Origin of the sequence: Sphingomonas sp. TF3, assembly GCF_003985085.1 — a bacterium.
Lineage (GTDB): Bacteria > Pseudomonadota > Alphaproteobacteria > Sphingomonadales > Sphingomonadaceae > Sphingomonas.
Genome location: NZ_RWKS01000011.1, coordinates 1 through 57,199, shown reverse-complemented (window position 1 = coordinate 57,199; position 57,199 = coordinate 1). Strand labels below are relative to the sequence as shown.

Here is a 57,199-nt window from a genome sequence, read left to right as displayed (position 1 = left end):
TGCCGAGGCGTTCGCCGCACATATTGAGGAAGTGCGCGCGGCGCTGACCGAACTGTCCCAATCGCGCAATGCGACCGACCAGCCGACGAGCGCATAAAGAGGGCCGACCGCCGGTCGTGGCACGTCACGGAATGGTCGTAAGCAACGATGATTCTTTCTTTCAAAACGTCATATCGAAGTGGTATGATCGTCTGGGTCTCTAAAGATTCAACCACTGGGGGGGAATGAACATGGTCGATCATCCGGAACGGATTACCGAGCACTTTGAAGCAGCCTGGAACGCGCATGACATGGTCGCGTTTGGCGCGCTCTTCCATCCGGATGCCACTTTTGTGAACCGCTACGCCATGTATTGGCGCGGGATCGACGAAATCGTCGGCGGGCACCGCTTCATCCATGAGACGATCTACAGCGACTCGGTGTTACGGGTTGATCCAGCCGATATCGATTGGGTCGGCGAGGAAGCGGCAATCCTGCATTTCTGGACTCGGCTCACCGCGGGTGCCGCACATCCCGCTGGCCCCCATGTCGCCGACACGCTGATCCTCGCGATCGCCACGCGCCGCGATGGCGATTGGCGCGTCCAGGCGGCCGAAAATGTCACGCTCGCCGATCCGACGACCGGCAAGGACATTTTGCGGGCGAGCTGACGCCCCGGAATTTTTATCATTTTTGAATGCCTTAGCGCGGTTTTCCGGCGGGAAAGCTCGTGCCTTTTTCTCATCCAAAAATACCACTTCACAAAAGTGCCTCATAAGTGTCATCATTCTGTAACCGAATGACTCGGTGAGAGGATGAACCCCATGACCAAAATGATCGCTTTGAGCTTGCTTGTCCTGGCGCCGCTGTCGGCACCGGCAGTGGCGAACCCGACGGCAGCAACGCCGTCAGCCAGTGCGGCCGCGCAGAATGCGGACGCCATTACGACGCTGGAAACGCGGGTTCGGCTCAACCCGGATGATGGCGGACGCCATATCGAACTGGCCGCTGCGTATTTGCGAAGCGGGCGCACGGCCGAGGCACTGGTCGCCTTCCGTCGCGCCCGCGCGCTTGACAATGAAATGCTGGAGACGCCGACGGGCGACGCGATCTGGTCGCATCAGATTGCCGACCGCGTGCTTGCCCGCGCCGCCGCGCGCCCGGTCCAGCTCTCTTCCCGCTGATAGCCTGAACACTGCGGACCCTCGGGGCATCCTCGGATGCCCCGAAACCGCGCGGCGCTAGACCCGGACCGTGCGCTTGCCGCCAACCCAGGCGAAGAAACGCGGCACCAGCCCGTTGCGCTCGATCCATTCCGAATAATCGCGATACGTCGGGTCCATCCCGAGATGCCGCTCCTCGGTCTTGGCACGCCAATAATAGACTCCGCTGACCACCCCCAGCAGGATCGTCGCCCGCACCGCGTCGAGCCAGGAGCCCGTCGTCAGCACGGGCACGGTCGAAATCCACCAGAACAAATTCTTCGACAGATAGGCCGGGTGGCGCGAAAACGCATAAGGCCCGTGCGTCAAAATGCCGCGATGCGTCAGGTTGGAAAAGCGAAAACCAAACGCGACCGTCGCCCAGGCATAAATTGCCGTCAAACCGACCAGCACCGTACCGATCGCGACCAGCACCACCGGATGTCCGGCGAACCAGACCGACCAGCCATCGGAGCCATAGGTGCCGGGATGATAATCGAGCGGCCCGTTTTCGGCCATCAGCGTGAAGGGAGCGTAACAAATCAGCGCCGCCATCCACGCCGCCGCAAACGGGTTTGCACTGCGAATGTGCGAATCGAGTGGACGGAAGGTGAGGATATAGCCGGCCGTCGCGAACGCGCAGTCGATCACGAACATGAAGCCGATCAACCAATTGGCCAGCGCCACCGGATTGTGCAGCACCTCCGCGACATTCCCGTGGATGAACCCGGCGAACCCCGGCGGCACCACCGCCAGCATGAACGCCAGAAAAAAGGCCTTCACGCCCCAACTGCGCAAATGGTTATACAGCGCCTCACGGTCGATCGGCTCGTCGAGCCCCATCAGCCACGCGCCGAGCGCCCAAGCGCCATCCTTGGGCGCGACCAGGCGACGATCGATCCACAGCACATAGGGGATCGAACCGACCAGCAGCAGCGGTGCGGCGACGCCGAAACACGCCATCGCAAAGGGAAAGCCGCCCCATTGGTTGCTCCAGTAAAAGCGCCCGGTGCCATAGATCAGCGCGATGCCCGCCCAGGTCGCCCACAACCCCGCGAGCTTGGTCAGCGACACATCGAGCGTTTCACGCCACGGCTTCGGGGTGCTCCAGTCAATGCCGGTCGAGGCGCGACGGTGGACCTTGTCGACCAATACCGCCCACAGCACCATCGGCAGCGCGCAGGCCGCGATATTGACGAGCGCCGCATAGGGCCCGTCCATGCCATAATAACGCGCGATCGCGACCCACAGGAACAGGCCGCCGAGACCCGCCAACCCGCAGCCAGTGCTGACCGCCGAGACCGGGCGGGGATCGGCCGCCTTGGCGGCCCGCGCGAGGGCAGTGTCATGAAACATCGCAGGCGGCGTAGCGCAGGAAGGGTTAGCGATGCGTAAAGGACAATCCCGGCAACTGGCGGCAGTCCGCTATCGCCCCACCCCGGCACGGCATTGCATCAACGGTTGAATGCGCGTGCCAAATGCCTCCACGCCTTCGACGAAATCGTCGAAGGTCAGCAGCACGCCGCCGGTATTGGGCACCGCTGCCATTTCGTCGAGCATCCGCGCGACATTGGCATAGGAGCCGACCAGCGTGCCCATATTGATGTTGACCGCCCCTTCCGGTGCCGCAAGCTGGCGGACGTTGGTGTCCTTATTGTGGGTGTCCTTCGCGCCCTGGTCGGCCAGCCAGGCGATCGCCTCGAGATCGGCACCGTCATTATAGGACTGCCACTTCGCCATCGCCGCTTCATCGGTTTCGGCGGCAATGATCATGACAAGCACGAAGATCGACACGTCGCGCCCAGTCTTTGCGGTGGCCGCCGCCAGCCGCGCATTGTTCGACGCGAACGCCGTCGGCGTGTTCACCCCCTTGCCCAGGCAGAAGGCATAATCCGCCCATTTCGCCGAGAAAGCGAGCCCGTCATCGGAGGAGCCCGCGCAGATGATCTTCATGTCGCCGCTCGGCACCGGGCGGACGCGACAATCGTCCATTTGATAATAATCGCCCTTGAAGTCGCTCTCGCCGGTTTCCCACAATTCGCGCAGGATATGGGCATATTCATCGAGCATCGTGTAGCGATTGCGGAAATGCTCGTCGCCGGGCCACAGCCCCATCTGGGTATATTCGGGCGGCTGCCAGCCGGTGATGAGGTTGAGCCCGAACCGCCCATGACTGATCGAATCGATCGTGTTGCACATCCGCGCGGCGAAGGCGGGCGGGATGATGAGCGTCGGGCAGGTCGCGAAGATCTTGATCTTCTCGGTCACCGCCGCCAGCCCCGCCATCAGCGTGAAGCTTTCCAGGCCATATTCCCAGAATTCGGTCTTGCCCCCGAAACCGCGCAGCTTGATCATCGACAGCAGGAAATCGAGCCCATGCTTTTCCGCAGACTGCGCGATCGTCTTGTTGAGATCGAACGACGGCAGGTATTGCGGAGCGTTTTCGGAAATCAACCAGCCATTGTTGTTGATGGGGACGAAGACGCCGACTTGCATGGTGTTACCCTTCCGCGATTTCGCCCGCCAGCCAGGCGAGCACGAAGCTGTTGAACGCATCCGGATCGACCACGTTGACCGCATGGCCGCCACGTTCCGCCCGGCAGAAACCCGCGATCGGCAAACCGTTGGCAAGCGCGACCCCGGCATTGGACGGCACCAGCATGTCGTCATCCGAACACACGACCAACACTGGCCGGTGGATCTCACGCAGGCGATCGGCGATGTCGAAGGTGGCCAGCGCGGCGATGCGTTTTTCCATCGTGGCGACGCCCGGAAACTGCGCCAGTTGCGCGGGCAGTTCCGCCTCCAGCGCCGCGTGATGCGCCGAAATCCAGTTGGCCGGATACAGGAAGATCGGCTGCGCCCGCAGATACGCCTCCACACCGCTATCGCGCAGCAATGCAAGCCGCGCGTCGAAACAGCGCAGGAAATGCGGATCGGGGGACGCCCAGCCATTGACCACGACGAGCTTGTCGATCCGCTCCGGTGCCAACAGCGCCAGCGCCAGCGCCGCCACACCGCCCGCGGCATGGCCGACGATCGTCGCGCGCGCCACGCCGAGCGTGTCGAGCAGCGTTAGCATGTCCGCGGCAAAGTCCTCGACCGACACCGTTTCGGGCAAAGCGCGATCGCTGCGGCCAGTCCCGCGATGGTCATAGGCGATGACGTGATAGCGCTCGGCAAGCGCCGCGATATTGGGTGCCCAATAGCTCGCCGAACCGCCAAGGCCCGACGACAGGAGGAGCAGCGGCGCAGCGGCGCTGCCGTGGGTCTCGTAATACAGGCCTGCGGCGTGCGGCATGATTCAGCCTTGCATCGACAGCGATGGCGTGCCGAGCATCTCAACCAAGATGCGCGACCGAGGCGATTTCCACCAGGCAGTCCGGCTTCACCAGATCGGCGCGGATGCAGTAGCGCGCAGGCTTTGCGCCCGGAAAATATTCGGCATACACGCCATTGAAGGCCGCATAATCGGCCAGGTCTTTCAGGAAGATGTGGTTCATCGCGACATCTTCCAGCGTCGCGCCCGCCGCTTCCAGCGTCACCTTGATAACGTCCAGCACATGCCGCGTCTGTGCGGCGGCATCGCCGACATGCAGCACCGCCCCGCCCTCGCCAAGCGCCAGCACGCCCGAGACATAGACGGTGTTCCCCGCCTTGGCCCCGGCCGAATACGGCGCGATCGGGGTCGGGAATTGCGGGGGATTGATCGCTTCGAAGGGCATGAACCTACTCCTTGGGCGACTGGCCGAACGACCCGCAGAAATCTGCGGCCGTACTGACCCAGCCGAAGAATTTCTCGACATTGTAGACGCTGGCCGCCTGCATTTCGGGCGGGCCGAGATGATGCGTGGCATCCTCCAGCATCACCCCGAAATATTCGAGATGGAAGCCATCGCGCAACGTGCTCTCGACGCAGACGTTGCTGGCAATCCCGACGAACACGATGTTGCGAATGCCGCGCGAGCGCAGCGTCGAATCCAGCTGCGAATTGAAGAACGCCGAATAGCGCGTCTTATGGACGCGAAGGTCGCCCGGTTGCGGGGTCAGCGCATCGACGATCTCATAATCCCACCCACCGCGCGCCAGCAAGGTGCCCGCCAGTTCGGGGCGCTGGCGCATCGTCTTCAGCGCGTTCGATTTGTGCCAGTTGGGCGAACCCGGCCCGCCCGCCTCGCGATACTCGGGGTCCCAGCCATTTTGCAGGAACACCACCTGCACGCCCGCAGCCCGCGCCGTATCGAGCACCGTTGCGATCTTGCCGATCGTCCCCGCCGCGCCCGAAATGTCGAAACCCGCCAAATCGACATAGCCGCCCTTGCTGGCATAGGCGTTCTGCATGTCGATCACCACGACGGCGGTATGCTCGGGCGCGAGCCGCAACGCCTCGGGCCGGGCCGGGAGCGTCACCGCCGTGTCGCCATCCCCGCCGGGGCAGATCACGGTCTGATCGTCGGCCACGCAACACTCCCTCGCGAAAGCGTCCGATCCTGTCGTGGATGTCGCACAAGTGCAAGGGCCGCATCTTGCGCACCGGCCTTACCCACGCTAACCGGAGCCATCGCCGCAGCAGCGCGCGCAGCCGGCGAGCGGGTATAGTACAATGGTAGTACAGCAGCCTTCCAAGCTGAATACACGGGTTCGATTCCCGTTACCCGCTCCAGCCCGTGTCCCGGCACAGGCATGACCGCAATCTCCTTTCCCCAGGCGCAGGACGCGATCGTCGCGGTCGGGCGCTGGCTTGATGGCAAAGGCTGGGCTCCCGCGACATCGGGCAATTATTCGGCGCGGCTGGACGACGGCAGCTTCGCCGTCACCGTATCCGGTCGCCACAAGGGACGCCTGACGCGTGACGATGTGATGCGCGTGGATGCCGAAGGCGTGTCGCTCGACGGAAAGAAACCCTCCGCCGAAACCGCGCTGCACCTGACGCTATACCGTCTGTTTCCCGCATGCGGCGCAATACTGCACAGCCACTCGGCCACCGCAGTAGGCCTCAGCCGCGCGACGCCAGGCGATGGATATACCCTTACCGGCCACGAAATGCTGAAGGCCCTGCCCGGCATCGTGACGCATGAGACATCGGCGGTGCTGCCGATCGTCGACAACAGCCAGGACATGGCCGTGCTCGACGCGGCAATCACCCCTCGCCTGCTGGCACCGGGTGCAATCCCGGCCTATCTCATCCGCAGCCACGGTTTGTATGGCTGGGGCCAGGACATGGCCGAGGCCGAGCGCGTGATCGAGGCGGTGGAATGGATGATCGCCGCCGAACTGGCCGAAAGGAGCTTTCGATGAGCCGCCTGCAAGTCTTTGCCGAGGATGATGCCGCGACGCCGCTGCTCGACACCACCGACGCTGCTGAGATCGAGGCGACACTGCAGCAGGCGGGAGTCCGCTTCGAACGCTGGCCGCTCAAGCCCGTCACAACCGACAGCGATGTGCTCACGGTCTATGCGGACGAAGTGGCGCGGCTGACGGCAGAGGGCGGCTATCAGTCGATCGATGTCGCGCGGATCGCGCCCGATCATCCCGACCGCGCGACGCTGCGCGAAAAATTCCTGTCCGAACACACGCATGGCGAGGATGAAGTGCGCTTCTTCATCGACGGCGAAGGGCTGTTCACGCTCCACCATGACGGGCGCGTGTTCAACATGCTGTGCTGCGCGGGGGATTTGATCTCGGTGCCAGCCGGGATGCGGCATTGGTTCGATATGGGGGCAGCCCCGCGCTTTACCGCGATCCGGCTGTTCGTGAACCCCGATGGCTGGGTCGCCGCCTTTACCGGCAGCGACATTGCCGAGCGCTTCCCGCGCCTGGAACCCGCAACCGCGTGAAGGCGATCCTCACCGATATCGAGGGCACCACGTCAAGCATCGCCTTCGTCGCGGAGGTGTTGTTTCCGTATGCCCGTACACGCCTGGCCGACTATATTGCGGCGCACCCGGCGGAAACCGCGCCGATCCTGGCCGAAGTCGCCGCCAGCGAACCCGGCGACGCGGTCGCCACGCTGCTGCGCTGGATCGATGAAGATCGAAAGGCGACCCCGCTCAAGGCGCTGCAAGGCATGATCTGGGCCGATGGCTATGCCTCCGGCGCTTTTACCGGGCATATCTATCCCGATGCGGCCGCAGGCTTGCATCGCTGGCACGCGGCGGGGATCAAGCTCTACGTCTTTTCGTCCGGCTCAGTGCCCGCGCAGAAACTGCTTTTCGGACATAGTGAGGCAGGTGATCTGACCCCGCTCTTTTCGGGCTATTTCGACACCACCACCGGGCCGAAGCGTGAGGCCTCCTCCTATGCCAGGATCGCCGCGGCGATCGGGATGTCGCCGGGCGAGGTGCTGTTCCTGTCGGACACGCCCGAGGAAATCGCAGCAGCACGCGGTGCGGGGATGAACGCGCGACTGATCGATCGCTCGGGCGACGGCGGGGATATCATCACCTTCGACGATCTCTTTTAAGGACCCGCGATGATCCTCCAAGGCACGCATCAACGCTCGATCACGCGCACCGCCGATGGTGCCGGCGCGCGCATTCTTGACCAGCGCGAACTGCCGTGGACCGTGAAATGGGTCGAACTCCGCTCAGCGCGCGATGCCGAGCGGGCAATCCGGGAGATGTGGACGCGCGGCGCGCCACTGATCGGTGCGACCGCAGCCTATGGGCTGGCGATGGCACTGGCGGAGGACGGATCGGACGGCGCGCTTGATGCGGCCTACACGCTGCTGCTCGACTCGCGCCCGACCGCGGTCAATCTGAAATGGGCGCTCGATCAGGTGATGGAGGCCGTACGCCCGCTCCCCGCCACCGACCGTGCCCAAGCCGCGTTCGCGCGCGCCGATGCCATTTGCGACGAGGATGTCGCGCTGAACCAGGCGATCGGCGAACACGGCCTCGCGCTGTTCCGCACGCTTCATGCGAAGCAGCCGGATCGTCCGCTCAACATCCTGACGCATTGCAACGCAGGGTGGCTGGCGACGGTCGATTACGGCACCGCTACCGCGCCGATCTATCTGGCGCATGACGCCGGTATTCCAGTGCATGTCTGGGTCGACGAAACCCGCCCACGCAACCAGGGCGCGTTGCTCACCGCGTTCGAACTGGCCGGGCACGGCGTGCCGCACACCGTTATCGCCGACAATGCCGGTGGCCATTTGATGATGACGGGCCAGGTCGATGCCGTCATCGTCGGCACCGACCGCGTGACCGCCAATGGCGATGTCTGCAACAAGATCGGCACCTATCTGAAGGCGCTCGCCGCAAAGGACACGGGCGTGCCCTTCTATGTCGCTTTGCCTTACACCACCTTCGACGCAAGCACCGCGACGGGGGCGGACATTCCGATCGAGGAGCGCTCGGGCGACGAAGTGACCCATGTCGCAGGGGAAGGCGGGCGCATCCGCGTCACCGCCTCCAGCACCGCGAACCCGGCCTTCGACGTGACGCCCGCGCGGCTGGTGACGGGCTACCTGACCGAGCGGGGGCTACTGAAAACGATTTGACGCGAGCGCATCACGGTCGCCGCGCCATCCGTTCCAGCGCAGCATCCAGCGTCGCGTCCTGCTTGGCGAAGCACAGTCGCACGACGCTCCGTACCGCGTCCTCGGCATAAAAGGCAGACACCGGGATCGTCGCCACCCCCGCCTCCTCCAGCAGCCAGCGCGCGAACAGGACATCGTCCATGTCGACGCCCGAGGCGATCAGGTCGATATTGAGGAAATAGGTCGCCGCACTCGGCAGCACGCTATAACCGAGTCCGGTCAACCCCGCCGCCAGACGATCGCGCGAACGCTGATAGCCCGCGCGCATGTCCTCGAAATACCCGATATCCTTGCCCAGCCCGAACGCCGCCGCCGCCTGCAAATTGGGGGGCGTGGTGAAGGTCAGGAACTGATGCGCCTTGGCCAGCACCGAGGAGATCGCGGGCGCGGCGCACATCCAGCCGACCTTCCACCCCGTCAGCGAGAAGATCTTGCCCGCCGAACCGATCTTGACCGTGCGAGCCCGCATCCCGGGCTGCGCCATCAGCGAGCGGTGGTGCCGCCCGTCGAACACGACATGCTCCCACACTTCATCGCAGATCGCGATCGCATCATGGCTCACACAGAAATCGGCGAGCAACGCGAGTTCATCGGGCGCGATCATCGTACCCGTCGGGTTGAGCGGCGAATTGAGCAGCACCAACCGCGTCCGGTCGCTGGCCACCGCCGCCAACGCATCGGCGGTGATGCGCCATTCAGGCGGCTCGAGCCGAACCAGCTTCGCCACGCCCCCGGCGCGCTGCACCAGCGGCAGATAGGCGTCGTAGAGCGGCTGGAACATCACCACTTCGTCGCCCGGCGACACCAAAGCGAAGATCGCCGCTGCCAGCGCCTCGGTCGCACCAGACGTAACGATTACCTCGCTCGGATCGAGATCGAGCCCCTGATGCACGCGGTAATGGTCCGCCACCGCCTGCCGCAGCGCGGGCGTGCCTGCCATCGGCGGATATTGGTTCGACTCCTCGATCAGCGCGCGCGCCGCTTCGGCGAGCACATCCTCGGGGCCGCGCCCGTCGGGGAAACCCTGGCCAAGATTGATCGCGCCGGTCGCCCGAGCACGCGCCGACATCGCTTCGAAAATGGTGGTGCCGAGCGCGGTGTAAACCGAGTTCATCGCTTGCTTCCTTCCGGCAAGAAGGTTGGTGGACAGGGCTGGATTCGAACCAGCGTACGCTTGCACGGGCAGATTTACAGTCTGCTGCCTTTAACCACTCGGCCACCTGTCCCCAGGCGCGCATCCTTTGGGAAAGGATGGTCGCTTCAAAAAAAGCGAGGCGTGCCAATGCCGACCACATGCGCCCCTGTCAACGGCTAAGGTCAACCACATTGCGACAAGAGCGACCTTGCACGCGCCTCGCGCCGCGCATACCCACGCGGACACAGTCATTTTTCGTTGGGGGTTTCATCATGCGTCGTGTCTTGCTTCTTGCCACCTGCGCAGCGCTCGTCACCGCGCCCGCGCTCGGCCAGTCGGTTGATCGCACGCAAACCACGCGAATCATCGACGAGGGCATTGCCCATAGCGAAGTGATGCTGACCGCAGAACATCTCGCCGACGTGATCGGCCCGCGCATGACCAATTCCCCCGCGATGCGCACGGCGGAGACCTGGACCCAGGCGAAGTTCACCGAATGGGGGCTGAAGAACGTCCACAAGGAAGGCTTCGATTTCGGTCGCGGCTGGTCCATCGTCAGTTCCAGCGTGAAGATGCTGACCCCGCGCCCGATCCAGCTCACCGCGATCCCCATTGCGTGGACGCCCGGCACCAACGGGCCGATTGCGGCACCGGTCATCGTCGCGCCGATTTCACGCGTGCGCGATTTCGACAAGTGGCGCGGCAAGCTGTCGGGCAAGATCGTCATGGTCACGCTGCCCAACACTGGCTCCGAACCGGGCGAGGCTCCCTTCCAGCGCTATACCGGCGAAGAACTTGGCAAGCTCGACCAATATCAACAGCCCACCTACAATCCCGAAGCCGCCGACCGCCGCCTGAAGCGCCTCGATTTTGCGAAGAAGCTCGATGCCTTCCTGAAGAGCGAGGGGGCGGTCGCAATGGCGACGATGGCGTATCGCGACGGCAAACTCGTCAGCGGCGAGGGCTACACCTTCGGGGTCGGCGATACGCCGTCGCTGCCCGCAGTTCAGATCGCAGCGGAGGATTATCGCCGCCTTGCCCGCCTCGCCAAGATCGGCCCTGCACCGACAGTGGAGATCAACAGCGACGTGCGCTTCGACGATAGCGACACGCGCGCCTATAACGTCATCGCCGAAATCCCCGGTTCCGATCCCAAGGCCGGTTATGTGATGGCCGGTGCCCATCTCGATTCGTGGGTCGCGGGCGATGGTGCTGCCGACAATGGTGCCGGCTCGGCAATGGTGATGGAAGCCGCGCGGATCATCGCCAAAACCGGCATCCGCCCCAAGCGCACGATCCGCTTCGCCTTGTGGGCGGGCGAGGAGCAGGGCTTGCTCGGCTCGCTTTCTTATGTCGAAAGCCACCTCGCCACGCGTGGCAACCCGAGCGACCCGAAACAGACCGGGCTTGCGCTGTACATGGGCTGGTCCAACCGTTGGCCGATCACGCCAAAGCCCGGCTGGGGCGAGCTGGCCGCGTATTTCAACCTCGACAATGGCTCGGGCAAGGTGCGCGGCATCTATGCCGAGAACAATCCGGCGGTGGTGCCGATCTTCCGCGAGTGGCTCGCCCCGTTCGGCCCGATGGGGGCGAAGGACGTGGTGATCCGCACCACCGGCGGCACAGACCATGTCTTCATGCAGGCGGTCGGCGCGCCCGGCTTCCAGTTCATCCAGGATCCGCTCGACTATGACAGCCGCGTCCACCATTCCAGCATCGACACCTTCGACCATTTGAAGGGCAATGACATGCGCCAGGCCTCGACCATTCTCGCGTCGTTCCTGGTCAATGCCGCCAATGCCGAAAAGGCCCTGCCCCGCCCGCCCTTGCCGACCAAACCGGCGGTGACCGAGCCTTTCGCTTATTCCGACGAGGATGAATAAACCCGTGTCTGTACCGCTTGCCTTTGACCTTATGCTTACTGCGCGCGCGCTGCGCGCTTCGATCGTGGAGACCAACTGATGGCTCGCCGTGGACATCGCCCGTCACAGGCCCCTGCCGGTCGCCCCCGTTTTTGGGGACGCCACGCCGTCACCGCAGCACTCGCCAACCCCGAACGGGTAGTGCGCAAGCTCTGGGTGACGCGGGAGGCCGCCGCCAGCCTCGAAATCCCGCCGGTGATCCCGATCGTCTATGCCGATGTTGCCGATCTCGCACGGCTGGTGCCGGGCGATGCCCCGCATCAGGGGCTGGTCGCCGAGGTCGATCCGCTGGAGGATATGTGGCTCGGCGATTTGCTGCAGCAGGGCGAAGGCGACCAGCGCCCGTTGCTGGTGCTCGACCAGGTGACCGACCCGCACAATGTCGGCGCGATCATGCGCTCGGCCGCCGCGTTCGATGCGCTCGGCATCGTCACGCCCGACCGGCATGCGCCACCCGAATCGGGCACGATCGCGCGGGCGGCCTCGGGTGCGCTCGAAATCGTGCCATGGGTGCGTGTGGTCAACCTCGCGCGCGCGCTCGAGGAGATCGCTGAAGCCGGTTTCTGGCGCGTCGGGCTGACCGGCGAGGCTACGCAGACCTTGACCCAGGCAATGGGCACGCAGCGCGTCGCGCTGGTGCTGGGTGCCGAAGGCGAAGGCATGCGGCAGAATACGGCATCGCATTGCGACGAGCTTGCGCGTTTGCCGATCTCCCATAAGGTTGAAAGCCTGAACGTGTCGAACGCAGCGGCCATCGCGCTGTACGCGGTGGCGTCACGCTGAACGGGAGGTTCGACATGACGGCACGTCTCGCGCGGCGGCTGACGCTAAAGCTGCTGGGCGTGCTGCTCTTGCCATTTGCCTTGGCCAGCTGCGTGCTGACCCCCGGCACGTTCGTGTCGAGCTTGCGGATCGACGCCGACCGGCACTTCACCTTCACCTATGTCGGGGAGGTGATCGCGGTCGATTTGGGCGGCGAGTTCGCCAAGGGTATGAAGGATGGCGGCGACGGCGATGCCAAGGGGACCGACCCCGCCGCCACCGACGATGAAGAACCCACGCTCCAGAAAATCGCCAAGCAGAAACCGGTCCCGAAGGACACCAAGCCCGCCGAAACCGACGGCAAGGCCGCAACCGACGCCAAGAACCGCGCGATCGCCGCGACGCTCGCCAAGGAAATTGGCTATCGCAAGGTGAGCTATCTCGGCGATGGCAAGTTCAGCATCGACTATGCCATTTCCGGCACGCTCGATCGCGGCTTCCTGTGGCCGTACAATCTGGACGCGGAGGTGCTGTTTCCGTTCATCGCGCTGGAAGTGCGGGCGAACAATACGGTGCGGATCAAGGCACCGGGCTATGCCAATCAGAGCGACGCCAGCAAGGGGCTGGCAGGCGGCATGACCGACAAGGGGCCGACAAGCCAGCTCGACGGCACCTTCACGCTCGATACCGATGCCGAGATCGTCAGCCAGAATCAGGAAGATGGTGCGGTGACGACGGGCACGCGCAAGACCGTGACGTGGAAGGCGACACCGACCACCAAGGATGCACCAACGGCGGTGTTACGCTTCAAATAGGGTACGGGCGGCGACCGCGCCGCCCGCTTGCCGCCTCAATCCTCGGCGGCGATGCGGACCTTCAACCCGTCCAGCGCATCGGTCAGTTCGATCTGGCACGACAGGCGCGAGGTCGCGTCGCGGTCGGCCGAAGAATCGAGCAGATCGTTCTCGTCTTCGCTCATCTTGGGCAGTTTGGCCGCAAAGTCCGGGTCGACATGAACGTGGCAGGTCGCGCATGAACAGCACCCGCCGCACAGCGCCAGAATTTCATCGATCCCCGCGTCGCGGATGACTTCCATCACCGAAAGGCCGGCATCGCCTTCGATCTCCCGTTCTTCCCCTTCGCGGGTCACGACGATAAGCTTGGGCATGAACGATCCTTTGCGATAGCCACTGTCTCCACCGCCATGCCGCCAGAAGCGGCCCCGATCAAGGTATCACCGCATGGGCCTCAGCGCCGACCAGTTGAAAACCGCGCTGGACGCGCTGGCGGAACGGGAACCAGCCTTTGCCGCCGCACTCGCCCGCGTCGGGTATCCCGCGCCGCGCCTGCGCGAGCGGGGCTATGCCACGCTGCTGCGCACCATCATCGGGCAACAAGTCAGCACCAAGGCCGCGCAGAGCGTCTGGAACAAGCTCGAAGGGCTGGTCGGGTCGCTCGACGACCCGGCCAATATCACTGGCGCAACCGACGAGACGCTGCGCGAGGCGGGCCTGTCGCGCCAGAAAGCGGGTTATGCGCGCAGCCTCGCGGCGTTGGTGGCGAGCGGCGAACTCGATCTGCACCATCTGCCTGCGGATGACGAGGAAGCCATCGCCAAGCTGGTCGCGGTCAAGGGCATCGGGCGCTGGTCCGCCGAAATCTATCTGCTGTTCGCAGAAGGCCGGACCGACATCTGGCCGGCGGGCGACCTGGCGGTGCAAATTGAAATTGGCCGTATCCTCGGCCACGAGGCGCGCCCAAGCGAGAAGCTGGTGCGTGACCTGGCCGAGCCGTGGCGTCCGCACCGTGGGGCCGCCGCGATCTTCGCCTGGCATCATTATCAAAGCGACATGACGGTCGTCTGAGCCATGGCAAAAGCAGACCGCCTCGCCCGGCTCGACGACCGTCGCGCCGAAATCGAAACCGAATATCGCACGCTGCTGCTCGCCGCGCTGCAGCGGACGGCGGCGGGCCAGTGGGGCTTGTTCGGCCACACCAAAGACCGGGCTCACGCCGCCAAGGCGGCCCCGACGGTGCTGGAACTGACCGAATTGGGCGAAACCGCCGATCAACTGCGCGAACAATTATCGATGCCGCCCTTTGCGCTCCACGCGGATTTTGTTGCATCGCGCGGCCCCGTATCGGCACACGCCGTCGGCGAACCAAAGCAAGCGCAAGCGTGGCTGGCACGGCTGGAATCACAGGAAGGGAAACCCGCATGAGCGGAAAGTGGAAACTGGGCGTCATCGGCGGATCGGGCCTGTACGCGATCGATGCCTTGCACAATCCGCGCTGGCACCGCGTCGATACGCCATGGGGGCAGCCGTCGGACGAATTGCTGTTCGGGTCGATCGGCGACGTCGAACTCGTCTTTCTGCCGCGCCACGGACGCGGGCATCGCATCAGCCCGTCGGAGCTCAACTTCCGCGCCAATATCGACGCGCTGAAGCGCAGCGGCTGCACCGACATAGTCGCCATTTCGTCGATCGGGTCGCTGCGCGAAGAATTGCCGCCGGGGCATTTCGTGGTGGTCGATCAGTTTATCGATCGCACCGTCGCGCGTTCATCGAGCTTCTTCGGCACCGGCATGGTCGCGCACGTGTCGATGGCCGAACCGGTCTGCCCGCGCCTGTCGGGCTATGCGGCGGAGGCGGTGACAGCGGCAGGCGGCGCGGTGACCAAGGGTGCCACCTATCTGGCGATGGAAGGCCCGCAATTCTCCAGCCGCGCGGAAAGCCTCCTCTACCGCCAATGGGGTGCCGACGTGATCGGCATGACCGCAATGCCCGAGGCCAAGCTCGCCCGCGAAGCGGAGATGCCCTATGCGCTGATCGGAATGGTCACCGACTATGATTGCTGGCGCGAGGAAGCCGCGTTCGTCGAAGTGGCCGAAGTCATCAAGCAAATGGGCGCAAACGGCGAAATCGCACGCAAGGCGTTGGCGGCTTTGGTCGCAGCCCTGCCAAGCGAGCGCACGCCCTCCCCGCTCGACACCGTGCTCGACCACGCGCTGATCACCGCCCCCGCGTCGCGCGATCCGGGCGTACTGGCGATGCTGGATGCGGTGGCCGGGCGCGTGCTGGGCAAATAACCCTGCTATCTTCGTGGCTTTGTGTCTTCGTGCGAGCCTTTTCTCACACAAAGCCATGAAGAAGGGACAAAGGCGGTTGCGCCGGGGCCGCTCAGCGTGCGAGCGCGACGATCCGCTCGGCTTCGCTCAGGTGCAACCGCTCGACCATCTCGCCCTGGACGCGGATCGCGCCTTTGTCGGCGTTTTCCGGCTGCGCAAAGGCCGCGATCACCGCCTCCGCCCATGCAACGCGCTCGGCCGACGGCGCGAAGGCGCGGTTGGTGAGCGCGATTTGCGCCGGGTGGATCAGCGTCTTGCCATCGAAACCGAACGCCGCCCCCTGCGCGCATTCCGCCGCCAGTTCGGGCGTTTCGGCCAGCACATTCGACACCCCGTCGAGCGCGATCAGGCCATGCGCGCGGGCCGCCGTCACGATGGCGGTCAGATGCGGCAGCAGCGGCAGGCGGTCGGCACCCGGTGTGCAGCGCATGTCCTTGGCCAGATCGTTAGTACCCGCGATCAGACAGCCCAGCCCACGCGTCGCGGCGATCGCAGGCAATGCGAGCATCGCCGCGCACGTCTCGATCATCGCCCACAGCGGAACCTCGCCGAGCAGTGCGCGCGCTGCCGACAGATCATCGGGGTGCGACACCTTGGGCAGGACGATCGCGTCGAACCCGGCGTCACGCGCAGCCTCGCAATCGGCGATGCCCCATTCGCTATCGAATGCGTTGATCCGCAGCGCCAACGTCCGCGTGCCAAACCCGCCATCCGCCGCCGCTTGCATCGCCTGAATACGGGCGCTCGCTTTGGCCTCGGGCGCGACGGCGTCCTCCAGATCGAGAATCACGGCATCGCAGGCCAGGCCCCGCGCCTTCTCGATCGCGCGCGCGTTCGACGCCGGCATGAACAGGGCACTGCGAAGCGTGCGCATTATTGGGCCGCGGCCTCCCGCCGGGTTGGCGCAGGCGCGTCTTCCCAGCCACCGCCCAGCGCCTTGAACAGGCTGATCTGCGCATCGGCCACCGCCGCATCCGATTGCGCCAAAGCGGCGCGCGCATCGGCCCGGTCGCGCTCGGCCTCGATCAGCAGCAGAAAACTGTCCGCCCCATAAGTGAACCGCACTTGCGACAGCTTGGCCGCCGAAGTGCTTGCCGCTTCGGCGCGGCGCAAAGCGGCGTTGCGCTCCAGCGCCCCGGCATAGCGCGCGAGCGCTTGCTCCACTTCGCTCAGCGCGCCGAGCACCTTGCCATCGAATGTCGCAAGGCTGGCATCGGCACCGGCGCGCGCCTGGCGAATGCGTGCGCGCGCGACGGTCTGGTTAGGGAAGCTCCACGAGATGAGCGGCCCGAATGAATAATTGGCCGCGCTGCTCTTGAACAACTGGCTGCCGCGCGTGGCGTTGAGGCCAATGCTGCCCAGCAACGAGATCTTGGGATAGAGATCAGCCACGGCCACCCCGACCCGCGCCGTATCCGCCGCGAGCGTACGCTCGGCGGCGCGCACATCGGGGCGGCGCGCGATCAACGCCGCACCATCACCGACGGGCACCACGGTGTGCATCGTCGGCGGAGCCTTGCACGCATCGGCAGCGGCATCGACTTGCTCGGGCGGCAGACCGGTCAACACCGCCAGCGCATAAAGCGACGCGCGGCGTTCGGCCTCAAAGCCCGGAATGCTCGCCTGCGTCTGCGCGAGCAGGACGTCGGCGCGCTCCACATCGCGCCGCGTGCCGCGCCCTGCGGTGAACAGCGTGTTGGTCAGCCCAAGCGTGCGCTGTTGCAACGCCACCGTCTCGATCGCGACCGCGCGTTGCGCGGCATTGCTGCACGCGCTGGCATAGGCCCGGGCGGTTTCGGCGGCGACCGACACGCGCGCCGCATCGAGTTGCGCTTGCGCCGCCTGGGCATCGCCGCGCGCGGCCTCGATCGCGCGCGTCACGCCGCCAAACAGGTCGACCTCGTATGACGCATCGAAGCCCAGCTTGAAGCTATCGAAGCGAAAGGTCTGCGGCGCGGCCGCAGCGCCGCCAAAGGCCGCCGCGCTCGCGCTATTGGCCTGTTGGCGGCTATATTGCGCGCTCGGGCTGGTCGTCGGTAGCCGCGCGCCCGTCTGTTCGGACAAGACCGCGCGCGCGCGCTCAAGATTGGCGGCGGCCACGCGGATGTCGGTATTGTGCGCCAGCGCCTCGGTGACCAGCCGGTCGACCGCCGGATCATCATAGAGCCGCCACCAATGGTCGGGCAGCGGCGTTGCCGCAATCGCCGCGTTGTGGCTCGCTTCCACAAAGCCGCCGCCCGTGGCCGGAACGGGCGTCGTGGGATGGCTGTAATTGGGCCCGACGACGCAGGCCGACAATGCCAGCGCCGGCAGCGCCAGGCCGAGGATACGCACCATGCGGGTCATACCGGATTACCCTCGATGTGGTCGCCCGCCGTCGCCACACGCGGCTTGCGGCGGAGCTTGCTGGCAACCCAATCGCCCCCCTTGCGGCTGATGACGTAGAAGCTCGGCGTGAACAGCAGGCCAAAGGTCGTCACGCCAATCATCCCGAAGAACACCGCCACGCCCAGTGCCTTACGCATTTCCGAACCAGGTCCCGAACTGATCACCAGCGGCAACACGCCGAGGATGAAGGCAATCGAGGTCATCACGATCGGGCGCAAGCGCTGCTCGGCGGCGTGTTCGGCCGCCGCGTGCAATTCCATACCCTGGTCTTCGTTCGCGCGCGCAAACTCGACGATCAGGATCGCGTTCTTCGCCGCAAGCCCGATCAGCACGACCAGGCCGATCTGCGTCAGGATGTTATTGTCCATCCCCATGATGTTCACCCCAACGATCGCCGCCAACAGGCACATCGGGACGATCAGGATGACGGCGAAGGGCAGCACCAGGCTTTCATAATTGGCCGCCAACAGCAGGAATACGAACAACACCGCCAAACCGAACACCAGCGAGCCGGTATTGCCCGCCTGCGTTTGCTGGAAGGCGATTTCGGTCCATTCGTAGCTCATGCCCTTGGGCAGGATCTGATCGGCCAGCCGTGCCATCGTCTGCAAGCTCTGCCCCGAGGAATAACCGGGCACCGTGTCGCCCTGCAGTTCGGCCGAGGGATAGAGGTTGTAGCGTACCACGCGGTACGGGCCGCTATCGTTGCGGAGCGTCATCACCGCGTCGAGCGGCACCATGTTGCCGGCTGCCGATCGGGTGCGCAAATGCCCGACATCCGAAATCTGGTCGCGATACGGCGCGTCGGCCTGCGCGGTCACCCGGTAGGTGCGCCCCAGATAGTTGAAGTCGTTGATGTACGCCGAACCGAGATAGGTGCCGAGCGTCGAGAACACGTTCGAAACCGGCACGCCCATCTGCTCGGCCCGTTCGCGATCGATATCGGCGAACAGGCGCGGCGTACGCGTGTTGAAGGCAGAGGTAATGCCCGGCGTCTGGTTGGCCTTCATCATCATGCCGAAGGCGGCCCCTTCCAACGCCTTATAGCCGAGGTTGGAGCGATCCTCGATCAGCATCTTCCAGCCGCCGCCCGTGCCGATGCCGGCGACGGGCGGTGGCGGGATGACCAACAGCAAACCGCCCGAAAGCGGTGCGAAGGCTTGCCGCATCTGGTTGGCGATAAGGGTTGCATCGGCGCGATCCGCGCGGGGCTTCAGGGTGATGAACATCGCGCCGCCATTCGAGGCGGTCGAGAAGGTGGCACCGTCGAGGCCGGAAAAGGCGACCGTGTCGCGCGTTGCCGGGTTCTTGCGCGCGATATCGCTCGCGCGCTGGATCAATTCGGTCGTCCTTTGCAGCGAAGAGCCCGGCGGCAATTGCGCCGCGACGATCAAATACCCCTGATCCTGCGCCGGAATGAACCCGGTCGCGGTCGCGGTGAAGCGCCACCCGGCAAGGCCGATCAGGATGATGTAGGCGATCCCGATGATCGCGAGGCTGCGAACCGCGCGCGCGGTGAACTTGCCGAAGGTGCGGCCCAGCCAATCGAACCCGCGATTGAAACCGCGCGCAAAGCGCGTGCCCCACCCGCGCCAACCTGGCTTCGGCTCCCCATCATGCTTGGGCTTGAGCACCATCGCCGCCAGCGCCGGCGACAGCGTCAACGACACGAACGCCGAAATCGCCGTCGCCGACACGATCGTCAGCGCGAACTGCTGATAGAATTGCCCCGAAATGCCGGGAATGAAGCTGGTCGGAATGAACACGCCGCACAGCACCAGCGCGATCGCGATCAGCGCGCCCGACACTTCGTCCATCGTCTTGTGCGCGGCCTCGCGGGGCGAGAGCCCCTCCTCCTCCATCAAGCGTTCGATATTCTCGACCACCACGATCGCATCATCGACCACGATGCCGATCGCCAGCACCATCCCGAACAGCGACAGGTTGTTGAGGCTGAACCCGAAACCGCCCAGCACGGCCAAGCTGCCGATCAACGAAACCGGGATCGCCACGATCGGGATGATCGCCGCGCGCCAACTTTGCAGGAACAGCAAAACCACCAGCGCGACCAGCACCAGCGCCTCGACCAGCGTATGCTCGACCGCCTCGATCGACGCCTGGATATATTCCGTGGGATTATACGGGATCGAATAGCTCAGGCCGGGCGGGAAGCTCTTCGCGGCACGGGCGACTTCGGCCTTCACCGCTTCGGCCGTGCTCAATGCATTCGATCCGGGCAATTGCGTGATGCCGAGCGCGGTCATGTGCTTGCCGTTGAGCGCGGCGTTGATCGTGTAGTCCTGCGCGCCCAGCTCGATCCGCGCGACATCGCGCAGCCGCGTCAGCCGCCCCTGCGTGTCGCGCTTGATGATGATTTCGCCGAACTGATCGGGCGTGGTCAGTCGCCCCGTCGCCTGGATGCCAAGCTGGAAGGCGGTGCCGCCCTGGTTGAACGGCGGAGCACCCACCGCACCGGCGGCAACCTGCACGTTCTGGGCGCTGACAGCGGCGACGATTTCATCGACCGTCAGATTGCGCGCGGCGGCGCGATCGGGATCGATCCACAACCGCATATTGTAATCGCGCCCGCCGAAGCTGCGGACGCCACCGACACCGGGAATGCGCGAGATCCGGTCGATGATTTGCGTCGTCGCATAATTCGACACGTAGGATTCGTTCAACGACCCGTCGGGCGATGTCAGCGCGACCACCAGCAGGATGTCGGGCGAATTCTTGCGCACCGTCACACCGATCTGGCGGACTTCGTTGGGCAGGCGCGGTTCCGCAGTCGAGACGCGGTTCTGCACCAGCACCTGTGCCTGATCGACATTGGTGCCTTGCTTGAACGTCACGGTAATCGCCAGCGACCCGTCCCCGGTGGCCGAGGAGGACATGTAGATCATGTTCTCAACGCCGTTGATCGATTCCTCGAGCGGCGCGGCGACGGTTTCGGCGAGCGTTTCCGCATTCGCGCCGGGGAAGGTCGCGCTCACCACCACGGTTGGCGGCGCGATCTGAGGATATTGCGCGACCGGCAAGGACGGATATACGACCACGCCGAACACGACGATCAGGATCGACAGCACCGCCGCGAAGATCGGCCGATCTATGAAGAAATGGGGAAATTTCACGAGCGCGGGGCCTTAATTGGCGGTTGCGTCAGAAGCGGGCGGGGCTGTTTCCTGGGTGGATTGCGGCGCAGTATCGGCCGCCTTTGGCCGCATCTTCACCAAATTCTGCTTCACCGCCATGCCCGGTTGCAACGTCGTAATGCCGTCGATCACGACATGCTCGGTCGGTGCGAGGCCGGATTTGACGACGCGCAACCCTTCCACTTGCGGGCCGGTTTCAACCGGACGCGCGACGACTTTGCCATCCTGGCCGACGACATAAACCAGCTTGCGGGTCTGGTCGGTGAGAATCGCCTCATCCGGCACCAGCATCGCATGATAATGGCCCGAGCCGAGCAACCGCGCCCGCCCGAACAGCCCCGGCGTCAAGAAACCCTCGGGATTGGCGATGACGGCATGCGCCCGGATCGTGCCCGAATTGGGATCGACCGCATTGTCGACGAACTCCATGCGCCCATGCCAGCGATACCCCTTCTCGTCGCCGAGCTGGACCTCGACCGGATTGGGGGTGTTGCGGGAGGAGCCGCGCTCGCCCGTTTTGGCCTGGCGCAGATATTTCAGGTAAAAGCTCTCCGCGCCTTCGAAGGAGAACCAGATCGGATCGGTCGACACCACGCGCGTCAGCACCGTCGTCGCCGCCGTCGCGTAATTGCCCTTGCTCACGCGGCGATCCGAAACGACGCCGGTGATCGGCGAACGGACCGTGGTGAAGCCAAGATTGAGCTCAGCCGTCGTCACATTAGCGCGGCCAGCGCCCAAATCGGCCTGCGCGGTGCGCACCGCGGCAAGCTTGGTCTCATATTCTTCCTTGCTGATCGCTTCGGCGGCCAACAGCTTGTCCGCGCGCGCCAATTCGGATTGCGCATTGGTCAGCGCGGCCTGCGCCTTGGCAACCTGGGCGCGCGCTTGCGCCAGTGCGGCGGCATAAGGGCGTGGATCGATCGTGAACAGCGCCTCACCGGCCCGCACGCGCTGACCGTTGGCAAAAAAGATCCGGTCGATGGTGCCGGACACGCGTGGGAGCAGTTGAACGTCCTGAATCGCCTCGAACCGACCGACATATTCATCCCAGTCGACGACATCGCGTTGCAGCGGCAATGCTACGCTGACCTGCGGGGTTGGCGGTGGCGGCGGTGCCTTTGACGAACAGGCGGACAAGGCCACAATCGCGGTCGCAAACGGGATCAAGCCCATACGGCCAAGCATTGGTGTCATCGGCGCTTTGATCCCTACGAGCATCATGGTCTGAATGCACCCCCGCCACGCAGCCCGCTTCTCCGGCAGGCCTGCTCGTAATCGTGTGTAGAAATGAGAACGACGGTGCGCCAATGCAATAGAGCATCCGTAAAATACCCAATTGATTTTGGTATATGCCTGATAAACTTCACTATTATTACAGGCACCCGCTGCTCGGGCGCATTTACCAAATCGGATGTCGTCCGCAACGATACCCACGCGCCGCGCCCAGCAAGCGGTTCGACCACCCATTTGAAACATCTCCCGCCCCCACACAGTGATTGTCGTCGCGCATAATGCCCGATAGCCTCCCTCGCATGACCACCGCCCGATCCGCCCGCGCGCTGTTCGCAGCGACCGCTTTCCTCGTCACCGCTGCGGCACCTGCGCCGAGCGACCAGGCGCACTGGCAGGAGCAAGCCGCGCGCGTCACGATCACCCGAGACACATGGGGCATCGCCCATGTCGTCGGACAAAGCGACGCCGATGCCGTGTTCGGCGCGACCTATGCGCAAGCGGAGGACGATTTCAGCCGCATCGAAGCCAATTACCTGACCGCGCTTGGCCGCACCGCCGAGGCGGAAGGCGAAGGGGCGATCTGGGCCGATTTGCGCCAGCGGCTCTATGTCGATCCGGTCGATCTGCAGGCGCAATACCGCGCCAGCCCAGACTGGTTGCAACGGCTGATGACAGCCTGGGCCGACGGGCTGAACTATTATCTGGCGACCCATCCGCAAGTGCATCCCAAGGTGCTGACGCACTTTGAGCCGTGGATGGCGCTGTCCTTCACCGAAGGCAGCATCGGCGGCGATATCGAACGCATTTCGCTGGCGGAGCTCGCCGCTTTCTATGGCGGACAGAGGATCGCCGTTGCGGCGGAAGACGCGGGCCCGGTGCCGCGCGAGCCGCGCGGATCGAACGGCATCGCCATCGCCCCCAAAAACACCGTGGACGGCCACGCGCTGCTGCTGATCAATCCGCACACCAGCTTCTATTTTCGGTCCGAATTGCAAATGACCAGCGGTGAGGGGTTGAACGCTTATGGTGCCTCCACCTGGGGGCAATTCTTCATCTATCAGGGCTTTAATGAACAAGCCGGGTGGATGCACACCTCGTCCGGCGTCGACAATGTCGATGAATTTGCCGAGCAAACCGCACTGACCCGCTCCGGCCGCTTCTACGTCTATGGCAAGGACGTCCGCCCCTATCGCACCAATCCGATCACCCTTGCCTATCGCTTGCCGGACGGGACGCTCGCGTCGCGCAGCTTCACCACATACGCCTCACAACACGGCCCGATCGTTGCCCAGCGCGACGGCAAATGGATCGCCGAGGCATTGATGTGGAAGCCGGTTGCCGCGCTCGAACAAAGCTGGCTGCGCACCAAGGCGCACGATCTCGCCAGCTACATGCAGGTCGCCGAGCGCCAGGCCAATTCGTCGAACGACACGCTGTTCGCCGATGCCAAGGGTGAGATCGCCTATCTCCACCCGCAATTCGTGCCCGTGCGCGACAATCGCTTCGACTATACCAAGGCGGTAGACGGGGCCGACCCGGCAACCGACTGGAAAGGCCTGCACACGGTCGCGTCGCTCCCCAATGCGATCAATCCCGGCACCGGCTGGGTGCGCAACACCAATGACTGGCCGTGGAGCGCCGCCGGGCCGGACAGCCCTAAGGCGAAGGACTATCCGCGTTATATGGACCAGGTCGGCCCGAACCAGCGCGGCGTCCATGCCGACCTGTTGCTGACCGGGCATCGCGATTTTACGCCGCAGCGGCTGATCGCGGCGGCTTATGACAGCTATCTACCGGCCTTTGCCGAGCTAATTCCGCCGCTGATAAGGGCCTATGACGCACTGCCCAGCAACGACCCGCGCCGCGCCAAACTCGCCGAACCGATCGCGACGCTAAAGGCGTGGGATTACCGCTGGAGCGCGGAGTCGGTGGCGACGACGCTTGGCGTCTTATGGGGTGGCCGGATGTGGCGCGACGTGGGCAGCTTCATCCAGTCCGAGCAGATCAACGTGCCCGCCGCGATCGCCAAGCAGGTATCCGCTGATCGCAAGCTCGCCGCACTTGGCGAGGCGGTCGACCAGTTGAACCGCGACTTTGGCGACTGGCGCGTCGGCTGGGGCAAGATCAACCGTTTCCAGCGGCTCGACGATGCCATTGCCCCGCACTTTGATGATACCAAGCCGAGCATTCCGTTACCGTTCGCGTCGGCGCAATGGGGCAGCCTCGCGTCCTTCGGGGCCAAGCCCTATCCCAATACCAGGAAACTCTACGGGTCGAGCGGCAACAGCTTTGTCGCGGTGGTGGAATTTGGTCCAAAGCTGCGCGCCTGGGCGGTCACGGCGGGGGGCGAAAGCGGCGACCCCGCCTCGCCGCATTTCAACGATCAGGCTGCGCGCTATGCGACGGGGGCGCTCCGTCCGGTCTATTTCTACCCGGCCGATTTGGCGAACCATGTCGAGCAACGCTACCGCCCCGGCAACATCCCCGTCTCCACGCGGCCGCAATAAGGTCTGCGACGAGTGCGAACGGCACAGTAGGTTACCAGGCGATCGATACCCCCAGGCGAACATTGCGCGGGCGCAGCGGCGTCGTTTGTTGCCGCGTGGCGAGAATGGTCGGGTTGCCGAGCGCAAACCGATTCGCCGTCGCATTGGCAAGATTGTCGCCGCTCAGCGACACATCAAGATTACGCCAATGCCAGCCGATTTGCGCATCAAGCACGCTATACTTGCCTTGGCTAACGTCCAGGAAGTCCCCGGTGCCGAGAAGAGAACGCCCGACATAACGACCCGACACCCCCACACTGAAGGTCGACGATCGGCCTTGCATCCAGCGGTAGCTTAGCCCCCCATTGCCAGCAAAGGCCGGGGTCTCCGGCAATCGGCGATTGGCGCGGACCGACAATTGGGCAAGCGGGCCATCGACGACGTTATAGGTGTAGAGAAAGGCGAAATTGGCGTGCAGCCCGCGCACGATCGCCCAATCTCCCGAAGCCTCCAGCCCGACAATGTCGGCATCGCCGATATTGGCCGTATAGGGCTGGCCTCGGGTGTTGTAGAGATCGGCCTGAATGTTGCGCCACCGTGCGTAGGACACGGCGGTGGTCAGTTCCAGGCCCGTCGGACCCGTGCGTTGCTTGCGGATGCCGACCTCGCCGACCAGAATCGAGTCGGAACGGAAATCGAGAACCCGCCCGACCCCCGTCGCCACCGCGAGCCCCCCCGTACGATATCCCGACTGCACGCGCGCAAACACCGCCGTGCGCTTGTCGATCAGCCAGGACAGCCCGAGTGTCGGATCGACGCGTCGCGTGGCGCGCCCTTTGATAAAACTGTTGTTGCGCGGGCGTACCGACGGCTCACCGTCGGTACGAGCGGTGGTAAAACGCGTTCCCGCCGTGAGCGTGAGGCGCGACGAAACCGGCCAGCTCGCTTCGCCAAAGGCCGACAGGCTGTCCGTCATGTTGGTGACGCCGATGATATCCAGCGGCTGGTCCGGCGGCCCAAGCGCGCGCGCCTGAATGTCGCGATCATGCAGAAACGCAATGCCAACCAACCAGCCGATATGATCCGGCACCGCGCGCGACAGTCGCGCCTCCTGCACGAACAAGGCATTCGACTGATCGTTGGTATAGATCGTCGGCCCCTTGCTGCCGATCGCGCGGGTCGCATCAAAGGTGTCCGACGTCTGCAATTCAACATAACCAGTCGCCGAAATCAGATCGAGCCCGCTGTCCCAATGTTTGCGCAGGACGCCCCGCAGCAGTTTGATCTCGCTGCTATAAGGCTGCGCCAGGGAGCGCCGCGCGAGGGGGCCGACGGTTTGCTCGGCATATTGGGCATCGGCAGCCTCAATTCGTTGGGCGAGCCCGCCGAGTTCGACGCTCCATCCATCCCCCGGATCGATGGCGAGCGTCGCACGCCCGCCAACCGTATCGGTGCGGTTGATATTCGAGAGTTTTCTTGTGCGATCGGTGATAAAACCGCCGTCGCGATCACGATAGCCAACGACGCGCAGGCCCACGCGGTCCTCGATCAACGGTAAGTTGGCCATACCAGCAACATCGAAACCGCCGCCACCGCCCTCGGTCGCGGTCGCACCGCTGCTCAGCGAAGCCGAGGCCACCCGCAAATCAACCGGATTGGGCGTCAGCCGTATGATCCCGCCGATCGCCCCCGATCCGTACAAGGTCCCCTGTGGCCCCTCCAGCACCTCGACGCCTTTCATATCGTAAAGGTTGAGGCTGGGCTCCGGCCCGGAATATCCTAGAGGCACCTCGTCGAAATAGATGCTCGCGGTGGATTGCGTGGCACCGTTGAAGCTGCTGTCGGCAACCCCGCGAATGAAAATCTTGTTGCGACCGACGCCGAGCTCGGTGTTCTGCAAGACCGGCGTACCCCGCGCGACCTCGTCCATATCGATGGGACGCCCCGCCAATGCACCCGGAGAAAACCCGCCGACCATGAGCACGCTGCCGGGGAACCGAAGCAAGGTAGATTTCTGCTTGCCTGCCGTAACGATGATGTCGTCGCCTGACGCCGGTTCCGGAATCCGCGGCGCCAACAGGCGCGGATGAAGGACCAGTCGCGGAGCCCGTACGATGCGGTAGCTGCGGCCATCGACCGCCACCGCACGATAGCCTGTGCCATCCAGCAGCCGCCGCAAGGCTTCGCGTGGCGGCATCTGGCCGGTCACGCCCCGGGTCCGAACCCGCGCCAGGCCCGGCTCGGTGCTAATGATGTCGAAGCCGATTTGGCGCGCCAGCGCCGTCAATGCCTCGTCGAGCGGTTCAGCGGGGACCGCAACGCGCGGCGAATCGGCGGCCGCTACAACCGGTATGCTGGAGAAAAACACAAAGGCGAAGATGCGACGTCCCAGCCGTTTTGTTTTTCTGTTCAGGCACAGCAAATTACGGCTATTTCGGCGAGATGGTCCATCGCTCGCCATCGTGATGCCACTCAGCCCCAACCAGCGCGGCAATATGCGGAACATCCCGCGCCGCTTCACCCGTGAAGCGGACCATGCCGGTAAAGGGCTGCTGCGACAAGCTCGGCTCAATCGAAAGGATGACTCCGTCGATCCGTCTGACCGAAGTGATGACACGCCCGAACGGTTCCCCGCCAAAGGCGACAACCCCATTTCGCCAGCTGCCGACCTTGGCGGCGTCGATCTTCATCACCGTCACGCTGCCAAGATCCTCCCGCGCCGAGACCGCAGCGCCGGAGCGCAGCGTCACCGCTTGCTGGCGCGGCTGGAACAAAACCGACCCTTCAGCGACCTGCACATCAAACCGCGCGCCATCGCGTTCGACATTGAAGACGGTGCCCAAGTCCTGGACCGTCATCGTGCCGGATCGCACCGTAAACGGATCGCGCGGATCATGGCGGACATGGAAAGTCGCCTCGCCCGCCTGGAGCGTTGCAATTCTAGGATTGTTGCGGTCCAGCACCAACCGGCTCGCGCCGTTCAGCTCAATCCGCGTACCGTCGCTCAGCGCGATATCCTGCCGCTGACCTGGCTTGGTTTCAACAGCATAGGCGGCGCTCGCACTGCCGGAACCGATCGGTGCCACCATCAGCGTAACACTGGCTGCGGCCGCAACCGCTGCCCCTCCGCCAACCCACGCCCAAAGGCGTCGAGTCGGTGCCCGCGCCACGACTGGCGCTACCACCATGGGTTGCGCGGGAAAAAGATCGGCGCGTTCGGACAACATCGCCATGTCGAGCGCAACCGTGTCAAAAGCCTGCGCGTGCGCGGGATCTTCCTCCAGCCAGGCGACGAAAGCGCGCCAGTCAGCCTCGCCCATATCGCCCTGGCGCAAATGCCAGTCGATGGCGCGGTCGACGATAGTCGCGTCTTCAACGGCCACGATGAGAGTCCCCTTCATCGGATAGACGATACACATCGCCCGATTCCGCCTCGCCCGCCAGTTTATATGCGTGAATTTCTTTAACAGCCCGTCTCAACAGCTTTTCGACACCGCTAACCGTCATGCCAAGCCGCTCGGCGATCTGCTTTTGGGGCAGGTTTTCGACGCGATACAGGCGCAAGGCCTGGCTCATCCGCTCAGGCATCGCGGCGAGCGCGGCTTCGAGTCGCGCAAGCCGCTCGCGCGCCAGCAGAGTGTGCTCGATCGAGGGATGCTCCTCGGCCGCAGGCTGCACCTCCAGCCATGCGGTGTCACGCGCCCCCGCGCGCGCCGACGCGATCCGCCGATCCGCCGCCAGATTCGTAGCCATGCGATACAGATAGGCGGCCGGCTGGGCGACGGGCGGCGCGCCGTGCTGATCGAGCTTGAGCCAAATGTCCTGCAGCGCATCCTCTGCATCGGCGGGATTGCCGAGACGTGCCGCGAGCAAGCGCAACAGCATCGGCCGTTCCGCCAGGAACACCGCCTTGAGACCGGCCTCGGTCATCGATGAAGAAGCAGCCACGGCATTCTGCCGTCTAGAGCGCGCCGCGCGTCACTTCGCAAGCGCGCACATACATTTACCGACGATCAGGCGGGTGTGGCCGAACGGTTGGCAAAATCCGTCTGCGCGTAAAACTGACGTTCGCGGATCCGGTCGCTCGTCAATTTACGCGCGGCAAGCCGACGACCGAGGAAATCGTAGAAGAACCAGTCGCGGGCGGGCTTCGGAGTCACATGATACAGAACGCGTTCCAGCAACGTCCAGCGGATCGATTCCCGATCGCGTTCGCGGGGTGAAGGCGCGCACCACAGAGCACCGCCATAAGCCAGCCGACCAAGCTTCGCCATGCGGTGCATGATCTCGTGATCCTCCAGCACATAGCCCCAGCGACTGGCATCAAATTGCCCCGCGCGGCGCAGCGCATCGGTACGGAACACTTGCCCCGCCCCACCGGCGTGGCATTGCGCCGGCAGCAGCTTGGCCGCACGCGCCATGCGCTGCGCCGCCTGGGCGTGATCCTCTGCAGTCGCGGTGGGCGTGACGAAATAGGCACCCCCTGCCACCGCGCCCGAGGTTTCGAGCAGATGCTGCGCCTTGCGCAAATAATCGGTCGGATACAGCGTATCGGCATCGCACGTCGCGACGAACGGCGTCTTCGTGCACTCGATGCCGCTTTGCAGCGCGTTCACCTTGCCTGGACGGCGATCGACGCGCAGCGTGAAGGAAAGACCGAGCCGCTGGCAGATCGCCGCCGCAACATCGCCGCTGCCATCGGTTGAGCCATTGTCGATCAGGATCAGCTCGAACGGCACGTCCTGCGCGGCAAGGCTGGCCAAAGTGCCATCCAGGAAATTCCGCTCATTGAAAAAGGGAATCAGCACAGTCCACGCGCAAGGGCCACGATCGACGCTGGTCGCGCTGCGCTCCCACGGCGAATTCCAGCCTTGATAGTCCTGCGATTCGAGTAGCATGTGTCGTTCCTGCGCTGGTCAGCGTGGTCAATAGGTCGAGGAGAGAGCGGCGACTGCCGACAAGGCGCGCGCTCGGTTCGCCAGTGCGCAGATGCCCCCCGACAGGCTGCGCCAACCGCCCGGCCGCGCAAAACGGGTGTCGACTCCCGTAAAGTGTTTCGCGGTCGGCATCGGCAAACGAGATCTCCTCGTTAACAAAACGATACCGACGCGCGAAAACCGGACGGGATAATCGGCGTTATGGAACTTTTTTTGCTATCGCGCGTGCGGTGGGCGGAAACACCCTCATAATGATCGCGATTTCAAACGCTTCGTTTGCCGACCTTACGCTTTCGCGTGGCCTCGCGCGGCGAAGTGCGCGATCAGCCAGCTCCGCACCATGCTGATCGTCGGGTCGGCCAGATCGTCGGCACGCAGTTTCAGATAGTAACCGAACCCGTCGTTGATTACCGCTTCATAGGGAATGACAAGCTGGCCTGCGGCGATTTCGGGCGCGAACATGTCGATATCGGCGAGCGCCACACCATCCGACTGCATCGCATAGCTGACCGCCAGTGCGTTGGCGTCGAAGGCAAGGCCACGGTCGGAGTCGAGCGCGATGCGACACTGATTGGCATAAGCGCTCCACAACAGTCCGCGCGGCTGCCCCTCCAGCTTGACGTGGAGCAACGGCGCATCGGCCAGGAACTGCTCCAGCGTCTTGCCCCGGTGCCGTTCGGCGGTCTGCGGAGCGCACACCGGGGCGACGCGCACCATCCACAACAGATCGGTGACGCGATCGTCGATATTGGGGCGATCGAACACGATCGCCATATCCGTCTCGGTGCTGGGCAAGCCGACCGCGTGCGAGCTCGAAATATCGATGCGGATGTCGGGATGCTCGGCGTGGAAGGCCTGGATCATCGGCATCACCACTTGCTGCAACAGCGTCGGCGGGATGTGGATGCGGATCGGACGGCTGGCGGCGGGATTGGCGCAGATCGCGTTCATCGTCTGCTCCAGCCGGTCGAACGCCTTGCCGACTTCGGGCAGCAGCACCTTGCCCGCTTCGGTCAGCACCAGCGCCTGGCCCGAACGATCGAACAATTTGTGGCCGAGCAGTTCCTCCAGGCTGATAACATGGCGGCTCACCGCGCTTTGCGAGACGTTGAGCGCCTGCGCGCCGGCGGTGAAGCTCAGCCGCTGGCCGACCGCGTCGAATGCCCGTAGCGCGTTCAGCGGCAACCAGCGCCGGTTGACAGGTGTGGTGCGTGCGATGGGAATCCCCCTGCTGGCTGGTGGCACATGGCAAGCCTTACGCGCGGCTATGCCGTTTTTCGATACCAAGCGTGTTTTTTCGGGCGGTGCAACGGTGCGGCGCGGCGGCGCACCGACCCCACAGCTTTTGGCATATCGCCATGCGCAAATGCGATTTCAGCATCGGTTGCTCGCCATGTCACTCTTCTATGGTGGGCAGGTGGGAGGATTTCGGTTTTGAACCTCGGGGATATTTCGGCACTGCTACAGGCGCGTCCGGTCGGCCATTCGCTGCCCCAGGCGCTCTATACCGGTCAGGACGCGTTCGAGTTCGATCTGGCGGCGATCTTCGGCCAGTCGTGGCTGTTCGTCGGGTTCGAGGCGGAATTGCGCCAGCCCGGCGACTATCTGTCCTTCATGATCGGTCGCTGGCCGGTGCTGGTGGTCCACGGCCGCGACGGCGAATTGCGCGCCTTCCACAATAGCTGCCGCCATCGCGGGTCGATCCTGTGCAAGCCCGGCGAAGGCCATGTCGCGCGACTGATCTGCCCCTATCACAGCTGGACCTATGGTCTGGACGGGCGTCTGCTCGCGGCGGGACGGATGCCCGAAGTCTTCGACAAGGGCGAGCACAGCCTGAAGCCGATCCATCTCGAACGCGTTGCCGGGGCCGTGTTCGTCTGCCTTGCCGAAACGCCACCCGACATCGCCACGATACGGCGCGACCTGACACCGCTGCTCGCGCCGCACAATCTTGGCCATGCCAAGCTCGCGCATCAGGCGACGCTGGTCGAATATGCCAATTGGAAGCTGGTGATGGAAAATGGCCGCGAATGCTATCATTGCGCGAGCGGCCACCCCGAACTCTCGCGATCCTTCCCGATCAACGCCTCGGCCTATTTCGATTTCGCCGATGATACGGCGAGCCGCTTCGAACGGCGCATGGCCGATCTGGCGATGCCGATGGGACCGGTGGGCGAGGATTGGTGGCAAGCGGTGCGCTTTCCACTGAATGACGGCACGGTGGCGATGAGCACCGACGGGCAATTTACCGTCAAGAAGCTGATGTGCGATATTGGCGGCGGCGACACCGGCTCGTTGCGCTGGGCGATCGAACCCAACAATTTCTGCCATTCGACCGCCGAATATACCTTTGCCTTCAGCGCATATCCGGTGTCGCCGACCGAAACGCATGTCGTGTCCAAATGGCTGGTGCATGAAGACGCGGTGGAGGGTGTGGACTATGACATCGCCTCGCTGACCGACCTGTGGACGCGCACCAATTTGCAGGACAAGGAGCTGGCCGAAAATAACCAGCTTGGCGTCAATTCGCCGGGCTATACGCCGGGCCCGTACAGCCCCGATGCCGAATCGCTGACAATGCGCTTCGTCGATTGGTATTGCGCCAAGGCCAACGCCTATCTTGATCGCGCGGCGCGATGAGCAACGAGACTCCTCCCGTGTGGCGTCCCGAAACGCTCGCGGTGCGCGCGGGCTACGATCCGGCCAGCGCCGCCAACGCCGCCAAGCCGCCGATCTACATGACCTCGACCTTCGCCTACGCCTCGGCCAGGCAGGCGAAGGACATTCACGAGGCGTATTTCGACGGAACCGGCCCCGAAGTCGGGCGGCCCGGCCATATTTATGCCCGGCTAAGCCATCCCGGTCTCGACATGGTCGAGGCGCGGCTGGCGGCGCTGGATGGGGCCGAAGGTGCCGCTGTGTTCAACAGCGGCATGGCGACGCATTCGGCGATCGCCCTCGCGCATCTGCGCCCCGGCGACAGCGTGGTGTTCAGCCGCCCGATCTATGGCGGCACCAACGGGCTCTATACCGGGCTGATGCCGGGCTTCGGCGTCGCCCATGCCGAATTCACCGATGGGTGCGACCGCGCCAGCATCGAGGCTGCGGTCGAGGAGGCGCTCAGCCACGGGCCGCTCAAGCTGATCGTGATCGAAACCCCGGCCAACCCGACCGCCGCGATCGTCGACATCGCCTTGGTCGTCGACATTGCCGGCGCCGTTGGGGCGCGCACCGGGCTGCGCCCGTTGGTGGTGGTCGACAACACCTTGCTCGGGCCGTTGATGCAGCGCCCGATCGCGCTGGGGGCTGATTTGTGCATGACCAGCCTGACCAAATATTGTGGCGGCCATAGCGATTTGCTCGCGGGCGGCGTCAGCGGCAGCGAAGCGTTGGTCGCGCCGCTCCGGCTGTTGCGCACCACGCTTGGCAGCCATCTCGACCCCTATACCAGTTGGTTGCTGCTGCGATCGATGGAAACGGTGCATGTGCGGGTCGAGCGCGCAATGGACAATGCCCGCCGCATCGCCGAATTTTTGCGCGATCACCCCAAGGTGGCGAGCATCCTCTATCTCGGCTTCCTGCCCGAAGGCAACGCCGCACGCGCGGTCTATGATCGCCAATGCAAGGCGGCGGGATCGACCTTTTCCTTCGCGGTCGTCGGCGGCGAGGCGGAGGCGTTCCGCTTTCTCGACCGGCTGACGCTGCTGCGTTTTGCAGTCAGCCTTGGCGGATCGGAAACGCTGATCACGCATCCGGCGACCACGACGCATTACGCGCTTACCCCTGCGGAGCGCGCGGCGGGCGGGATTACCGACGCCACGCTACGGCTGTCGGTCGGGATCGAGCATGTCGAGGATTTGCTGGCCGATCTCAGCCAAGCGCTCGACGCGGTATGACGGCGCGCGATTTCCACGCGATCGACGGCAAGGTGCCCGCGCCTGAGGCGCGCTTCGATGTGGTGGTAGTGGGCGCAGGATCGGCGGGCACAGCGGCGGCGATTGCGGCAGCGGCGGACGGCGCGTCGGTGTTGCTGATCGACGAAAATCCGGTGCCGGGCGCATTGATCGGCAGTGACGTTCCCTATTTCTACGGCGGTCGCATGACGGCGGCGGTCCAGCAACCCGCGCGGATGCTGGAGCAGGTGTTCGCCAGCAATCCCGCGCTGGAGGCCGCTTTCGCCGCCGGGGTCGATGTCCGGCTCGGCACCTGTGCCTGGGGACTGTATGTCAACGGCCCGGCGTTGCGCGCCTTGCCCGAGCCGATGCTGGGCATTGCCGATGCCGAAGCCGCGACGATGGTCGGGTTCGGGCGGCTGGTGCTGGCGACCGGCGCGCGCGATCTGGTGTTGGGCTTTGCCGGGTGGAATCAGCCGGGGGTGATGGGCGCGCAAGGCTTTGCCGCATTGCTGACGCGCTATGACGCGTTGGCGAGCCGTCGGATCGTGATCCTGGGTTCGGGCGCACTGGCGCTGGAAACGGCGCTGCTCGCGCTCGCGCGCGGGATCGCGGTTGCGGCGCTGGTCGAAGTGGCGGAGACGGTGCAGGGCCCCGCAGCGCTGGCGGAGCAAGTCGCGGCGGCGGGCGTGCCGATCTTGCTGGGTCACACCGTTGCGGCGACACACACCGGGATCGATGGAGTTGAAGGCGTTACCCTAACCCGTCTTCCTTCCCCGGCGAAGGCCGGGGCCCAGTCGGGAAACGGCGATTGGGAAGCGCTACGCTCCGTTACCGAAACCTCCGCGACTGGGCCCCGGCCTTCGCCGGAGAAGGAAGAGGCGCTGGAAATCCCCTGCGACACGATTGTGCTCGCCATCGGCCTCACCCCGGCAACCGAGTTGCTCGATGCAGCAGGCACCCTCCCGGGCGAAACCATCCGCCTGATCGGCGACGCCGCCACGGCCACCCGGCCAGACCCCGCCTATCTTCAGGCCTGGTCCGCCGCGCTCGGCCAGCACACCACCCCCGACACCATCGTCTGCCACTGCGAAGAGGTTACCCGCGCCGATCTGCTCGGCGTGCAGCCGCCCCGCTATCTTGATCGGCCGCAGGCAATGGCCGCGCGCTCGCTCGCTTCGCTGCTCAACGACGGGCCTGCCCATCCCGACCAGATCAAGCGCCTGACCCGTGCCGGGATGGGCGCGTGCCAGGGGCGGCGCTGCCGCGATCAGGTGGCGTGCCTGCTCGCCGAACAGCAGGGCATGCCGCTCGCCACGGTGCCGGTCGCCAGCTTCCGCGCGCCGGTGCGCCCTGTGCCGCTCGGCATCCTCGCCGACTGGCAGGAAAGCACCGCGATGACGGCGGGATGGGACGTGTGGTTCGGCATCCCGACGCAGTGGACGCCCTATACCGTGATCGGCACGCCGGAAGAGGCGGATCATGTCGCAGGGCTCGGCGGCACTATGCATGTCTGAGGCAGACCTGCCCAAGGGCGCAGCGGTCGTCGTGATTGGCGCGGGCGTCACCGGCCTCAGCGCGGCCTGGTGGCTGGCGCGCGACGGGTTCGACCTGGTGGTGCTCGACAAGGGGATCGTCGGCTGGGAAGCCTCGGGTCGCAATGGCGGCGGTGCCTCGCATTATCAGAGCCCGCTCTTCGCGGAAGAACAGCGGCTGTGGCCGTTGATGGACGATCTGCTCGGCTATCCGACCGAATATCGCCGCGAACGCATCATCATCCAGCGTGATCCGGACCTGCTCGACCATTACCGCGCGGTCGGGCGGATGTGCAGCGCGATGGGCTACCGCGTCGATGATCTGGACAGCCAGCAGGCGCAGGACATGGTGCCGCTGACCGACCAGAGCTGCCTCGGCGGCATTCATTTGCGCTTTGGCGGCCATGCCAATCCGCAGCGCACGGTGCAGGCCTATGCCTGGGCGCTGCAGGATTTGGGCGGGCGCATCCTGCAACATTGCCCGGCTTTGTCGATCGAGACCAAGGGCGGCAAGGTCGTCGCGGTCGATACGCCGCGCGGGCGGATCGCCTGCGACGCGCTGGTCGTCGCGGCGGGGCCGCAATCGGGGATGCTGCTTGCCCCGCTTGGCGTGGATTTCCCGCTCGCCTCGGCCCGCGCGGAGATGATCGTGACCGAACCCGCCCCGCTGATGCGGATCGGCGGCGTCGATGGCAATGGCCTGTACGGGCGGCAGACGCTGCGCGGCAATCTCGCTTTTGGCGGCGGCCCGCATGAGTGGATCGACATGGACGAAGCCGGCCCAAAGGCGCGCCCGACGTCGCCGCTGATCCGCAACTTAGCCCGCCGCGTCGCGGAGATGTTTCCCAAGGCCGCACACCTGAACGTCATCCGTTCGTGGGCGGGGGTGATCGAGAATACGCCCGATGGCCGCCCGATTCTCGACCGGCTCGACCATCCCGCCAACGTTACCGTCGCGACCATGTCAGGCGTCGGCTTCGGCCTGTCGCCCGCCAGCGGCCATGCCCTTCGCGATCTCGTCGTCGACGGCACCTGCTCCTTCGCCGACATTACCAAGCTCGGCCTCGCCCGCTTCAAAAGTCTGGAGCCCGATTGGCGCAAGCAGCGCGGGTGGGCGGCATGAAGCGCTATTCGGCACTGGCGCTGCTCAAGGCCGGGCTCACCGGGCAGCGCGGCTGGGAGCAAGCGTGGCGCGACCCGGAGCCGAAGAAGTCGTATGACATCATCATCATCGGTGGCGGCGGGCATGGTCTGGCCACGGCCTATTACCTCGCCAAGGTTCACGGCCTGCGCAACATCGCGGTGCTCGAAAAGGGGTGGATCGGCGGCGGCAATACCGGGCGCAACACGACGATCGTGCGTTCTAACTACCGCCAGAAACCCCTGCACGACCTATTCGATTTCGCGCTCGATTTGTGGGAGGGGATGAGCGACGCGCTCAACTTCAACGTCATGTTTTCCCCGCGCGGCGCGCTGTTCCTCGGCCATTCCGACGGCGATATGACGGCGCTGGCGCAGCGCGGCGATGCCTTGCGCTGCGACGGGATCGATGCCGAATTGCTGACGCGCGCGCAGGTGCAAAAGCTGGTGCCGCTGCTCGATATGGCCCCCGATGCGCGCTTTCCGATTCACGGCGGGCTGATCCAGCGCCGGGGCGGCACCGCGCGGCACGACGCCGTCGCCTGGGGCTATGCCCGCGCCGCCGATGCGCTGGGCGTCGACGTGATCCAGAAGTGCGAAGTCACCGGCTTCGCCATGACCGGCGGGCGGGTGAGCGGCGTCGCGACGACGCGGGGCCCCATCGCCGCCGGTCGCGTCGGCATTTGCGTGGCGGGCAATAGCGGCCCCGTCGCGGCGTTTGCGGGCCTCCAGCTTCCGATCGAAGCGCAGACATTGCAGGCCTTCGTCACCGAGCCGGTCAAGCCGATGATCGACACCGTCATCATGTCGCAGTCGCTGCATTGCTATATCAGCCAGTCCGACAAAGGCGGGATCGTGCTAGGCGGCGACCCCGACCAGTTCCCGAGCTACGCCCAGCGCGGCCTGCCGCCAAGGATCGAGAAGGCCGCCGCGGAAGCGATCGCGCTCGTGCCCGCGCTATCGCGATTGCGGATGGTCCGGTGCTGGGCGGGCACGACCGATATGAGCTTCGACGGATCGCCGATCCTGTCGGCCTTGCCGGTCGACGGACTCTATCTCAATGGCGGCTGGTGTTATGGCGGCTTCAAGGCGACGCCTGCTTCGGGCTGGTGCTACGCGCATTTGCTGGCGACGGGCGATAATCATCCGCTCGCCGCGCCCTTCGCATTCGACCGCTTCGCGCGCGGCGCGACCATCGATGAAGCAGGCGTCGGCGTCCTGCCGCAGTTGCGCTGATGCTGCAGATCGATTGCCCCTATTGTGGCCCGCGCGCACAGAATGAATTCGGCTATGAACGCACGCTCGATTCGATCGTGACGCTGGATATGCCCGCGGACGAAGCGGTCGGGCGGCTCTATGCGCGCGCCAACCCGCGCGGCTTCGATGAGGAGCTGTGGCGTCATGCCTTTGGGTGTCGACAGTGGCTGGTCTTGCGCCGCCACCGCCAGACGCACGAGATCGCATCCGTCGCCGCCTTTGATCCGGCGCTGCATCGATGAGCGGCCCGTCACGCTTGCCCGGCGGCCCCGCGCCGACGCTCCGTTTCACCTTCGATGGCGTACCGCTGCGCGCCAGCCCCGGCGATACGCTGGCGGCGGCGTTGCTGGCGAATGGCATCGGCCTGGTCGCGCGCAGTTTCAAATATCACCGCCCGCGCGGCATCCTGAGCGCGGGCGTTGAGGAGCCCAATGCGCTGGTTACGGTCGGCGAAGGCGGACGCCGCGAACCCAATACGCGCGCGACCGACGTCTATGTCTATGATGGCCTTGTCGCGCGCAGCCAGAATCGCTGGCCGAGCCTCGCGGTGGATCTGGGCGCGATCAACGGGCTCGCCGCGCGGTTCCTGACGGCGGGCTTCTATTACAAGACCTTTTTCGGGCCACCCTCGCGCTGGCTACTGTACGAACGCTTCATCCGCCGTGCCGCCGGGCTGGGCAAGGCACCGACCGCGCCCGATCCCGACCCTTACGAACACCGTTCGGTCTTTTGCGACGTACTGGTGGTGGGCGGCGGCCCCGCCGGAATCGCCGCCGCGCGCGCCGCCCTGCAGGTGGGAGAACGCGTGCTGCTGGTCGAGCAGGACCGCGTAGTGAGCGAAGCGATCGACGGCGCGCGCGTGCTGACCCGCACCACCGCAACCGGCCTATGGGATCACGGCTTTGTCACGCTGGTCCAGCGCTTGGTGGAGCCCGGCCAGCCCCCTGCCCCCGGCCAGCCCGCACAACGGCTGTGGCATGTTCGCACGCGCCGCATCGTGCTGGCGACCGGCGCGATCGAGCGCCCGCTAACCTTCGCCGGAAATGATCGCCCCGGCGTGATGCTGTCGCAAGCGGTGCGTCGCTATATTGAGCGGTTCAGGGTGCTGCCGGGCCAGCGCATCGTCATCGCCACCAACAATGACGATGCCTATGCCACTGCCGACGCGATTACCGCGGCGGGCGGCACCGTCGTCGCCATTCTGGATTCGCGCGCAGAAAAGAGCGCCATCGCCAGCGCCGCCGCGCACCCCGTCCACACCAATGCCTTCCCGATCTCGACCTCGGGCAAACGCCATCATCTGCACTCGGTCGAGGCGGACATCTGGACCGAGCGCACGCGCTTCGAGGCCGATCTGCTGGCGGTTTCGGGGGGCTTCACCCCTGTCGTGCATCTGCACAGTCAGGCGGGCGGCGCGCTCGACTGGCACGAGGAAATCCAGGCGTTCGTCCCCGGGGCATCGCGGCAAGCGGTATCGAGCGTCGGCGCGGCAGCGGGCGACCTTCCGCCGGTCGGCACCGCTGTCGCGGATCTGCCAAACCCCAAAACCAGCTTCATCGATTTCCAGAATGACGTGACCGCCGCCGATATCGATCTCGCCTGGACCGAAGGCTATCGCTCGGTCGAGCATCTCAAACGCTACACCACGCTCGGCATGGCGACCGACCAGGGCAAGACCAGCAATATGGCCGCGCTCGCGCGGCTGGCGAGCGTCGCCGGGGTCACCATTCCGCAAGCCGGTCTCACCACCTTCCGCGCGCCGTTCACGCCGGTAACGCTGGGCGCGCTGGCCGGGGCCGATGGCGGCGGCCATGCCGCGCCGAGCCGCCGATTGGCCCTCTACGATCGCCACCAGCGCCTCGCCCCGATCTGGCAACCACTCGGGCTGTGGCACCGGCCGCGCGCCTATCCGATAGCGGGCGAAACGCTGCATCAGGCGGCACTGCGCGAGGCGCGCGCGGTGCGCACCGCCGCAGGGATCGTCGATGTCTCGACGCTGGCCAAATTCGCTGTGGTCGGGCCGGATGCGGCGGCATTGCTCGAAAGCGTGTGCGCGACCGGCATCGCCAAGCTCGCGGTCGGGCGCGGACGTTACACCTTCCTGCTGCGCGAAGACGGTATGGTGATGGACGACGGCACCGTCTGGCGGCTGGAGGAAAACCGCTATCTGCTGACCAGTTCGACCGGCGGGGCCGACCGGATGGAGGCGCATCTCAGCTATGCCCACCGCGTGCTCGCCCCGCATCTGCGCGTGTCGGTGGTGGCGCAACAAGAGCATTTCGCCGGGATCGCGCTGGCCGGGCCATGCGCGAAGGCCATTGTAGCAGAGCTGACCGGCATCGCCCCGCCCGCGCATATGGGGCTGGCTCATGCCGAGATCGCAGGGGTGGCCGTGCTGATCCTCGCCGCGAGCTATAGCGGCGAGCGCGCCTTCGAACTTTATGCCGTGGCCAGCGATGCGGGCGCGGTGTGGGATGCCGTGGAAGCGGCCACGCGCGCGCGCGGCGGTGCGCCTTATGGGCTGGAGGCGCTGGAATTCCTGCGGATCGAAAAGGGCCATATCGTGATCGGGGCGGAGGCCGATGGCCGCACCACCCCGCATGACCTCCAGCTTGAGCGGATGCTGCGCAAGAGCGGCGGGTTCATCGGTACGGCAGGGTTGACCCGCCCGGCTTTGTCAGCGCCCGATCGCTTGCAGCTCGTCGGCCTGACCAGCGAAACGCCGATCCCCGAAGGGGCAATGCTGGTCACCGCGACCGGCGAACCGGTGCTGGGCCATGTCACCTCCGCCACCGGGCGTGTGCTGGGCGAGGGCGCGATTGCGCTGGGCTTGCTCGCTGCGGGAAGACTGCGGATCGGCGAACGTCTGCTCGCCACCTCCCCCACGCGCAATCAGTCCGCCCACGTGACCGTTAGGGCACCGCTTTTCTACGATGCCGAAGGGACACGCTATCGTGACTGACGCGCGAGTCACCCTGGCGATGGCCCCGGCGGACGATGTCGTCGCGCTTGACCTGTGGGACAAGGGCGTACCGCCGGATCTTCCAACCGGGCGGATAGTGCAGGTCGAACCGCGACGCTGGTGGTTGATCGACGCGGCGCAGCACACGCCCGCCATCGCCGCGCATATCGCCGATCGTGGCGCACTTTCGCCCATCGGCGGCGGCCTGATCCGCGCCACGCTCACCGGCCCCGGCTGGCGTGCGCTGCTGAACGTGAGCGGGTGGTTCGATTCCGAAAATCCCGTTTTCGGCCCCGGCCAGATCGCCGCGACGACGATCCACCATGTGCCGGTGTGGATCGCGCCGATCAGCGACACCGCGTGTGAGGTCTATCTGCCAGGCAGTTACGCCGCTAGTCTGGGCGATCTGTGGACGCGCGCGATCGGGGTGACCGAACCGCCGCCTGCACCGCGCAACAGACCCGGCGGCAGCTGACGGCGGGGAACGAAGACAATGGGGGCCAGCATGATGACATCGACGACACCGCGCCTGGAATCGGCGCGCTGGTATGTCGTGCTGGTGCTGGGGCTGGTCTATGCGGTCAACATCGCCGACCGCTATGTCGTCGCGACCGTGCTCGAACCGATCCGCAAGGAATTTGGCCTCAGCGATTCGGGCGTTGCCTGGCTGACCGGTGTTTCGCTCGCCTTCTTCTACATCTTTGTCGGGCTGCCGATCGCGCGCTATGCCGATCGTGCCAATCGCCGCAACATCGTCGCGGGCGCGATGATCCTCTGGTCGGCAGCAACCGCTTTGCTGGGCCTGACGCAAAACTATCTGCAGTTTCTGCTCGCGCGCATCGCGGTCGGCATCGGCGAGGCTGGCGGCACCCCGCCCTCAACCTCGATCATCGCCGACAATTTCCCGCGCGGACGGCGCGCCTATGCGCTGACCATCTATGCGCTGGGCCTGCCGCTTGGCGCGTGGATGGGATCGAGCCTGGCGGGCGCGATCGTCGAGCATTTCCATAGCTGGCGCGCGGCCTTTATCGCGCTGGGCGTACCGGGCGTGATCTTCGGCCTGCTGATCCTGCTGACCGTGCGCGAGCCGGTACGCGGCCGCTTCGAATTGGTCACCGAAGACAGCGCCCCCGCTGCAAGCTTTGTCGAGACGTGCCGCTTCCTGTGGACACAGCGATCTGCGTGGCACATCAACGCGGCCGGCACGGTGATTTGCCTGTGGGGCTGGGGCCTGTTGTTCTGGACGCAGACCTATTTCGAGCGCGCTTATGGCCTGTCGACCGCAGAGGCGGGCGGGCGCCTCGGCACGATCTATTTCTGGGCGGGTACGGTCGCGACGATCGCCACCAGCGCCATCCTCGCGCTGCCGCAAATGCAGGATCCGAAATGGATCGCCCGGCTGCTCGCCGTCATCGTCGCGGCATCGACGATCCCGTCCTTCCTGATTTACTGGACGCATTCGCTCACCGTGGCGACGGCGATGCTGTGGATTGTGGTGCCCGCCATCTATCTCTATGTCGGCCCGACCATGGCGCTGCTGCTCAATTTCATGCCAGCGCCGATGCGCGCACAGGGCATGGCGATCAGTTTGCTCACCGCCAATGTCGCCAATCTCATCATCGCGCCCACCGTCGTCGGCTGGATCAGCGACATGCTGACTGGGCCGCTCGGCGGTAATGCCGCATCGCTGCGCTATGCCTTGCTGGCGCTGTCGCTCACCGGCTTCTGGGCCGCCTATCATTATTGGACGAGCGTGCGCAGCTACGCCGTCGACGATCTACGCGTGCGGACCTTCGGCATGGACGCCGCGCCCATTCCTGCGGAGGCGTGATGTCCGTGCAGCCCTTCATCCTCACTTTGTCGTGCCAGGACCGGCCCGGCATCGTCGCCGCCGTCTCCGGCCACATTCTCGCCTGTGGCGGCAACATCACCGATTCCAGCCAGTATAATGACGCGGATTCGGGCGGTTTCTTCATGCGCACCGCCTTTTCCATCCCCGGCGGGGGGGATGCGGCGGCGGTGCACAGCGGGTTCGATGCGCTTGCCAAAGACTATGGCATGACGCTTACGCTCCGCCCGGCCGATGCCCGGCAAAGGGTGCTGATCCTGGTGTCGAAGTTCGACCATTGCCTGGTCGACTTGCTCTACCGTCGCCGCATCGGGGAGCTCGACATGGAGGTGGTCGGGATCATCTCCAACCATCCGGCCGAGGCCTTTTCGTCGCTCGATCTGGCGGGCATTCCCTTCCACCATCTGCCAATCACCCCCGCGACCAAGGCCGAACAGGAAGCCAAGATCTGGGCGATCCATCAGGCCACGCACACCGATCTGGTGGTGCTGGCGCGCTATATGCAAATTCTGTCGGACGATCTCGCAGCCAAATTCGCCAGCCGCTGCATCAACATCCACCACAGCTTCCTGCCCGGATTCAAAGGGGCCAAGCCCTATCATCAGGCCCATGCGCGCGGGGTGAAGGTAATCGGGGCGACCGCGCACTATGTGACCGGCGATCTCGACGAAGGGCCAATCATCGAACAGGATGTCGAACGGATCAGCCACGCCGACACGGCGGAGGATCTGGTGCGCAAGGGCCGCGACATCGAGCGCCGCGTTCTGTCGCGCGCGGTTGGTCTCCATCTGAGCGGACGCGTGCTGGCCAATGGCGCGCGGACGATCGTGTTCCGCGACTGAAGGCGATGGGGAGAGCGGTTTGCCGCCCTCCCCAGTCGGGTCAGAATTTCACCTTCGCCCGCACGCCGATCGTGCGCGGGCGCGCATAGGTCACGCGCGACCCCGCCTGATAGATCGCGTAATAGGTCGCGCGCTGGATATCGATCACCTTGACGCCATCGAACAGATTGTTGCCGAAAACGCCGAATTCGAACTGGCCCACGTCATAGGTGATCGACGCGCTGGCATTATGGCTTTCGGGGATCACGGCGAAGGTCTGGCTGGCCCCACCATTGCTGGTTTTGTCGACGATCAGCTGCTTGGTCTTCGGGTCAAGCGTGGTGGAGTAATTGTTGAACGTGGTCTGCTGCGACGAGATGTATTTGTACGTCGCCTGCAAATGCAGCGATCCGCTGCCAAGGTCGGTATCGTAGAACGCCCCGGCCGACGCGGTCACTTGCGGCGAATAGGGCGTACGGTCGCCGTCAAACGCGCCGACCGTCGGGATGTCGCCGCGCGCATTCGAATCGTTGAACGAGAAGCTGCCATTGAGCGTGATGTTGCGCGTCGCCTTGACCGCCGCCTCCAGCTCGACGCCCTTGCTGGCGATCTTGCCCTTATTGTCGGTGAAGAAATACGAGCAATTGAGCCGCAACCGCGTCTGCACGTCGGACCAGTCGATATAATAAGCGCTGGCATTGAGCGTGACGCGCCCGCCCGCCAGCTTGGCCTTTTCGCCGATCGTATAGTTCCACAATTTATCGGGTCCGAACGTCCCCGGCGCGGCGGTATAGCCATAGGCATTGAGCTGCGTCGTGCAGCGCCCGGCCAGACCCGCCGTGCCCAGCGGCACCGGCTGATTGGCCCCGCCATAACGGAAGCCCTTGGCGGCTTCGGCATAGATCAGCACATTGTCGTCGAGCTTGTACGAGATGTTGGCGCGCGGGTTGACGCCGTTCGATTTGAGCGTCGAGGTAATCGACTGGGTGATGCCTGTCGTCCGCCCCTGCGCATCCTTGCCGAGCAGCACGCCGAACGCGCCGCCTTCGTACAGATAATAGCTTTCCTTGAAATTGAAGTAACGCAGGCCAGCGGTCAGATCGAGCCGATCGGTGACATGCCACGTGCCATCCGCATAAGCGGCGAACTGATGCTCGTGAACATCCTGCAGGCCTGAGAAAATGTCGTTCGAGTTGAACGCGCCATCCACGGTTTTCGAGTCATACAGGCCGCTCGGCGTCGCGAACGGGCCGAACGCGGCATTCTGGTAGGACAGCGTATCGAACCCGGCGACCGGAATGTCCTGAACGAGGTGCCGGTTCTGCTTTTCATAATAGGCACCGACGGTCCATTTGATCGGGCCATCGTTCTTCGACACCAGCCGCGCTTCGGCCATGAAATCGTTGAGCTTCTGGTTGATCGTGTAGTTTTCGGCCGGGATCAGGCTGGTCACGGCGTGGTTGTAGCTGGCTGGCGGGTTGTACAGGGGATATTTGCCCGCCCCCGTATACGGCGCGTAATAACTGGCGAAATAATAGCCGATCTGCGGATCCGGGCTCGCGTTGAAGCCGATCTTGCGGTCGGTATACGCGCCGGTGACGATCAGATTGGCAAAGCCCGCGTCATAATCGAAACCGCCAGTGTAGAGCTTGAACAGGTCGCGCGTGCCTTCCGCGCCGTTGCTCTCATAGGTGTAGGGCGCAAGGCCATCGAGCCCGGTATTCAGCCCCTTGGCGCGGCTGTCCTCATAGGTGAAGCTGCCATCGACGATCAGTTTGTCGGTCGGCGTCCAGCGCACCGCGACCCGGCCCTGGGTGGAGCGGTTGCTGTTGGCGTTGTTGACCTTGTGCTGGCCGATATTGTCGATGAAGCCGCCATCATTGCCGACAAAGATATTGCCGCGCACGGCAAGCTGATCCTTGATCAGCGGAATGTTGACCATGCCGCGAACATTGTAACTGCCGGCACCATGCTCGGTGGTCGAGCCGCTCGCTTCGGCGGTGCCGAAGAAGCTCCTGGCATCGGGCTTCGCCGTCACGAAGCGCACCGTGCCCGCCATCGAACCCGCACCGAACAGCGTGCCCTGCGGCCCACGCAGCACTTCGACGCGGTCGAGATCATAGACCTTCAGGTCAGGCGTCTGCCCCTGCACCGAGATCGGCGTGTCGTCGAGATAGACCGCGACCAGCGGACGATCCGACGTGTCCGACGTGACATAGCCGCCCGTCGCAAGCCCGCGCAGGTTGAACTTATTGAAGCCCGGCGCACCTTCGGTGATGACGAGTGAGGGGGTGAATTTGGCGAGATCGGACAGATTGCCCTGCCCCGATTTGGTGACCTGATCGACATTCACCACCGACACCGCAATCGGCACCTTCTGCAGCGATTCCGCCCCCGAGCGCGTTGCAGTGACGACGATGTCGGTCAGCTCGCCGTCCTTGGGGGGCGTTTGTGCAGACGAAGCTGCCGCCGCGCCCGTATCGGGAAGGGGGGCAGCACGGTCTGCCGCAGCAAAAGCCGCTTGCGGTGCCAGCAGCGCCAAGCCTCCCGCAGATGCCAGCAAAGTAGCAAGCAAAGGCGTGCGACGGCCCAACGGGCCGGATTGAGCATGAAACTTCGTCATAGTCCCCCCTTGTCGTAAACGCCCCGTCAGATCCTCGCGCTGCCGCATCAGGCTTCATGCCTTTTGCTTGCGGAGAATTTGGATCTGATCCCCGATTGAAGAAGCTCACCCGATTCCCGAAAAGCGAGAAGGATAATAATCAGATAGGGGCATTCCAAATTGCGATTATGGCCGATCGGTGACGGGTCTGGCAAGGGGGCCGAGCGTTTCGATCAGCGGGCCAAGCCACGGCTCGAAGCCACGCCACTGGTCCAGCGCGTCGCGGAAGATCGGGCGACGCACCTGTTCCGAACTGGGCGTGCGCACATTCCGTCCGGTCTCGAAAAAGCGCAGACAGTGCGGCTCGAAAGCAAGCCCGCAATAACCGAGCAGACGGCGGATTTCGCTCTCGGCATCGTCCACCAGATCTTCATAGACAATGCGGTGCACCCTGCCCGGCAAGACCGTATCGAAATGCGCCATCAGCGCCACATAATCGCGATAGTAATGGGCCAAATCTTCAAGATCGTAACTATAGGCCTGTCCACGCGCGAACGCCTGCTTGAAAATGGAGAAGCAGCACGCCACCGGATCCCGCCGGACATCGATGATGCGCGCGTTCGTCAGCATCAGATGAATCAGGCCGCCGTGCAGGAAATTGCCGGGAAATTTATCGACGAACAATGGTCGGTCCCCGCTGCGATACACCTCGGTCTGCTTTAGATAGGCGCGTCCAAGCTCGGCGAACGTCTCAAGCGGCACTTGCGAGATCGAAGAAGGATAGCCCGGATTGGCGACCGCCAAGTCCCGCGCCAGCGCGGTCAGCGTCGGCAGCTCCGACGCGCCCTCGACCTGACTATGGCTGGCGAGGATCTGTTCGACCAGCGTCGAGCCCGATCGCGGCATCCCCACCACGAAGATCGGGCCGATCGCATCGCACCCAGCGCCCGCCGCTCGCGCGAACAGCGAAGTGTCGAACGCGGCGATCGATTGCGTAACGAAGCGATGATGCGCCGCGGCATCGTGCGGCTCCAGTCGCTTTCGCGCCGCATTGCCGCGTGCATAATGGTCGAACGCCTCGGCATAGCGGCGCTCATCCTCCAGCGCCTTGCCCAACGCGAAATCCAGATAGGCGCGGTCGCCGGGATTGGCGCTGGCCGCTTCCGGCAGCGCCTGCATCCGCGCGATATCTTCGGCGTCGAAGCGCACCGTCTTGAGATTGGCGAGGCTCCACCATGCCTCACCGGAGCCGGGCGCAATGGCGATGGCGCGACGATAGGCGGCGACCGCATCGCTTTGTCGCCCGATCGCGCGCAGGGCGTGGCCATAAGCGTGCCACATCTCGCTATCCTCGGGCGTCGTCCGCACCACGCCTTCATACGCATCGATTGCCTGCGCGACATTGCCGAGCTGCATGTGGATCGCCGCTTGCAAACCGACCACCATCGCGCTGCCCGGATACGCCTCCACCACCGGCTCGATCGCGGTGAGGGCCTCCGCTCCGCGTTCGAGCCGATGCAGCGTGAGGGCGAGGCTGAACCGCGCGGGCGCGAAAGCGGGCGCGGTCGCCACCGCCGCGGCCAGCAACGGCTCGACCGCCGCGAAATGCCCCAGGCGCATGCCGATATCGGCTAACAGACGGACAGCCGCGACATCGTTCAGGTCCAGCCCGAAGCGCGTCCACAGCGCCGCGCGAGCGCGCGGGTCCTCGCGCGTGAAGAGCGCACTCGCGACATCGGCGAGCGCGGCATCGCCGACATAGCCCGGCACCACGCGCATCTGCGCTGCGACCGCAGCGTCGGTGCGGTTGCGCAGCGCGAGCTGGTCCCCCAGCGCATGCCAGGCGAGCGACGATTGCGGATTGGCGCTGGTCGCGCGTTCCAGCGCGGCGATGGCGAGATCGGACCGACCGAGCGCCGCCAAGGCCGTTCCATATTCGTAGTGCAAGCCCCACGCAGCGGGCCGCACCGTCGCCAGCGGTGCCAGCACCGCGCAAGCCGCAGAGATTTCCCCGCTCCGCCGCAACGCCGCGCCGAGCAGAAAGCGCGTTTCAAACGATTGCGGTTCCACCGCCACGGCCCGCCGCGCATATTCCACCGCCGCGACCGGATCGACGCCGAGCAACCGCCGGGCCTCGCGCAATTCAGGAGAAGGACCGGGTTTGGGCAGCGTCATGGTCCCGCAAGGCCAGAGGGGAAAACGCAAGCCTATCCACCGCCGCGCCTAAAATCCACAAAGGCGGCCCTTTCATCGCGATCGAGCGTCTCGCCGCACGCTCAATCGGGATTGGCAAGCGCCTCCAGCGCGGCACGGTCGCTGACGACGATCGCTCGCCCACCCCGCGCGAGCGTGACTGCACCCAGCACCTTCAGTCGCGTCAATTGACGACTGACGGTTTCGATGGTCAGCCCGAGGAAATCCGCCATATCGCCCCGGCTGACCGGCACATCGATGCTGAGCGATCCGTCGGCGGACCCCACCCCCGTCCGATCCACCAGATCGAGCAGAAAACCGGCAACGCGCTCCTGCGCGCCACGCTTGCCCAGCGTCAGCATCCGCTCGCGCGCCTCGTTCAGCGACGCGACCGTGCGGCGCAACAAGGTTCGTTCGATCGCCGACACCTCGGCCACCACACGCTCGAAGCGCTCGCGCGGATAGACGCACAGATCGCTATCGACGAGTGCGGTGACCGTCAGCGACGACGTTTCTTCGAAAAGCTGCCCGACAAAATCGCCGCCAAACACAAGGCCGACAATCTGTTCGCGACCATCAGAGGTGGAGGCGGTGACCTTGAGGATGCCCGACACGACGTTCGCGCATACCACATTGTCGTCGCCCGCCCAGGTGAGCACCTGCCCCGCCGCGACCGCGCGCCGTCGGCCGATCGCGCTCAATGATGACAGTTCGTCGATATCCGCCGCGCCGCAAAGGCCCATGTCGCGAACGTCGCATTCCGCGCATCTGTTGGTGAGCGTCCCCATGTCCCTGCTATCACAGGAACAGCGCCCCACGCCTGTACGTAATTGTCCCGATGCCGTGCTCAGTCACCCTCGCCGTCGTCGATCAGATCGGCCGCCGTCCTGCGGCTGCACATCGCGTGGCAGCCGGTCGGACAGTCGCGCCGCTGGCCGGGTGGCTCGCCCGAACGTCCGAGCGGGATCGTCACGGTGCCATGCCCGCCGCAGATCGCCGCGGTGATGCTATCGCCCGGCACCCCCGCCTGCGCCACCGTGGCATTCGCCAGCCCCAGCAACGCGACCAACGCCAAGGCCGCACCGCCCCGCGAAGACCGCGTAGAATGGCAAGGGGTGGAACAGGGCATGAGCGTCTCTGTACGCCGATTCACCGCGCCCGGTGTTTGACCCCGATCAAGCATGGGGAGGTACCGGATCGACAGCCTTGGCAAGCACGGGCTGATCCTCCTCGTCGATCAGGATGCGCAGCGCGGCCCCGTCGAGATCCTCGAACTGCCCCGAGCGCGCCGCCCAGAAGAACGCCGCCAGCCCCGCCAGCCCCAACGCCAGCGCCACCGGAATCAGAACCACCAGCCCGGTCATCGCGCGACCCCGCGCAAACGCAGCGCATTGGCGACCACGATCAGCGACGATCCCGACATGGCGAGCGCGGCGAGCAACGGTGTCACTTGCCCGGCGATCGCCAGCGGCACCGCCAGCACATTATAACCAATCGCCAGCGCGAAATTCTGCCGCACGACCCGCATCGTCCGGCGCGCGGCGGCGACGGCGATCGGCACCGGCATCAATTTTTCGCCAAAGAAGACCAGATCGGCGACAAGCTGGCTGACGTCCGTGCCCGAAGACGGGGCCATGCTGACGAACGCACGCTTCATCGCCGGACCGTCGTTCAGTCCGTCGCCGACCATCAGCACCTTGCGCCCGCGTGCCGCAAAATCATCGACGATGCGGCATTTGTCGGCAGGGTCCATCCGCGCGCTGCCGTGGATACCGAGCGTATCGCCGATCGTCTCGACCACCGCCGCCGAATCGCCCGACAATAAGCGCGGCGCGAACCCTTCTGCGCGGAGACGATCGATCGCGGCGAGCGCATCGGGCCGCAAGGCATCCCCGAACGTCATCACGTGGGCCGGGCCAGTGCCGATGCGAAATGCGGTCGCCATGGCTGCACTATTCACGAGCGACCCCACCCAGTCGAGTCGCCCCAATCGCACGACCGCGTCTCCGAGCCGTGCCTCCACGCCCATCCCCGGATGCTCGACCAGATCGGTCACGGCGGCGGCGACCACGCTATCGCGTGCGAGCGCATCGCTCAGCGCCACCGCCAGCGGGTGACGGCTCGCCTCGGCGAGCGCCAGCAATACGCCGCGTTCTTGCTCGCCGGTGGGCATCCCGCCCAGTGGCACGACGTGGCCGAGCGTAACGGTGCCGGTCTTGTCGAGTAGCACGGTATCGGCGGCCGCCAGCCGCTCCAACGCCGATCCGTCCTTGAGCAGAACCCCGGCACGCATCAGCGCGCCCGCTGCCACGACTTGGGCAATCGGCACTGCCAGCCCCAGCGCACACGGGCAGGTAATGATCAGCACAGCGACCGCGATCGTCAGCGCCTGGTGCAGCCCCGCCCCCGCGATCAGCCAGCCGACCAGGCTCAGTGCCGCCAGAGTATGCACCGCCGGCGCATATAATTGCGACGCGCGATCGGCGATGCGCACGTAGCGCGACTTGCCCTGCGTCGCGGTCTCCATCAGCCGCGCGATATCGGCGACGATCGTCGCCTCGCCCGCCGCCGTCACGTGCACGGTCAACGGGCCGCTGAGGTTGATCGTCCCCGCCAACACAGTGTCGCCAACGGCAACCACCTCCGGGACGCTCTCGCCCGTCACCAGCGAGCGGTCGACACTGCTGCGCCCGGCCTCGACCACGCCATCGGCCCCGATCCGTTCGCCCGCCGCGATCAGCAGCCGCATGCCCGGCGCGAGTTCGGCGGCAAGGCGCTGTTCGGTGCTGCCATCGGGCCGCCGTACCAGCACTTCGCTTGGCACGCGTCGCATCAGCGCCGCCACCCCGTCCGCTGCCCGCACGCGCATCGCACTGTCGAGAAAGCGCCCGGCGAGCAGGAAAAACAGCAGCATCGTCACGCCGTCGAAATAGGCGTGCGCGCCGCCGATGACGGTTTCGTACAGGCTCATCGACAGCGTCAGGACCACGCCGATCGAAATCGGCACGTCCATGTTCGTGCGCCCATGCCGCAGCGCACCCCATGCGCTTTTGAAAAAGGGCCGCCCCGCATAAGCGACCGCCGGCAGCGCGATCGCCGCCGAGAGCCAGTGGAACAGCGTCCGCGTCGCGCCATCCGCGCCCGACCAGATCGACACCGACAGCAGCATGACATTCATCGCCGCGAACCCGGCGACCGCCAGCGCGGTCATCAACATGCGGCTTTCGCGATTGGCCGAGGCTTCGCTTTCCCCGACAAAGGGTTGCGCCGAAAAACCCAGCCGCCCGATCGCGGCCTGCAGATCGTCGTCGGCAACGTTGGCGGCGTGCTCGATCCGGACGCGCTTGCTGGTGAAATTGACCCGGGCCGACGCGACGCCCGAAATCTCCGGCAGGCCCTTTTCTAGCTTGGCGATACAGCCCGCGCAGCGCAGCCCGTCGACCGTGAAGATCGATGTTTCGAGCGGCGCTGCGGCACTCATGCCGGAATCTCGTCGTCGAAGCGCGCATCGTCGGCACCGCGGCGGACATCGACGCGCAACAGCCAGCGCCCCGCCGGGAGCGCCGTCGTCGACACGAACCGACCGTTGCCGACCGAGCGGAAGGCCAAATCCCGCTCGGGCATCCGGCCAAGCGGATGCGTTGCGCGCACCGTGACCACAGCATCGGAGAGCGGGCCATGCGGCGCGAGCGCGGTGACGATCACCACGCGGTCACCATCGACCGTAGCATCGACATTCCACTTGAGCGCGCGCTGCGCCCGCGCTTCGGCCAGCCAGTCGTTAAAGCGCTGGCTGGCGACATAGCTGTTGTCGACCACCGTTCCGCCAAAGGTGCCGATGGCATAGCTCGCCATCAGCACGTTGACCGCAATGACAAGGCCGAACATCGCGACGACAATACCGGTCATGTGCCAACCAGTGAAGGGACGGGTCATGGCGTTTGCTCCGGACGTTCGAAAAAGCTGCTGTCGCGCGCGGTTCCACCTTCAGCATCCAGCGCGCGGACGGTGAAGCCAAGGTCGGAACGCGCCGGACCCGCACCGGGCGCGGTAACGAACACCGGCACTTGCGCGACCTGATCGGGCGCGACGTTGACGTGCACGCTTCGCGCGGCACCACCGCGGCCAGACGCCTCGGTCCACAGCACCGCGCCCGGAACACCATCGATCGCGATTTCGACGGAGCGTGGCCGCTCCTCCATGTTGCGGACCTTGACGGTATAGCCATTGCGAATGCTGCCGTCCGACAAGCGTACCCATTGCGGATTGCGCGTCTGCAGCACGCCAATGCCGATCCGCTCACGATTGCCCAGCGCGAACAGCATCGCCAGGCCGATCCCCGCCCAGGCACCGAAATAGACAAGCGTGCGCGGCCGGAACAAGCGCTTGAGCGCGGGCACCGCCGCCTCCCCCGCCCGAGCCCGCCGGGCGTCGAGGTCGGTGGTATAGCCGATCAGCCGTGGAGGCCGTCCGACCTTGGCCATCATGCCGTCGCACGCGTCGATGCATAGTCCGCAGGTAATGCAGCCGATCTGCGCCCCTTCGCGAATATCAATTCCAGTCGGGCACACCGCGACGCAAGCGTTGCAGTCGATACAATCCCCGACCCGGTCCGCCAGTTCGGGATGTTCGAGCAGCGCGACCAGCGACGGCGTCGCCGAGTCCATCTGTGCCAGCGGCTCGGCGCGTTTCAGCCCGTGGGAGCGCGGCTCGCCCCGCCACGCCTTGTACGTCACCGTCAGCGATTTCTCATCGAGCATCGCGCTCTGGATGCGCGGCCACGGGCACATGTAGATGCACACCTGCTCCCGCATCAGGCCACCGAAGATATAGGTGGTGGCGGTCAATACCCCCACGGTGGCATAGGCAACGAAGGGCGCGCTTCCCTGCACGAAGGCCTGGCCAAGCGTCGGCGCGTCGGCAAAATAGAAAATCCACGCACCGCCCGTCAGCGCACCGATCACCAGCCAGATCGTGTGCTTGGCAATCCGCCGCGCGACCTTGGCCGGCCCCCAGGGCGCGCGCTGCAGCTTGATTTGCGCGTTGCGGTCCCCGTCAATCGCGCGCTCGACATGCACGAACAGGTCGGTCCACACGGTTTGCGGGCACGCGTACCCGCACCACGCCCGCCCCACCGCCGAGGTTACCAGGAAGAGCCCGATCCCGGCCATGATCAGCAGGCCCGCGACATAATAGAATTCGTGCGGCCAGATCTCGATCGAGAACATGTAGAAGCGCCGATGCGCCAGATCGACCAACACGGCCTGATCCGGCGCATAGGGGCCGCGGTTCCAGCGCAACCACGGCGTGACGTAGTAGATCGCCAGCGCGACCAGCATGATTGCCCATTTCAAGCGCCGGAACGGACCGTCCACCGCCTTCGGGAACACCTTGCGGCGCGCCTCGAAAAACTGTTGGCCGTCACCGGTCAAGTCCCGCGGATGGACCATCAGCGGGCCGCGACCGCCGGTGCCGCCGCAGGCTCCGGAGCGGGATCCACCGGCGTCTTTTCGCCGCCGCCCAGCGAGTGGACATAGATTGCCAGCATCTTGATCGTCACCGGATCAAGCCGCGCGCCCCAGGCCGGCATGATGCCGTAACGGGCGTTGGTCACCGTCTCGGTGATCGTGTCGCGGTCCCCGCCGTAGAGCCAGATGCCGTCAGTCAGATTGGGCGCGCCCATTGCGCGGGTTCCCTTGCCCGCATCCCCATGACACACCACGCAATTGGCGGAAAACAATGCCCCACCCCGCTTCGACGATGCGGTCGCCCGCTCCTGCTTCGACAGCACACGGACATAGGAGACCACGTCCTGCACTTCGTCAGGCTTGAGGATTCCGTCGCGGCCGAAGGCCGGCATTTGCGACATGCGGGTTTCCTCGTCGCCGGGTTGGCGGACACCATGCAGCAGCGTTTGCTGGATGGTCTTCAAATCACCACCCCATAGCCAATCATCGTCATTCAAGTTGGGATAGCCCTTGGCCCCGGCGGCCCCCGCGCCGTGGCACTGCGTGCAATAAACCTTGAACGCCGAATGCCCGCCCTCCTGCGCCGCGCGCAGCAATTTGGGATCGTCCGGGATTTTTTCGATCGGCGTTTGCGCCAGCGCGCGCATCACCGGCGCGCGACGCGCATGATCCGCCGCCATTTCCTTGGCGAGATCGCCATGGCTCGACCAGCCGAGCACCCCGGTCGTCGCGCTGTGCAACATCGGGATCGCCGGATAGAGCACGACCATCACCGCCGCGAAGGCAATGCAGGCGTAGAAGGTGTATAGCCACCAGCGTGGCATCGGGGTGTCGAGTTCCTCGATCCCGTCCCATTCATGCCCGACAAAGCTGGTGCCGGTGGGCTCGTCGATGCGCTTTTCGTCAGCCATCCACTTCGTCCTCTTGTTCGAAGATGCTGTTTGCCGCCCGTTCATGCTCGGCGGCGACCGAACGCAGGAAGGTCCAGCCGGTGAAGGTCAGGAACGCGACCCCCATCAGGATCAGCCCCCAACTGTCGGCGAATTCCCGCAGCAGATCGTAGGTTGTCATCGCGCTTGCTCCCGCGGCGCGGCCGACTTGAAATCGACCTGTGTGCCAAGGCCCTGCAAATAGGCGACCAGCGCATCCATCTCGGTCACGCGTCCGGGCTTGCCGTCGAAATCGCGCGCTTGCGCCTTGGGATAGCGCTTGACGAGTCCCGCCGTGTCGCCTTCGCCCGTCGCCTGCGTGGTGACGTCGTCGGCCGCTTTGGCGATTTCCTCATTGGTGTACGGCACCCCGACCCGGCGCAACGCGACCAGGTGATCGCCAATGTGGCTGACATCGAGATCGCGATCCGCGAGGAAGGCATAAGGCGGCATGATCGATTCCGGCACCACCGCGCGCGGGTCCTTCAGATGCTGGACGTGCCATTCATCCGAATAGCGGCCGCCGACCCGCGCCAGATCCGGCCCGGTGCGCTTCGATCCCCATTGGAACGGGTGATCGTACATGCTCTCGGCGGCCAGGCTGTAATGGCCGTAGCGTTCGGTCTCGTCGCGGAACGGGCGGATCATCTGGCTGTGGCAGCCATAACATCCCTCGCGGATGTAGATGTCGCGCCCGGCGAGTTCGAGCGGGGTATAGGGCCGCACGCCCTCCACCTTGGTCACCGTCGAGTCGATCCAGAACAGGGGAGCGATCTCGACGATGCCGCCGATGGCGACGGTGAGGAAAGCGAACACGGCGAGCAACGTGACGTTGCGCTCGATCACTTTGTGGCGGTTGAGAAGATTTGCCATGGTCGCGCCCTTATTCTGCTGGGACGTGCTGGAGCGGACGGTCGCGCGCCGGATCGAAGGCCGGGGACGACATCGGGGCTTCGTCGCGGAGCTTGCCCGCAATCGTCATCCAGATGTTCCAGGCCATAATCAGCGCACCGGTGAGGTAGAGCAGCCCACCCGTCGTGCGGATCAGATAATAAGGGTGCATCGCCTGGACGACTTCGGCGAAGGAATAGACGAGATACCCGTCGCTTCCATATTCGCGCCACATCAGCCCCTGCATGATGCCCGCCACCCACATCGACGAGGCGTAGAGCACGATGCCGAGCGTGGCGCACCAGAAGTGCCAGTTCACCATCCGCAACGAATAAAGCCGGGTGCGGCCCCACAAGCGTGGCGTCATGTAATACAGCGCGCCGAAGGTGATCATGCCGTTCCAGCCGAGCGCGGCGGAATGGACATGGCCGATCGTCCAGTCGGTATAGTGGCTGAGCGAATTGACCTCCTTGATCGACATCATCGGCCCTTCGAAGGTGGCCATGCCGTAGAAGGCGAGTGCGAACACCATCATGCGGATGATCGGATCGGTGCGGATCTTGTCCCATGCGCCGTTGAGCGTCATCAGGCCGTTGATCATGCCGCCCCAGCTCGGCATCCACAGCATCACCGAGAACACTTCGCCCAGCGTCTGCGCCCAGTCGGGCAGCGCGGTGTAGTGGAGGTGATGCGGCCCGGCCCAGATGTAGAGGAAGATCAGCGACCAGAAGTGGATGATCGACAGCCGGTAGCTGTAGATCGGCCGTTCGGCCTGCTTCGGCACGAAATAGTACATCATGCCGAGGAAGCCGGCCGTCAGGAAGAAGCCGACCGCGTTATGGCCGTACCACCACTGCGTCAGCGCGTCCTGCACGCCGGCAAAGGCCGAATAGGATTTGGAGCCGAAGAACGACACCGGCACCGTCATGTTGTTGACGAGGTGCAGCATCGCGACGGTGATGATGAAGCCGAGATAGAACCAGTTGGCGACGTAGATGTGCGGTTCGGAGCGGCGCACGATCGTGCCGACGTAGACGGCGAGATACGACACCCAGACGATCGTCAGCCAGATGTCGACATACCATTCGGGCTCGGCATATTCGCGGCCCTCGGTGATGCCGAGCAGATAGCCCGTCGCCGCAAGCACGATGAACAGCTGGTAGCCCCAGAACACGAAGCGTGCGAGCCAGGGGAAGGCCAGGCGCGCGCGGCAGGTGCGCTGGACGACATAATAACTCGTCGCGATCAGCGCGTTGCCACCAAAGGCGAAGATCACCGCCGATGTGTGCAGCGGCCGCAAACGCCCGAAGGTGGTATATTCCGAATGGAGGTTGAGCAGCGGGAAGGCGAGCTGCGAGGCGATGACCACGCCGACCAGCAGGCCGACGATCGCCCAGAACACCGTGGCGATCACGCCCCAGCGGATGACCTCGTCATCATAGCGATCGCGCGGGGCGGGCAAGGACCCGTCCGCAGCAATCGCGGGATTGCCAACGCGACGCATCGCGTAGAACGCAGCGATAAATGCCGCCAGCGCGACGATTCCCATCTGGATGGCAAAGCCCTGGTCGATCGCGCAGGCGGACATTCCCACCGCCGCGAAGGCCACCAAGAGCCAGGCCACCGCCCTCATCACGATTCCGTCCATTCGCGCCTCCGCAGCCACTACAGCTTGCCAATGGCCACGTCAGCCGACGCGGCCCTTGACCTTCGTCAAACCGCTACTGCGGATTCTGAACGGCGGATGTACGTAGAGTCACGCGGTTCGGCGGCATCGGTGGTGGCCGCGC

Annotated in this window: 52 protein-coding genes and 2 tRNA genes (1 of these 54 cut by a window edge); 25 read left to right on the top strand and 29 right to left on the bottom strand. The window is 65.0% G+C overall.

What is annotated here, in order from left to right:
• The 3 genes from EJC47_RS11600 to EJC47_RS11590 form a co-directional block, all read left to right on the top strand.
• Window positions 1-97 carry the 3' end of an NADPH-dependent FMN reductase gene (locus EJC47_RS11600; protein ID WP_126847811.1) on the top strand. The gene continues 488 nt to the left of window position 1, outside the view, so 97 of the gene's 585 nt are visible here — the last part of the coding sequence; its start codon lies off the left edge, out of view; the stop codon is at window positions 95-97.
• Window positions 98-230: 133 nt separating this feature from the next.
• On the top strand, window positions 231-650 hold the full coding sequence (locus EJC47_RS11595; protein ID WP_126847809.1) for an SgcJ/EcaC family oxidoreductase: 420 nt from the start codon (window positions 231-233) through the stop codon (window positions 648-650).
• Between the two features lie 153 nt (window positions 651-803).
• A complete protein-coding gene (locus EJC47_RS11590) occupies window positions 804-1,163 on the top strand; it encodes a BTAD domain-containing putative transcriptional regulator (protein WP_260591556.1) in 360 nt (119 codons plus the stop codon).
• A 57-nt stretch (window positions 1,164-1,220) separates the two neighbouring features.
• Here the strand turns inward: EJC47_RS11590 and EJC47_RS11585 are convergent, their stop codons facing one another.
• The 5 genes from EJC47_RS11585 to rutB form a co-directional block, all read right to left on the bottom strand.
• Window positions 1,221-2,537, bottom strand: coding sequence for a methyltransferase family protein (locus tag EJC47_RS11585; RefSeq protein WP_185867648.1), 1,317 nt, complete (start codon window positions 2,535-2,537; stop codon window positions 1,221-1,223).
• A 69-nt stretch (window positions 2,538-2,606) separates the two neighbouring features.
• A complete protein-coding gene (rutA, locus tag EJC47_RS11580) occupies window positions 2,607-3,677 on the bottom strand; it encodes a pyrimidine utilization protein A (RefSeq protein WP_033965596.1) in 1,071 nt (356 codons plus the stop codon).
• A 4-nt stretch (window positions 3,678-3,681) separates the two neighbouring features.
• The gene (gene rutD / locus EJC47_RS11575; RefSeq protein ID WP_126847807.1) at window positions 3,682-4,482 is read right to left on the bottom strand and encodes a pyrimidine utilization protein D; all 801 of its coding nucleotides are present in this window, start codon (window positions 4,480-4,482) and stop codon (window positions 3,682-3,684) included.
• A gap of 40 nt (window positions 4,483-4,522) precedes the next feature.
• A complete protein-coding gene (gene rutC, locus EJC47_RS11570) occupies window positions 4,523-4,906 on the bottom strand; it encodes a pyrimidine utilization protein C (protein WP_033965598.1) in 384 nt (127 codons plus the stop codon).
• Between the two features lie 4 nt (window positions 4,907-4,910).
• Window positions 4,911-5,642 carry a pyrimidine utilization protein B gene (rutB, locus tag EJC47_RS11565; protein WP_126847805.1) on the bottom strand — a complete coding sequence of 244 codons (732 nt, stop codon included), beginning with the start codon at window positions 5,640-5,642 and terminating at the stop codon, window positions 4,911-4,913.
• Between the two features lie 128 nt (window positions 5,643-5,770).
• On the opposite strand from rutB, the gene EJC47_RS11560 reads away from it, so the two are divergent.
• The 5 genes from EJC47_RS11560 (at window position 5,771) to mtnA (ending at window position 8,685) form a co-directional block, all read left to right on the top strand.
• Window positions 5,771-5,844 (top strand) — tRNA-Gly (locus tag EJC47_RS11560).
• 20 nt (window positions 5,845-5,864) lie between these two features.
• On the top strand, window positions 5,865-6,479 hold the full coding sequence (locus tag EJC47_RS11555) for a methylthioribulose 1-phosphate dehydratase (RefSeq protein WP_126847802.1): 615 nt from the start codon (window positions 5,865-5,867) through the stop codon (window positions 6,477-6,479).
• On the top strand, window positions 6,476-7,018 hold the full coding sequence (locus tag EJC47_RS11550) for a 1,2-dihydroxy-3-keto-5-methylthiopentene dioxygenase (protein WP_033965658.1): 543 nt from the start codon (window positions 6,476-6,478) through the stop codon (window positions 7,016-7,018). The genes EJC47_RS11555 and EJC47_RS11550 overlap by 4 nt, the downstream gene beginning before the upstream one ends.
• The gene (mtnC, locus tag EJC47_RS11545; RefSeq protein ID WP_033965659.1) at window positions 7,015-7,644 is read left to right on the top strand and encodes an acireductone synthase; all 630 of its coding nucleotides are present in this window, start codon (window positions 7,015-7,017) and stop codon (window positions 7,642-7,644) included. Before EJC47_RS11550 ends, mtnC begins: the two co-directional genes overlap by 4 nt.
• A gap of 9 nt (window positions 7,645-7,653) precedes the next feature.
• Window positions 7,654-8,685, top strand: a complete 1,032-nt coding sequence (gene mtnA, locus EJC47_RS11540) for an S-methyl-5-thioribose-1-phosphate isomerase (protein ID WP_126847800.1) — start codon at window positions 7,654-7,656, stop codon at window positions 8,683-8,685.
• Between the two features lie 10 nt (window positions 8,686-8,695).
• Here the strand turns inward: mtnA and EJC47_RS11535 are convergent, their stop codons facing one another.
• Window positions 8,696-9,838, bottom strand: coding sequence for an aminotransferase (locus EJC47_RS11535; RefSeq protein WP_126847798.1), 1,143 nt, complete (start codon window positions 9,836-9,838; stop codon window positions 8,696-8,698).
• A 26-nt stretch (window positions 9,839-9,864) separates the two neighbouring features.
• A tRNA-Tyr gene (locus EJC47_RS11530) sits at window positions 9,865-9,950 on the bottom strand.
• Between the two features lie 181 nt (window positions 9,951-10,131).
• Between EJC47_RS11530 and EJC47_RS11525 the strand changes: the two genes are divergently transcribed.
• The 3 genes from EJC47_RS11525 to EJC47_RS11515 all read left to right on the top strand — a co-directional run bounded on the left by EJC47_RS11525 (window position 10,132) and on the right by EJC47_RS11515 (window position 13,358).
• Entirely contained in the window at window positions 10,132-11,742 is a 1,611-nt protein-coding gene (locus tag EJC47_RS11525; protein ID WP_033965661.1) for a M20/M25/M40 family metallo-hydrolase, read from the top strand.
• A 78-nt stretch (window positions 11,743-11,820) separates the two neighbouring features.
• The gene (gene rlmB, locus EJC47_RS11520; protein WP_126847796.1) at window positions 11,821-12,564 is read left to right on the top strand and encodes a 23S rRNA (guanosine(2251)-2'-O)-methyltransferase RlmB; all 744 of its coding nucleotides are present in this window, start codon (window positions 11,821-11,823) and stop codon (window positions 12,562-12,564) included.
• Window positions 12,565-12,578: 14 nt separating this feature from the next.
• Complete coding sequence (locus EJC47_RS11515; RefSeq protein WP_260591555.1) at window positions 12,579-13,358, top strand: hypothetical protein; 780 nt, start codon at window positions 12,579-12,581, stop codon at window positions 13,356-13,358.
• 35 nt (window positions 13,359-13,393) lie between these two features.
• Here EJC47_RS11515 and EJC47_RS11510 read toward each other — a convergent pair whose 3' ends face one another.
• Window positions 13,394-13,711, bottom strand: coding sequence for a 2Fe-2S iron-sulfur cluster-binding protein (locus tag EJC47_RS11510; protein WP_126847794.1), 318 nt, complete (start codon window positions 13,709-13,711; stop codon window positions 13,394-13,396).
• 73 nt (window positions 13,712-13,784) lie between these two features.
• Here EJC47_RS11510 and EJC47_RS11505 point away from each other — a divergent pair, with 73 nt between their 5' ends.
• From EJC47_RS11505 to EJC47_RS11495, 3 genes are read left to right on the top strand one after another with little or no spacing between them, the layout of a single operon-like run.
• Window positions 13,785-14,408, top strand: coding sequence for a DNA-3-methyladenine glycosylase family protein (locus EJC47_RS11505; RefSeq protein ID WP_126847792.1), 624 nt, complete (start codon window positions 13,785-13,787; stop codon window positions 14,406-14,408).
• A 3-nt stretch (window positions 14,409-14,411) separates the two neighbouring features.
• The gene (locus tag EJC47_RS11500) at window positions 14,412-14,765 is read left to right on the top strand and encodes a hypothetical protein (protein ID WP_033965665.1); all 354 of its coding nucleotides are present in this window, start codon (window positions 14,412-14,414) and stop codon (window positions 14,763-14,765) included.
• Complete coding sequence (locus EJC47_RS11495; protein WP_126847790.1) at window positions 14,762-15,634, top strand: S-methyl-5'-thioadenosine phosphorylase; 873 nt, start codon at window positions 14,762-14,764, stop codon at window positions 15,632-15,634. The genes EJC47_RS11500 and EJC47_RS11495 overlap by 4 nt, the downstream gene beginning before the upstream one ends.
• Window positions 15,635-15,725: 91 nt before the next feature.
• On the opposite strand, the gene EJC47_RS11490 is transcribed toward EJC47_RS11495, so the two are convergent.
• The 4 genes from EJC47_RS11490 to EJC47_RS11475 are packed head-to-tail and all read right to left on the bottom strand — an operon-like array spanning window position 15,726 to window position 22,407.
• On the bottom strand, window positions 15,726-16,547 hold the full coding sequence (locus EJC47_RS11490) for an HpcH/HpaI aldolase/citrate lyase family protein (RefSeq protein ID WP_126847788.1): 822 nt from the start codon (window positions 16,545-16,547) through the stop codon (window positions 15,726-15,728).
• Window positions 16,547-18,019, bottom strand: a complete 1,473-nt coding sequence (locus tag EJC47_RS11485) for an efflux transporter outer membrane subunit (RefSeq protein ID WP_260591554.1) — start codon at window positions 18,017-18,019, stop codon at window positions 16,547-16,549. Before EJC47_RS11485 ends, EJC47_RS11490 begins: the two co-directional genes overlap by 1 nt.
• Window positions 18,016-21,192 carry an efflux RND transporter permease subunit gene (locus tag EJC47_RS11480; RefSeq protein ID WP_126847786.1) on the bottom strand — a complete coding sequence of 1,059 codons (3,177 nt, stop codon included), beginning with the start codon at window positions 21,190-21,192 and terminating at the stop codon, window positions 18,016-18,018. Before EJC47_RS11480 ends, EJC47_RS11485 begins: the two co-directional genes overlap by 4 nt.
• Window positions 21,193-21,204: 12 nt before the next feature.
• Window positions 21,205-22,407 carry an efflux RND transporter periplasmic adaptor subunit gene (locus EJC47_RS11475; protein ID WP_260591553.1) on the bottom strand — a complete coding sequence of 401 codons (1,203 nt, stop codon included), beginning with the start codon at window positions 22,405-22,407 and terminating at the stop codon, window positions 21,205-21,207.
• 338 nt (window positions 22,408-22,745) lie between these two features.
• Here EJC47_RS11475 and EJC47_RS11470 point away from each other — a divergent pair, with 338 nt between their 5' ends.
• A complete protein-coding gene (locus tag EJC47_RS11470; RefSeq protein WP_126847784.1) occupies window positions 22,746-24,953 on the top strand; it encodes a penicillin acylase family protein in 2,208 nt (735 codons plus the stop codon).
• 31 nt (window positions 24,954-24,984) lie between these two features.
• Here EJC47_RS11470 and EJC47_RS11465 read toward each other — a convergent pair whose 3' ends face one another.
• From EJC47_RS11465 to EJC47_RS11445, 5 genes are all read right to left on the bottom strand, one after another.
• Complete coding sequence (locus EJC47_RS11465) at window positions 24,985-27,393, bottom strand: TonB-dependent receptor domain-containing protein (RefSeq protein WP_409574484.1); 2,409 nt, start codon at window positions 27,391-27,393, stop codon at window positions 24,985-24,987.
• Window positions 27,362-28,315 carry a FecR family protein gene (locus EJC47_RS11460; RefSeq protein ID WP_126847780.1) on the bottom strand — a complete coding sequence of 318 codons (954 nt, stop codon included), beginning with the start codon at window positions 28,313-28,315 and terminating at the stop codon, window positions 27,362-27,364. The genes EJC47_RS11465 and EJC47_RS11460 overlap by 32 nt, the downstream gene beginning before the upstream one ends.
• A complete protein-coding gene (locus EJC47_RS11455) occupies window positions 28,305-28,862 on the bottom strand; it encodes an RNA polymerase sigma factor (RefSeq protein WP_033965017.1) in 558 nt (185 codons plus the stop codon). The genes EJC47_RS11460 and EJC47_RS11455 overlap by 11 nt, the downstream gene beginning before the upstream one ends.
• An 83-nt stretch (window positions 28,863-28,945) precedes the next feature.
• Complete coding sequence (locus EJC47_RS11450) at window positions 28,946-29,830, bottom strand: glycosyltransferase (RefSeq protein ID WP_185867647.1); 885 nt, start codon at window positions 29,828-29,830, stop codon at window positions 28,946-28,948.
• A 324-nt stretch (window positions 29,831-30,154) separates the two neighbouring features.
• Window positions 30,155-31,114, bottom strand: a complete 960-nt coding sequence (locus EJC47_RS11445) for a LysR family transcriptional regulator (RefSeq protein WP_249340872.1) — start codon at window positions 31,112-31,114, stop codon at window positions 30,155-30,157.
• A gap of 189 nt (window positions 31,115-31,303) precedes the next feature.
• On the opposite strand from EJC47_RS11445, the gene EJC47_RS11440 reads away from it, so the two are divergent.
• From EJC47_RS11440 to purU, 10 genes are read left to right on the top strand one after another with little or no spacing between them, the layout of a single operon-like run.
• Window positions 31,304-32,509 carry an aromatic ring-hydroxylating oxygenase subunit alpha gene (locus EJC47_RS11440; protein WP_260591551.1) on the top strand — a complete coding sequence of 402 codons (1,206 nt, stop codon included), beginning with the start codon at window positions 31,304-31,306 and terminating at the stop codon, window positions 32,507-32,509.
• The gene (locus EJC47_RS11435; protein WP_126847776.1) at window positions 32,506-33,765 is read left to right on the top strand and encodes an aminotransferase class I/II-fold pyridoxal phosphate-dependent enzyme; all 1,260 of its coding nucleotides are present in this window, start codon (window positions 32,506-32,508) and stop codon (window positions 33,763-33,765) included. The genes EJC47_RS11440 and EJC47_RS11435 overlap by 4 nt, the downstream gene beginning before the upstream one ends.
• Window positions 33,762-35,279, top strand: coding sequence for a (2Fe-2S)-binding protein (locus tag EJC47_RS11430; protein ID WP_126847774.1), 1,518 nt, complete (start codon window positions 33,762-33,764; stop codon window positions 35,277-35,279). Before EJC47_RS11435 ends, EJC47_RS11430 begins: the two co-directional genes overlap by 4 nt.
• Window positions 35,272-36,420 carry an NAD(P)/FAD-dependent oxidoreductase gene (locus tag EJC47_RS11425; protein WP_260591550.1) on the top strand — a complete coding sequence of 383 codons (1,149 nt, stop codon included), beginning with the start codon at window positions 35,272-35,274 and terminating at the stop codon, window positions 36,418-36,420. Before EJC47_RS11430 ends, EJC47_RS11425 begins: the two co-directional genes overlap by 8 nt.
• Window positions 36,417-37,673: a sarcosine oxidase subunit beta family protein gene (locus EJC47_RS11420; RefSeq protein WP_126847769.1), complete on the top strand. Its 1,257-nt coding sequence runs from the start codon at window positions 36,417-36,419 to the stop codon at window positions 37,671-37,673. Before EJC47_RS11425 ends, EJC47_RS11420 begins: the two co-directional genes overlap by 4 nt.
• A complete protein-coding gene (locus EJC47_RS11415; protein ID WP_126847767.1) occupies window positions 37,673-37,936 on the top strand; it encodes a sarcosine oxidase subunit delta in 264 nt (87 codons plus the stop codon). Before EJC47_RS11420 ends, EJC47_RS11415 begins: the two co-directional genes overlap by 1 nt.
• Window positions 37,933-40,656 (top strand): 2Fe-2S iron-sulfur cluster-binding protein, encoded by a 2,724-nt coding sequence (locus tag EJC47_RS11410; RefSeq protein WP_126847765.1) that lies wholly within the window; start codon window positions 37,933-37,935, stop codon window positions 40,654-40,656. The genes EJC47_RS11415 and EJC47_RS11410 overlap by 4 nt, the downstream gene beginning before the upstream one ends.
• On the top strand, window positions 40,649-41,131 hold the full coding sequence (locus EJC47_RS11405) for a sarcosine oxidase subunit gamma (RefSeq protein ID WP_126847763.1): 483 nt from the start codon (window positions 40,649-40,651) through the stop codon (window positions 41,129-41,131). The genes EJC47_RS11410 and EJC47_RS11405 overlap by 8 nt, the downstream gene beginning before the upstream one ends.
• Before the next feature lie 30 nt (window positions 41,132-41,161).
• Window positions 41,162-42,487: a spinster family MFS transporter gene (locus tag EJC47_RS11400; RefSeq protein WP_260591549.1), complete on the top strand. Its 1,326-nt coding sequence runs from the start codon at window positions 41,162-41,164 to the stop codon at window positions 42,485-42,487.
• Window positions 42,487-43,347 (top strand): formyltetrahydrofolate deformylase, encoded by an 861-nt coding sequence (gene purU, locus EJC47_RS11395; protein WP_126847759.1) that lies wholly within the window; start codon window positions 42,487-42,489, stop codon window positions 43,345-43,347. The genes EJC47_RS11400 and purU overlap by 1 nt, the downstream gene beginning before the upstream one ends.
• 40 nt (window positions 43,348-43,387) lie before the next feature.
• Here the strand turns inward: purU and EJC47_RS11390 are convergent, their stop codons facing one another.
• The 12 genes from EJC47_RS11390 to ccoN form a co-directional block, all read right to left on the bottom strand.
• Entirely contained in the window at window positions 43,388-45,949 is a 2,562-nt protein-coding gene (locus EJC47_RS11390; RefSeq protein WP_260591548.1) for a TonB-dependent receptor, read from the bottom strand.
• A 165-nt stretch (window positions 45,950-46,114) separates the two neighbouring features.
• Window positions 46,115-48,103: a tetratricopeptide repeat-containing sulfotransferase family protein gene (locus tag EJC47_RS11385; RefSeq protein WP_126847757.1), complete on the bottom strand. Its 1,989-nt coding sequence runs from the start codon at window positions 48,101-48,103 to the stop codon at window positions 46,115-46,117.
• Between the two features lie 101 nt (window positions 48,104-48,204).
• The gene (locus tag EJC47_RS11380) at window positions 48,205-48,909 is read right to left on the bottom strand and encodes a Crp/Fnr family transcriptional regulator (RefSeq protein WP_260591547.1); all 705 of its coding nucleotides are present in this window, start codon (window positions 48,907-48,909) and stop codon (window positions 48,205-48,207) included.
• Between the two features lie 59 nt (window positions 48,910-48,968).
• On the bottom strand, window positions 48,969-49,196 hold the full coding sequence (locus EJC47_RS11375; RefSeq protein WP_126847755.1) for a hypothetical protein: 228 nt from the start codon (window positions 49,194-49,196) through the stop codon (window positions 48,969-48,971).
• Window positions 49,197-49,296: 100 nt separating this feature from the next.
• Window positions 49,297-49,485, bottom strand: coding sequence for a cbb3-type cytochrome oxidase assembly protein CcoS (gene ccoS, locus EJC47_RS11370; protein WP_033963725.1), 189 nt, complete (start codon window positions 49,483-49,485; stop codon window positions 49,297-49,299).
• Window positions 49,482-51,602 (bottom strand): heavy metal translocating P-type ATPase, encoded by a 2,121-nt coding sequence (locus tag EJC47_RS11365; RefSeq protein WP_126847753.1) that lies wholly within the window; start codon window positions 51,600-51,602, stop codon window positions 49,482-49,484. Before EJC47_RS11365 ends, ccoS begins: the two co-directional genes overlap by 4 nt.
• On the bottom strand, window positions 51,599-52,057 hold the full coding sequence (locus EJC47_RS11360; protein ID WP_033963720.1) for a FixH family protein: 459 nt from the start codon (window positions 52,055-52,057) through the stop codon (window positions 51,599-51,601). The genes EJC47_RS11365 and EJC47_RS11360 overlap by 4 nt, the downstream gene beginning before the upstream one ends.
• The gene (ccoG, locus tag EJC47_RS11355) at window positions 52,054-53,571 is read right to left on the bottom strand and encodes a cytochrome c oxidase accessory protein CcoG (RefSeq protein ID WP_126847750.1); all 1,518 of its coding nucleotides are present in this window, start codon (window positions 53,569-53,571) and stop codon (window positions 52,054-52,056) included. Before ccoG ends, EJC47_RS11360 begins: the two co-directional genes overlap by 4 nt.
• Entirely contained in the window at window positions 53,571-54,500 is a 930-nt protein-coding gene (gene ccoP, locus EJC47_RS11350) for a cytochrome-c oxidase, cbb3-type subunit III (protein ID WP_126847748.1), read from the bottom strand. The genes ccoG and ccoP overlap by 1 nt, the downstream gene beginning before the upstream one ends.
• Window positions 54,493-54,660 (bottom strand): CcoQ/FixQ family Cbb3-type cytochrome c oxidase assembly chaperone, encoded by a 168-nt coding sequence (locus EJC47_RS11345; RefSeq protein WP_033963718.1) that lies wholly within the window; start codon window positions 54,658-54,660, stop codon window positions 54,493-54,495. The genes ccoP and EJC47_RS11345 overlap by 8 nt, the downstream gene beginning before the upstream one ends.
• Window positions 54,657-55,391: a cytochrome-c oxidase, cbb3-type subunit II gene (gene ccoO / locus EJC47_RS11340; RefSeq protein ID WP_033963717.1), complete on the bottom strand. Its 735-nt coding sequence runs from the start codon at window positions 55,389-55,391 to the stop codon at window positions 54,657-54,659. The genes EJC47_RS11345 and ccoO overlap by 4 nt, the downstream gene beginning before the upstream one ends.
• A gap of 10 nt (window positions 55,392-55,401) precedes the next feature.
• Entirely contained in the window at window positions 55,402-57,057 is a 1,656-nt protein-coding gene (gene ccoN / locus EJC47_RS11335; protein WP_126847746.1) for a cytochrome-c oxidase, cbb3-type subunit I, read from the bottom strand.
• Window positions 57,058-57,199: the final 142 nt, after the last annotated feature.

Bases quoted from the DNA above. Each gene is read 5' to 3' on its own strand.
- EJC47_RS11390 (WP_260591548.1), bottom strand. From the start codon at position 45,949: ATGACGAAGTTTCATGCTCAATCCGGCCCGTTGGGCCGTCGCACGCCT.
- EJC47_RS11450 (WP_185867647.1), bottom strand. From the start codon at position 29,830: ATGCTACTCGAATCGCAGGACTATCAAGGCTGGAATTCGCCGTGGGAG.
- EJC47_RS11485 (WP_260591554.1), bottom strand. From the start codon at position 18,019: ATGACCCGCATGGTGCGTATCCTCGGCCTGGCGCTGCCGGCGCTGGCA.
- EJC47_RS11455 (WP_033965017.1), bottom strand. From the start codon at position 28,862: ATGACCGAGGCCGGTCTCAAGGCGGTGTTCCTGGCGGAACGGCCGATG.
- EJC47_RS11555 (WP_126847802.1), top strand. From the start codon at position 5,865: ATGACCGCAATCTCCTTTCCCCAGGCGCAGGACGCGATCGTCGCGGTC.
- EJC47_RS11535 (WP_126847798.1), bottom strand. From the start codon at position 9,838: ATGAACTCGGTTTACACCGCGCTCGGCACCACCATTTTCGAAGCGATG.
- ccoN (WP_126847746.1), bottom strand. From the start codon at position 57,057: ATGGACGGAATCGTGATGAGGGCGGTGGCCTGGCTCTTGGTGGCCTTC.
- ccoS (WP_033963725.1), bottom strand. From the start codon at position 49,485: ATGACCGGGCTGGTGGTTCTGATTCCGGTGGCGCTGGCGTTGGGGCTG.
- EJC47_RS11505 (WP_126847792.1), top strand. From the start codon at position 13,785: ATGGGCCTCAGCGCCGACCAGTTGAAAACCGCGCTGGACGCGCTGGCG.
- EJC47_RS11420 (WP_126847769.1), top strand. From the start codon at position 36,417: ATGAAGCGCTATTCGGCACTGGCGCTGCTCAAGGCCGGGCTCACCGGG.
- EJC47_RS11490 (WP_126847788.1), bottom strand. From the start codon at position 16,547: ATGCGCACGCTTCGCAGTGCCCTGTTCATGCCGGCGTCGAACGCGCGC.
- EJC47_RS11590 (WP_260591556.1), top strand. From the start codon at position 804: ATGACCAAAATGATCGCTTTGAGCTTGCTTGTCCTGGCGCCGCTGTCG.
- EJC47_RS11515 (WP_260591555.1), top strand. From the start codon at position 12,579: ATGACGGCACGTCTCGCGCGGCGGCTGACGCTAAAGCTGCTGGGCGTG.
- rutA (WP_033965596.1), bottom strand. From the start codon at position 3,677: ATGCAAGTCGGCGTCTTCGTCCCCATCAACAACAATGGCTGGTTGATT.
- EJC47_RS11525 (WP_033965661.1), top strand. From the start codon at position 10,132: ATGCGTCGTGTCTTGCTTCTTGCCACCTGCGCAGCGCTCGTCACCGCG.
- rutD (WP_126847807.1), bottom strand. From the start codon at position 4,482: ATGCCGCACGCCGCAGGCCTGTATTACGAGACCCACGGCAGCGCCGCT.
- EJC47_RS11430 (WP_126847774.1), top strand. From the start codon at position 33,762: ATGACGGCGCGCGATTTCCACGCGATCGACGGCAAGGTGCCCGCGCCT.
- EJC47_RS11495 (WP_126847790.1), top strand. From the start codon at position 14,762: ATGAGCGGAAAGTGGAAACTGGGCGTCATCGGCGGATCGGGCCTGTAC.
- ccoG (WP_126847750.1), bottom strand. From the start codon at position 53,571: ATGGTCCATCCGCGGGACTTGACCGGTGACGGCCAACAGTTTTTCGAG.
- EJC47_RS11380 (WP_260591547.1), bottom strand. From the start codon at position 48,909: ATGGGGACGCTCACCAACAGATGCGCGGAATGCGACGTTCGCGACATG.
- EJC47_RS11510 (WP_126847794.1), bottom strand. From the start codon at position 13,711: ATGCCCAAGCTTATCGTCGTGACCCGCGAAGGGGAAGAACGGGAGATC.
- ccoP (WP_126847748.1), bottom strand. From the start codon at position 54,500: ATGGCTGACGAAAAGCGCATCGACGAGCCCACCGGCACCAGCTTTGTC.
- EJC47_RS11415 (WP_126847767.1), top strand. From the start codon at position 37,673: ATGCTGCAGATCGATTGCCCCTATTGTGGCCCGCGCGCACAGAATGAA.
- EJC47_RS11360 (WP_033963720.1), bottom strand. From the start codon at position 52,057: ATGACCCGTCCCTTCACTGGTTGGCACATGACCGGTATTGTCGTCGCG.
- EJC47_RS11595 (WP_126847809.1), top strand. From the start codon at position 231: ATGGTCGATCATCCGGAACGGATTACCGAGCACTTTGAAGCAGCCTGG.
- EJC47_RS11470 (WP_126847784.1), top strand. From the start codon at position 22,746: ATGACCACCGCCCGATCCGCCCGCGCGCTGTTCGCAGCGACCGCTTTC.
- mtnA (WP_126847800.1), top strand. From the start codon at position 7,654: ATGATCCTCCAAGGCACGCATCAACGCTCGATCACGCGCACCGCCGAT.
- EJC47_RS11465 (WP_409574484.1), bottom strand. From the start codon at position 27,393: ATGGCGAGCGATGGACCATCTCGCCGAAATAGCCGTAATTTGCTGTGC.
- EJC47_RS11410 (WP_126847765.1), top strand. From the start codon at position 37,933: ATGAGCGGCCCGTCACGCTTGCCCGGCGGCCCCGCGCCGACGCTCCGT.
- EJC47_RS11550 (WP_033965658.1), top strand. From the start codon at position 6,476: ATGAGCCGCCTGCAAGTCTTTGCCGAGGATGATGCCGCGACGCCGCTG.
- rlmB (WP_126847796.1), top strand. From the start codon at position 11,821: ATGGCTCGCCGTGGACATCGCCCGTCACAGGCCCCTGCCGGTCGCCCC.
- ccoO (WP_033963717.1), bottom strand. From the start codon at position 55,391: ATGGCAAATCTTCTCAACCGCCACAAAGTGATCGAGCGCAACGTCACG.
- EJC47_RS11475 (WP_260591553.1), bottom strand. From the start codon at position 22,407: ATGACACCAATGCTTGGCCGTATGGGCTTGATCCCGTTTGCGACCGCG.
- EJC47_RS11385 (WP_126847757.1), bottom strand. From the start codon at position 48,103: ATGACGCTGCCCAAACCCGGTCCTTCTCCTGAATTGCGCGAGGCCCGG.
- EJC47_RS11435 (WP_126847776.1), top strand. From the start codon at position 32,506: ATGAGCAACGAGACTCCTCCCGTGTGGCGTCCCGAAACGCTCGCGGTG.
- EJC47_RS11500 (WP_033965665.1), top strand. From the start codon at position 14,412: ATGGCAAAAGCAGACCGCCTCGCCCGGCTCGACGACCGTCGCGCCGAA.
- rutC (WP_033965598.1), bottom strand. From the start codon at position 4,906: ATGCCCTTCGAAGCGATCAATCCCCCGCAATTCCCGACCCCGATCGCG.
- EJC47_RS11425 (WP_260591550.1), top strand. From the start codon at position 35,272: ATGTCTGAGGCAGACCTGCCCAAGGGCGCAGCGGTCGTCGTGATTGGC.
- EJC47_RS11365 (WP_126847753.1), bottom strand. From the start codon at position 51,602: ATGAGTGCCGCAGCGCCGCTCGAAACATCGATCTTCACGGTCGACGGG.
- EJC47_RS11400 (WP_260591549.1), top strand. From the start codon at position 41,162: ATGATGACATCGACGACACCGCGCCTGGAATCGGCGCGCTGGTATGTC.
- EJC47_RS11345 (WP_033963718.1), bottom strand. From the start codon at position 54,660: ATGACAACCTACGATCTGCTGCGGGAATTCGCCGACAGTTGGGGGCTG.
- EJC47_RS11585 (WP_185867648.1), bottom strand. From the start codon at position 2,537: ATGTTTCATGACACTGCCCTCGCGCGGGCCGCCAAGGCGGCCGATCCC.
- purU (WP_126847759.1), top strand. From the start codon at position 42,487: ATGTCCGTGCAGCCCTTCATCCTCACTTTGTCGTGCCAGGACCGGCCC.